The organism is Allobosea sp. P4_C6 (genome assembly GCF_056402015.1).
Window position 1 is genome coordinate 1 of sequence record NZ_JBFUIF010000027.1, and the last position, 55,436, is coordinate 55,436.

A 55,436-nucleotide genomic window follows, 5' to 3' on the forward strand; every position below is an offset into this window, starting at 1 on the left:
TTAGTATGCAGCAATCCGCCCGGTAGCCGGTTCAGCCAAGGGGCGATCGCGCCATACATCTTGTCCGTCATGCCGGAACGGACGAGAATCTCGCCGAGCAGAATGTAGAGTGGGATCGAGAGCAGGATGTAGTCCTCCATCGCGCTCCAGAGTTGGCTGCCATAGATCGCCAAAGGCACGCCATCGACATAGACGAGGATCGCAAGGAGAGCGGTCAGGAAGAGCGCGGTCGCGACATGCAGCCCGAGAAAGAGCAGGCCGACCATGCCGAGGAACCCGGCGGCGACAGTCCAGATGCCGATCATCGCGTGCTCTCCATCGCGGGGGCCAGGCTGCCCTGCGTCTCTATCTCGATCTGCTCTTGGATCGAGGGTGGTCCGTAGAGCACGTCGAGCCGGCGGCGGTCGCGCCCGAGCAGCAAGGCAGCATGCACGGCGCTAGCGGCCGAAACGCCGGCAAAAACGACAAGGCCGAAAAGCCAGAGCGACTGCGGAATCCAGAGCGGGGTCTGCAGCGGAGTGCTGGCATGCGCCTGCCAGCGTAGCGTATCGGCGAGCACGCCCCAGCCCTGCCAGGCAGAGAAGATGGCAAGCGCCGCGAGCGTGATGGCGGCGACGACATTCAGGACCGACTGGAGCCACGAGGGGAAGCGCGGGAAGAGGAAGTCGACGCGGGAATGGGCCCGACTGAGAAGCGCCGCCGAGAAGCCCCAACTGCTGACGACGGCGAGAAGATAGGCGCCGACCTCGTTGATGCCCTGGATCGAGGAGCCGAGCTGGCGCGCTGCGATCTCGTAGACCGTGGCCAGGCAGATTCCGATCAGGGCCCACCCCATGACGATCTGCATCACGCGGACAGTCGGGCCAGCGAAACGCTGGATCGGATTGTCGGGGGGCATGATTCGATCTCCCGGAAACATAGGCCGGGTGCCCATGACGGGCGCCCGGCGGAACTGGTCAGCGCGGAATGGCGACGCCGAGACTCTTGCCGATCGAGTCGTTCCAAACCTTGACGCAGTCGGGATAGCTCGCGTTGCAGCGCCCGCCCCATTCGCCCAGGATCTTCTCCTGCGAGATCGTCTTCACACGCGTCCTGTCGGCTTCTGAAACCCTGACCGGCGTCATCTTGTACGCGGTGTAGAGGCCGCCGGCGGGGCAGGCGCCGCCGGTCGAGCAGGCAAAGGCGGTATCATTCGTGCTGGTTGCGAGATCCCACAGGTCATTCTCGAGCTTCTTGAAGGCCGCTTCGAGCTGCGCCTTCTTGTCGGCCGGCATCGCGTTCCACCAGGCGACGTTGACGAGATGGGCCTGGATCGAGCCGGAGACGGAGAGCGGCATCAGGTGGTTCGTCACCTCCGGCCATTTGCCGGTGTTCGCCGAGGTCGGCGAGGTAACGCCGCATTGCGCGACGCCGCGCTCAAGCGCTGGATAGACTTCCGGGAAGGAGAGTGTCACCGGCGTGGCGCCGAGATCGGTCAGGAGTGCCGACATTGAGGCGGTGAACGAACGGACTTTGAGGCCCTTCAGGTCGGCGAGCGTCGTGATCGGCTTGTTGCAGAAGAAGACCTGCGGGCCGAACGGCCAAATGGCGACTGCCTTGACGCCGAAGCGCTGCTCGAGGCGGGCGTTGATGGGAGCGCGATATGCGTCGACAGCTTTGCGCAGGTCCGTCATGTCGGTCGAGACGCCGATCAGGTCGATGCCTTCCAGGAACGGGTCGTCCTTGGCGACGCTGCCGATCTGTGTCGAGACGACCTGGAAGCCGCCCTGGCTGGCGAGGCGCAGCGCGTCGGCGAGGTTGAGACCAAGGACTTGGAACTCGTTGCGCTGGACGGTGATCCCGGCCGCCCCCACGGCCGCGATCGCGGCCGCCTCGGCAGGGTACTGCGCCTGGTGCTGCTGGCTCTGGGTCAGCCAGCGCGTCGTCTGTGCGCTGGCCGGCTGGCTGGCGGCGAGCAGGCCAGCGGCAAGGAGGCATTTCAGTACGGCGTGCATGGCAAACTCCTTCAGTTTCGTTCAGGTGGTTGAGGTGGAAGGCAATGCGCGCGCCGTAGCCGCGATGCTGCCGGCTCGGCAGGTATCGAGCAGTCCGGCATCACGGATAGCCATCGCGCTCATGCTCTGTCGGAAACCAATTGCGGCAGGGGGCGCGAGGCCGGCTTGCCACCCGCGATAAGCGCGGCCAGATCGGCATCAATATCTTGAGCGGCGCCGAGCGGTCGAATGGAACGGGGCGCGATGGCCGTTTTCGTCAGTCTGAGCGCGGCCGCCACGGCTGGCGCCGCTCCGTCGAGGATCGGCATCGGAAGGCGAGGTTGCAGACGGCGAGCGATGCCGACGACGGCTGCGCCACAAACCACCACGGCTTGCATGCCGCGTTCGGCAAGATGCAGAGCCGCGGCCACAACGGCATCATCGAGGTTCCCGGACAAATAGCCGCTGGTATCCTCGACCTCGACGGTCTCCATCCTGTCGGCTGGGACGCCGTAGAGCGCCAGCCGCTCGGCGTAGAGCGGCATACTGACGCTGCCGAAGGTGATGACACCCACCTCCCCATGCGCGCGGGCTGCGATGATCGCCGCCTCGGTCATGCCGATCACCGGCACGGGCATGAGGTCGCGCGCGGCCTCGAGCGCCGTATCGAAGGAGATCGCGAGGATCACCGCGTCATAGCCGCCCCCGTGCCGGGCAAGCAGCTCCAGCGCTGCATGCGCCGCGATCACATTTTCGGCCAGGCTCGAAACGATGCCGGCGCCGAACCGGCCCGTCGCTCCGTCGAGCGTCGCGGTATTCGGCAAGCTGCGGCGCGCCTCCGTGAGGAAGCGCGCCGTCACCGTGACGGAGGTGTTGGGGTTGATGGCGAGCAGCCGGATGCCGAATGTCATGTCGGCAATGATCGGCCAGATTATCGACAATTCAAGCCGTTATAGTAATCGCAGAATTCACTAGATTGCCAAATAAAGCGGCAGAAATCTTAATCTAGCCTCCCGTCGATCGACGCGAAGGGGGCGTCGCCCAATCTTTAAGCGGACGGCGCCTGACTGGAATTCACGTTCGAGAATCGCGGTTGGCCCTGCTAATATCCGAAACCCGCCGCTATGGATGGCTTCAGGCAATTTGCTGCGAAGCCAGACTCATGGTGGCGTGACTGCTCATGCCCAGGATATCAGGGCCGAGACTTCGGCTTCGCAGTCGCGAACAACTTGCCGAGATCGACCACTTTTCGCGTATCGCGGTCGAGATCGAGGCGCTCTTCGACATTGCCGAGATGCTCATCCATCAGCGCGACGGCCTTCTCAGGATCCGCAGCAGATAGTGCCTGTAGGATAAGACTGTGCTCGTGGTGCGAGCAACTGGGCTGACCCGGCCGCTCATAGACGAGGATGACCAAGGCTTCGCGGGTTATCAGCTCGCGGAGGAATCGCAACAGGATCGTATTCCCGGCAATCTCGGCCATGAGCAGATGGAACTCGCCCGATAGCCGGACCATCTCGTTCCATTTCCGGCCGGCCTCGGCCTCGACCTCCCGGGCGATATGGCGCTTGAGGGCGGCAACATCTGGGGTCGATAGCTTGCCGGCGAGCAGCCGCACGATAGTGGCCTCGATACCGCGCCGTGCCGCAAAGATCTCGCGAGCCTCCCGCGGTGTCGGCTGGAATACCGAGGCGCCCTTGTTCGGTTCGATCGTGACGAGGCCGGCATGGGCAAGTCGCGAGAACACCTTGCGAATGCGCGCCCGGCTGACACCAAAAATCTGGCGCATCTCGTCCTCGCGCAGGCGCGTGCCCGGTGGCAGCTCCTGCGCACCGATTGCGGCATGGATCTTGTCGTAGACGAGGTCGTCCCCGGCCTCGTCCCTGTCGTCCTCACGTTCGACCATCGGTGTCCAGAGCGTTTCAGCGATTGGGCACTGCATATGAATCACACTTGCCTAACACTGCAAAGCACGACTGTCGTGCGATCTGCCTATTATTACGTCTCATGATGCAGCTTTTTGGTGCGTATCCTGGATTGTTTTGTCGATAATCCTGAATTTAATTATCGACATGAGTTGACGGCGCGTCCGTCGACATTTGCGATCGAGGTGGCCGGTGACACTCAGCACGCCGTCAGAACCGATAGCGCCAGCGCTGATGCAAGCGCGCGCCGGAGCTGCGGGCAAGCGGGGCAAAACGCTGGTGCCGGCGCTAATGCTGCTGGGCCCGGTCGTGCTGTTCTTCCTGCTCGTCTTCGTCATCCCGGTTGGGCTGATGGTGCGCTACAGCTTCCTGAAGCAGTTGCCCGACGGCAGTGTGACGGCCCTGCCGACGCTAGCGAACTACATCCGCCTCGCCACGGTCGATCTCTATCGCGGGGTGATGCTGACGACGCTGCGGATCAGCCTCTTCACCACCATCGGCGCGATGCTGCTGGCCTATCCGCTGGCGCTGGTGATCGCGCGCGGTCCGGTCTGGCTCGGCCGCCTGATCACGGTGCTGGTGATCGCGCCGCTGCTCGTCAATGTGGTGGTGCGCGCTTATGGCTGGCGGATCATCCTGGCCAACGGCCCCAATGGCGTCCTGAACTGGGCCTTGTCCTTCCTCGGCTTGGGGCCGGTCGAACTGCTCTACACGGACTGGGCCGTGGTCATCGGCTCGGTGCAGGTCTTCCTGCCGATGATGGTGCTGCCGCTAACCGCTGCGATCGGGCGCATCGATCCGGCTGTCGAGGATGCGGCGCGCACGCTGGGCGGCAACAGCCTTGCCGTGTTTCGCCGGGTGACGCTGCCCCTCAGCCTGCCGGGGCTCGGTGCCGGCTGCACGCTCGTGTTCTCCCTGACCGCGAGTTCCTTCATCCTGCCATCCCTGCTCGGCGGCAGCTTCACCAAGATGCTCGGCACCTTGGTCGAAGAGCAAATCCTGACCGTGTTCGACTGGCCCTTCGGTGCGGCGATCGCGACCGTGATGGTCGTGATCGTGATGGCGATCAACCTCGGCTACATGGCTCTGATCGAGCGCAGTACCCGCACCCGTGCGATGGAGGCCGCGTAATGTCGGAGAGCGGCCTCGGGCGCGCCGCGCCGCTGATCTATGCCCTGACCGCGGTGATCATGATCTTCCTGATGCTGCCGCTGATCCTGCCGATCGCGCTGTCGGTGTCCGACACGCCCTTCGTCACCTTCCCGCCGAAGGGCTTCACGCTCAGTTGGTACGCCAAGGTGCTGGACGAACCCGATTTCACCTCGTCCTTCCGTTTCAGCGTGGGGCTCAGCGCCTCGGCCGCGATCGGGGCGATGCTGCTTGGCACGCCCACCGCCCTCGGGCTGGTGCGGCTGTCCTTTCCCGGCAAGGCGATCGTCCAGGGTCTGGTTCTGTCGCCGCTGATTTTCCCGACGCTGGTGACAGGCATCGCTCTGCTGCGCCTGTTCTCGTCGATCGGCTCGCAGCACGCCTATCTCAACCTCGTCATCGGGCATGTGCTGGTGACGACCCCCTATGTGGTGCGCACCGTCTCGGCGAGCTTGGTCACGGTCGACCCGGGCCTCGAGGAGGCGGCCCGGACTCTCGGGGCCGACCGCGTCACCGCATTCTGGCGGGTGACACGGCCGCAGATCATGCCCGGCCTGATGGCCGGCGCGCTCTTCGCCTTCGTCACCTCCTTCGACAACTACGCCGTCTCGATGTGGCTGTTCGATGCCAGCCATGTGCCCCTGCCGATGATGATGATCTCGCTGATCAGCCGGATGTTCGACCCCGGCATCGCGGCCATCGCCTCGCTGATGATCTTCTTTTCGCTGTTCATGGTGCTGCTGCTCGAAAAGATCGCCGGACTGCGCCGCGCCATGAGCTTCTGACGACGCTCCCTCTAGACCCCTTCGCCTTTCCCAATCGCCGCGGCAGATGCCGCTGATTTCAGGAGCCGTGCCATGACCAAGACCACGATCAGCCGCCGCAGCATCCTCAAGACGGGCGCCGCCGCGGCCGCCGGCCTCGCCGCCCCGAGCTTCTTCGTCCGCAATGCCTGGGCTGCCGGCCAGTCAATGCAGATCGGCATCTGGGGCGGCACGCAGGGTGAGTTCATCCGCCGCAATGTGCTGCCGGCCTTCGAGAAGGAATTCGACTGCAAGGTTGACGCCCAGCAGGGCTCGACGCTGGGGCAGATCGGTTTGCTGCGGGGCGCCAAGGCCGCGCCGAAATTCACGGTAATGTTCATCGACGATCTCGGCGTCGAGATCGCCAAGCGCGAAGACCTGATCGCGGCTCTGCCCAAGGACAAAATGCCGAATCTCGGCAAGGTCTATCCGCGCTTCATCTACAATGACGGCTATGGCGTCGCGCTTGCCGTGTCCTCGGCCGGCCTGTTCTACAACCCGCAGGCGACCAAGCCGCTCGAGAGCTACGCCGATCTGTGGAATCCGCGCTTTGCCCGGAAGTTCTCGATGGTCGGCACCAAGACGACGCCGAGCGTTTTCATGATCATCGCGGCGGCCGCGATTGCCACCGGCAAGCCGTACAAGGAGGCGCAGTATCTCGCCGATGCCGCCTGGCCGAAGCTCGCTGAGCTGAAGCCCAATGTGCTCAACCTCTACAGCACCGACGATGCGGCGCTGCTGGTCGCCCAGGGCCAGGGTTCGATCGGCGGCCCCGAATATTCCAAGTATGTCTATCCGTACAAGTTGAAGGGCGCGCCGATCGAGATGTGCTTCCCGAAGGAGGGCGCCTTTGCCGGCGTGAATTGCCAGGTGCTGGTCAAGAATGCGCCCGCCGCCGATCTCGGCGCCGCCTTCATGAACCGCATGCTCGAGCCTGCGGTGCAGCAGGGTCTGGCCGAGGCGGCGCTGGCCGCTCCCGCCATCGGCGGCCTGTCGTTCAAGCCCGAGATCGCCGGCCTGCTGGCCTATCCCGACACCAAGATGGATGAACTCGGCCTGTTCAGCCCGGACTGGGCCTATGTCAACTCGGTCCGCTCCGACTGGATCGAGAAGATCAGCCAGATCTTCACGGCCTGACGATCATGGCTCAGCCACGCGCAAAGGCGACGGACATCGCCGTCGAGGATGTCCAGAAGAGCTACGGCTCCATGCTCGCCGTCCGCGGCGTGACCTTCGACATCGAGCCGGGGCATGTCCTGTCCCTGCTCGGCCCCTCCGGCTGCGGCAAGACCACGATCATGCGGATGATCGCGGGGCTGATCGACCCGTCGGCGGGAGATATCCGGATCGGCGGGCGCTCCGTGACGGGCACCCCCGTGCATCGCCGCAATATCGGCATGCTGTTCCAGAACTACGCATTGTTTCCGCATCTGACCGTGGCGAAAAACCTCGCCTTCGGCTTGGAAATGCGCAAGGTGCCGGCCGCAGACATCGCCCGGCGTGTCGCCGAGACGCTGGCGCTGGTCCAGCTCTCGGCCTTCGCCGAGCGCCTGCCGCATCAGCTCTCGGGCGGGCAGCAGCAGCGTGTCGGACTGGCGCGGGCACTGATCGTCGAGCCTTCCGTGCTGCTGCTCGACGAGCCCTTCGGGGCGCTCGACAAGAAGCTGCGCGAGAGCATGCAGATCGAGATGCGCCAGCTCCAGCAAAGGCTCGGCATCACGACGCTGATGGTGACGCATGACCAGGACGAGGCGCTGACGCTGTCGGACCGGATCGCGGTGATGAACAATGGTCGCATCGAGCAGATCGGCGCGCCCAAGGAGATCTATGAGAGGCCGGCGACGCGCTTCGTCGCGAGCTTCATCGGCACCTCGAATTTCTTCACCGGCGCCGTGACGCGGCGTGAGGCCGGCAGCTATCTCGTCACGGCGCAGGACGGAACGACGCTTGCGCTCGACGGCACGCCGCCGGCATCGGGGCAGGCCCTGATCGCGGTGCGGCCGGAATCGGTGCGGATCGCGCTAGCGAAAAGCGAGGATATCGCGCCCAACCAGAGCCGGATGACCGTCGAGCAGGTCGTCTATCACGGCGTCAATACGCATTTCTATCTGCGCCGCGCCAATGGCGAGCCATTGATCGCGGTGCGCCAGAACGATGTCGCCGATGATGCAGCCGCGCCGATCGCGGCCGGCAGCGAGGTGCTGGCAAGCTGGGCTGCGGACCGCAACCGCCTGCTGCTGGACGATGCCGCGTGATGGCGATCACTCTCCCCTCGCTACGCCCCGATCACCGTACGGCGATCGCGATGATCACGCCCTCGGCCAATCTCGTGGTCGAGCGGGTAACGAACGCGATCCTGGCCGATTTTCCGGAGGTCTCGGGGCATTTCTCGCGCACGCCGGTCTTCGGCGCCAAGGATCTCTTCCCCTACGATTATGACTGGGACGGCATGCTCGGCGCGGCCCGGCTGCTCGCCCATGCCAGGCCCGACATCATTGTCTGGAACGGCAGCAAGGGCGCCAATCTCGGCTTCCCCATCGATGACGAATTGTGCCGCCGGATCACCAGCGAGACCGCGATCCCGGCGACGACATCGACGATCGCCCTGCAAGCCGCCCTGGCGCATTTCGGGGCGAGGCGGATCGCGTTGGTCTCGCCCTATGGTGCCGCCTACCAGGAGAGGCTGATCGGCCGCTTCCGCGCCGAGGGCCTCGACGTCGCCGCGGAGGCCCATGCGGGAATCGCCGATAATCTCGACTTCGCGGCCATGTCCGACGAGGCCATCGCGGCGATGATGCGGGAGGTCGCGGCGGCGCGGCCCGACGCGATCCTGAGCTGGTGCACCAACATGCCGGCTGCCTATGTCGTCGATGGGCTGGAGCGGGAATTCGGCATCCCGATCCTCGATTCGACGACGCTGGCGGTCTGGCATGCGCTCCACCTGACCGGAGCGCTCGATGGCCGGGGCCGCCGCTGGGGGCGGCTCTTCGAGATCCTGAGCCGATCGCGATGAGCACGCTGTTCCGCAACGTTCACATCCTCGACCTCGCCTGCGAAATCGGCATGACGCCGGCCAGTGATCTGCTGGTCGAGGGCGATCGCATCAGTGCCATCGGCCCGGATGCAATGCGGCTGGCGCCGCGCGATGCGCGCATCATCGACGGCTACGGCAAGCTGCTTCTGCCGGGGCTGATCAACGCGCATTTTCACTCGCCTGTGAACCATATGAAGGGCCGGCTCGACAGCCTGCCGCTCGAGATCTTCATGCTTTATGAGAGCCCGGCGCTGGAAGCGCTGCGGCCGACCCCGCGCGAGGCCTATGTCCGGACCCAGCTCGCCTGCGCCGAGATGCTGAAGGCCGGTGTCACAGCCGTGCAGGACGACGCTTTCTTCGTGCCGGAACCGACGACGGAGATCATCGACGCCGTGATGCGGGCCTATGCCGACAGCGGCATTCGCGCCACCGTCGCCCTTGACGAGCCCAATCTGCCCGAACTGGACAAGCTGCCTTTCCTCGCCGAGCTGCTGCCAAGCGACCTGCGGGCCGAACTGGAAAAGCCGCGCGCCTTCGGAACGGCGGATTTGCTGGCGATGTACGGCCATCTGATCTCGCGCTGGCATGGGGCGCGGGGCGGGCGCCTCCGCGCGGCCGTCTCGTGCTCGGCGCCGCAACGAGTCTCGCCTGATTATGCGGAAGCGCTCGCCGAGCTGAGCCGCGGCCATGGGCTGCCGTTCTATGCGCATATGCTGGAGACAAAGCTTCAGCGCGTGCTGAGCCAGGAGCAGCCTCGTCTGCGCGGGCGCTCGCTGGTCGGCCATGCCGCCGATCTCGGCATTCTCTCGGAGCGGCTCAACATCATCCACGCCATTTGGGTCGACGATGCCGATCTCGACCTGATTGCCGGAGCCGGGGCGGTGATCGCACACAACCCGATCAGCAATCTCAGGCTGGGCAGCGGCGTGATGCCGTTCCGGCGCATTCGTGATCGCGGCATCCCGATTTGCCTCGGCACGGACGAAGCCATCGCCGACGACGCCGTCAACATGTGGGCCGTCGCCAAGATGGCAGGGCTGATCCACAATATCTCCGGTCCCGACTACGAAAGCTGGCCGAATGCCGGCGAATTCCTCGACTGCCTGTTCAAGGGTGGCGCCCGCGCCATGGGGTTGCAGGACGAACTCGGCGTCCTGGCGCCCGGCCGGCTGGCCGACCTCGTCATGCTCGATCTCGACACGCATGCCTTCACGCCGCTGAACGATCTGCGCCGACAACTCGTCTATTGCGAAAATGGCAGCTCGGTTCGCCTGACGATGGTCGCGGGCTCGATCGTCTACGAGGAAGGCGGGATCGCGACCATGGACGAGGCAGCCTTGCGCGCCGAGGCGCGCGAGCTGTTCTCCCGCCGCAAGCCAACGCTCGAACTGGCTGCGCAGGCAGCCGAGCGTTGGCTGCCGCATTACCGCGCCATGTATGCCACGGCCTGCGCCCGTGACGTCGGCATGAACCGCTGGCTCGGCGATGCCGCGCCCCGCCACCAGGACATCTGAGATGCTCGCCACACACGGACGCTACGGTTATTCGGCGATCAAGGAGCGGCCAACCTATCGCTGGCCCAATGGCGCCGGTCTTGCGGTTTATGTCGCTGTCGGCGTCGAGGAATACGCCTTCGGCGAGGGGCTGACCGAGGATCTGCTGCCCGGCGCCTCCAAGCCCGATCTCGTCAACACCTCCTGGCGCGATTATGGTAACCGCGTCGGCGCGTTTCGCCTGTTCGATCGCCTCAAGAGCTTCGGCGTCAGGCCGGCCGTGCTGCTGAACACCGCCATCTATGATCACGCGCCAGCGGTTATCGCGGCAGCCCGCGAGGCCGGGGCGGAGTTCGTCGCGCATGGCATCAGCAACTCGGACAGCCTCGCGACGATGAACCCGCAGGAGGAGGTGGCTTACATCCGCGCGGTCCATGAGCGCATCGCGAGCGAGGAAGGCCAGCCGCCCACGGGCTGGTCGAGCCCCTGGCTGGCGCACAGCCCGGTGACGCTCGATCTGCTCGCGGATCAGGGCTTCAGCTATGTCGCCGATTTCCGCATGGACGATCAACCCGTCTGGCTCAATACGGAGAGCGGCAGGCTGATGGCCATGCCCTATGCGCTGGAGCTCAACGATAGCTCTACCATCATCGGGCGTCAGGCCAGCGCCCGCGAATTCGCCGAGATGATCATCGACGAGTTCGACGAGATGATGGAAGCCTCGCGAGAACAGCCGTTGGTCATGAGCGTCGTGGTCCACTCATTCATCTCCGGCCAGCCGTTCCGCCTGCGCGCCTTGACCCGCGCGTTGGAGCATATCGCTTCCAGGAGCGACGAGATCTGGCTGACCCGTCCCGGCGACATCGCGTCATGGATTGAGCATCAGGGATAATTGGTCAGCCAGCTGCACGGCGTGCTTGCATAAGTTGCGTGCTGCCTCCGGCCAGGGCCGATCGTGATCGACACTGCCCGACAGCGGACCGTCCTGATTTCGGCTATGGGCCACACCTCAATCTTCGGACATTGCGCCGCGGATGTCTCGATTGGGTCGATTTTGCCCCTTCGATCCCGGTCCGGAAGCTGACGTTCTGAGCATCACGAGCCATCAACGCGCGCGTAGCTTAGGCCGAGCTGGGCGCTCAGCTGGGCATTCCCTCCCTAAACCGGCGGCGCCCATTCCCGGGTGTTATTTCCAATGGCGATATTGCATAATCTGGCGAGCCAAATGATCTGATTGATTGCAGATTACCGATTAAAAAGCGGTCGGACCTTGATGCAGCCGCTACCAAGGCAGCGCAATTAGCCGCGATTCTTACGAATCCCCATCAATTGAGACGACGTTCATGCAGTCCAACGAAGCGCGCGAAGGTGATCAACATTCCGGGAAAAATCCAGCGGACTGTGTTGCGGCGATGTTGCATGGACCTGCCGGGGCCATGTCGTAAGCCGTTGAAATCAATCGAACCCTGTTGCGCGCCGATGTAGCACCAAAACACGGTCTGTTCTCGCAGGGCGGGAGGCTTATCTCGTTGATATTGTTTGGAAATTGAATGGTAGCGGGAGAGGGACTTGAACCCCCGACACGCGGATTATGATTCCGCTGCTCTAACCAGCTGAGCTACCCCGCCACAGACATCGTGGCCGGCTGCGCCGGCCCCGTCGTCGAGGCGCGATATAGGCGTCGCGGTGCGGTCGCGTCAAGCCTCGGATCGCGACTTATCGGCAGAAGCGAGCTTGCGCAGCCGGACGACCTTGAAATAGCCGCGCCCGACATGGACCGTTTCATAGCGCCCCGTCGCCTTCGCCCAATCGGTCAGGCGGCTGACCTTGAAATCCGAACTCCAGCCGATGGCCTTGGACACGGGCGCAAGCGCGCTCCAGAACGGAGCGAGGAGGCCGCCATCGTCGACGAGGCGGCTCGACACGATGATCTCGCCGCCCGGCTTCAGCACGCGGTCCATCTCGGCGAGGGCCTGCTCGGGATCGGGCACGAGGGTGATCACGAACTGTGCGGTGACGGCGTCGAACTGCTCGGCGTCGAAGCCGAGCCGGCAGGCGTCCATCACCATCAAACCGCGCACATGATCGAGCTTCTGACTCGTGACCTTGCGATGCGCCACCTTGAGCATGTCGAGCGAGAGGTCGGCACCGAGGACGCGCGAATTCGGTGTGAAGTAGGGCAGGGTGAGGCCCGTGCCGACGCCGATTTCGAGGATATCCGGGCCGCAGGCGCAGGCCGCGGCCACGGCTTCCCGCTGCGGGCGCGCCAGCATGCCCTGATAGATCTTGTCGTAGAATTTGGCCCAGGTCGCGTAGACGCGCTTCTGGCCGTCGAGATCGTAAGGCACCGGCATGGCGTGGAGGGTCCGAGCGGAAGGGCGGTCAGGACAGGGCGAGCGCGGCCTGCGCGGAGGCGGCCGGCAGCACGAGCGGGCGGCGCAGGATCGTGCCGCCGCCGAGGACGCGGGAGCCGGGGCCGGCATCGGCATAGATCACGCAGGCCTGGCCGGGCGAAACGCCTTCCTCGTCGCTGACGAGTTCGATGCGCAGGCCTTCTTCGTCGCGGAACAGGCGGGCCTCGCGCGGCGCGCGGGTCGAGCGGACGCGCACGGCTACGTCGAGCCCTGCCAGTGGCAGGTCGTCGAGGGCGGTTTCGCCGAGCCAGTTCAGGTCGCGCAGGCGGATCTCGCGCACGCTCAGCGCCTCGCGCGGGCCGACGATGACGCGGGCGTCGTCGGCATCCAGCCGGAGCACGTAAAGCGGTTCCGTCGCGCTGATGCCGAGGCCCTTGCGCTGGCCGACGGTGTAGTGGAGCACGCCGTCATGATGGCCGAGGACGCGCCCGTCGAGATGGACGATGTCGCCGGGCCGGGCCGCACCGGGCTTCAGCCGCTCGATGACATCGGCATAGCGCCCGTTCGGCACGAAGCAGATGTCCTGGCTGTCGGGCTTGTCGGCGATGGCGAGGCCGAGTTCGGCGGCGAGAGCGCGGGTCTGCGCCTTGTCGATATGGCCGAGCGGGAAGCGCAGCAGGTCGAGCTGCTCCTGCGTCGTGGCATAGAGGAAATAGCTCTGGTCGCGGCTGGCGTCGGCGGCGCGGAAGAGACCGCGATGATCGTTGCCGAGATCGCGGCTGACGACATAATGGCCGGTCGCCAGCGCGTCGGCTCCAAGCTCCTTCGCCAGATCGAGCAGGTCACGGAACTTCACGGTGCGGTTGCATTCGACGCAGGGGATCGGTGTCTCACCTGCGAGGTAGCTTTCGGCGAAGCGCTCGATCACCGCATCGCGGAAGCGGCTTTCGTAATCGAGCACATAGTGCGGAATGCCAATCGCCTCCGCGACGCGGCGGGCGTCGTGGATGTCCTGGCCGGCGCAGCAGGCGCCGGCGCGGTGGACGGCGGCACCGTGGTCGTAAAGCTGGAGCGTCACGCCGATGACGTCGTAGCCCTCTCGCTTGAGCAGGGCCGCCACCACGGAGGAATCGACGCCGCCCGACATCGCCGCGACGACGCGCGTCGCCGCGGGCGGCTTGGCGATGTCGAGAGAGTTGCGGGTCGTCGTCATCGTCGGCGGAGGTGTCCGTGCTCGGGAAATCGAAGGCGCGGTTGCGCGCGCATCTGCCGGCTCTATACCGGCTTTGGCCGGATGCTGCCAGCGGGATCGGCAAATCCTGCCGGTTGGCGGCTTCTGCGCGGGCGCTTCTTGCCGCGACTATGTGGGGCGCATCCCGCTAAGATATTGATTTTGAACGCTTCGGTTCTGGCTTGCAACTTGCTGGATTGGCGGGCGGGCGAGTTGTTGCCCGCGCCGCGGAACCGTTCATGTCGATCCAGCCTGTCATCACCAATCAGCGAGCTTCGGAAGTTTCCGCCTCGCGCCGTCGCGGCGGTGCGGATGAGGGCGGAGAGGCCTTTGCCCTGCCGGAGCAGAAGGAAGGCGAGGTTGCGGACGCCGAGAAGGGCGACACCGCCAAAGCCGCAGAAAAGATCGCCGTGATCGAGGAAGCTGCTGCCGCCGGTCAGGCTGAAAAGCCCGCGGTGACGGCGAGCGGGAAGGGCGAGTTCGTCGTCAAGCCGGATATCGCGGTGGCCAAGCCATCCGCGCAACAGCCGGCGGGATCGCAGCCGGAGACGGCCGTGCCGACCACGCGGGCCGATTTTCTCATCGCCATGGCGGCGGCGCAGGCCGAAGCCGCCGCTGCCGCCGGTGCTGCTGGTGAGGGAACGCCGAAGGCCGACGGAAAGCCGGCAGTGCCCGAAGGCGAGGAAAAGGCGGTCGACCGCAAAGACGATAAAGCTGCCGCCGATGGCGCAAGCCAGAACCTGGGCGCGGTGGACATCAAAGTCACCGTCGTGCCGCCGCCCGTTGTTATGCCGGCCCTCGCGCTGCCGGTCGCGACATCTGCTGCCGGCGATGCACCGAAGCAGGCTGAAAAAGCGTCTGCCATTGCTGTGGGCGTCGGAGCAAAGCCCCAACAGGCAGCGCCTCTGACACCCGGCTTCATCGCCCCCGCTCCGGTCTCGGCGGATGCCGCCTCGACGGCTGGAGAGGGCGAAGGAGCCATTGCGTTGGGCAAGGCGACCGTCGATGCCGGGCATGTCGCCGGAGTCAAGAATTCCGAGGAGCAGTTTGCCACCGGCGCCGGCGCCAAGGTGGAGGGGCCAAGCGCGGCCGCTGCGCCGGCGCCCGCCGATCCGAAGCCGCTCGAAAACCTGCAGCAGCTCCTTGGTCCGCTCGATCTGTCGAGCATGCTGCAACAGGCGGGCGGCAAGCCGGGGCAGGACCGCCTCGTCCAGCCGCTCGATCCGAACGTGATGCCCAACGGAGCCGCGACGGCACAATCGCAGGCAAACGCGACCGGCCAGCCGACGCCGATTCATGTCGTGCCGATCGAGATCGGGCTGCGCGCCATGTCCGGCGCGAAGCAGTTCGACATCCGCCTCGATCCCGACGAGCTCGGCCGCGTCGACGTCAACCTGTCGATTTCCGACAAGGGCGAGGTCAGCGCCAGGCTGGTCGTCGACCGCGTCGAGACCCTGCATCTCTTGCAGCGCGATGCCCGCACGCTGGAACGCGCCTTCGAGCAGGCGGGCCTGAAGCCGTCCGACGGCGGCGTCGACATCAGCCTGCGCGACCCTTCCGATCAGTCGGCTTTCCGCCAGAATCGCCAGCATGACGAGGCGCCGCAGCGTCCGCGCCTGCCGCATGGCGCGGAACTGGCTGATGATGCCTCCCTTTCCAACGATCCCGTCCCGCAGCGCCGCCTCGTGCGGCTCGGCGGCGTCGATCTCAGCATCTAAGCGAGGACAAGCGCCATGGCGGTTTCCGGGGCAAGCAGCTCGTCCAGCACATCCAACAACACCACGGTCAACGGTAGCACCTCCGGGATCGCCAACAATTTCGACCAGTTCCTGCTACTGCTGACGACGCAGCTCAAGAACCAGTCGCCGCTGGATCCGCTCGACACCAACCAGTTCACGGCCCAGCTCGTGCAGTTCGCCGGTGTCGAGCAGCAGCTCAAGACCAACGAGACGCTGGGCTCGCTGCTCAGCCTCAGCGCTGCCGGAACGGCGACGAACGCGGTCGGCTTCATCGGCGCCAAGATCACGGCGGACGGCGCCACGACGCGGCTGATCGAGGGCAAGGCCGAGTGGAAGGTCAACATGGCCTCGGCGGGAACCGGAACCGTCACGATCAAGGATTCGAAGGGCAACGTCGTCCAGACCGCCACCAAGACCCTGGTCGCCGGAGACCAGACCTATAGCTGGGACGGCACGACCTCGACCGGCACCAAGGCGCCGGATGGCGAGTACACGATCACGATCGACGCCAAGAACGTCGCGGGCGAGGCCGTCACGGCGAAGACGCAGATCAGCGGCATCGTCGACGGCGTCGATTTCACCTCCTCGATCCCGATGCTGAAGATCGGCTCGATCAGCGTGCCGATCGACAAGGTGAAGAGCGTGGTGCGCAGCGAGTGAGTAAGGGCGAATCAGTCGTGGACATAAGACACGATCGTTTTAGCCAATTTTTAAAACCGGCCTTCTATGCTGCCCTCAGTAGCTCTGTTGAGTTGTGTGAGAGTACCATGACCGAGCCATTGCGACCGCGGGTGAAATACGTGATCGGACCGGACGGAAGTCCGCTGACGATCGCGGATCTCCCGCCGATGAATACAAGGCGCTGGGTCATCCGGCGGAAGGCTGAGGTGGTGGCCGCTGTACGCGGCGGCCTCCTGAGCCTCGAGGAAGCGTGCCAGCGCTACACGCTGACCGTCGACGAGTTCCTGAGCTGGCAGATGTCGATCGACCAGCACGGCCTCGCCGGGCTTCGGACGACCCGGATCCAGCACTACCGCCAATAAGAAACAGATATTTTCGTTTCTTTTCAAAGGCGTCGGCCCCGAAAGGGCCGGCGCTTTTCGCGTTTGCGCGCCATCGCCGTGTGGAAAGTTAATGGCCCGCCCCGAAAAATTAACCGACCGCTAACCATGCACTGGGAAAAACTTGCCTAGTGGGTCGGAGCAGGTGCGCCGTCCCGGCGATTCTGTGGGGCGGATGGCGGCGTGAACGGCCTGATCGAGCAGTTTGCCAAATTCGGCGCGGCGCGGCTGGCCGCCATGCTGGCGGTGACGCTGGCGCTCGTCGGCTTCTTCGGCTTCGTGATGCTGAAGATGTCGCAGCCGGCGATGAGCGTGCTGTTCACGGACCTGTCCAGCCAGGATGTCAGCGCGGTCCTGAAGGATCTCGACACGCGCGGGGTCAAGTACGAGCTGCGCGGCGACGGGCAGACGGTGCTGGTGCCGAAGGCCGATGTGCCGCGCCTGCGCCTCGACCTCGCCGGCAAGGGCATCCCGGCCGGCGGCGGCGTCGGCTACGAAATCTTCGACAAGGGCGACGCCTTCTCCTCGACCAGCTTCGTCCAGAACATCAACCATCTGCGCGCGCTCGAAGGCGAGCTCTCGCGCTCGATCCGCTCGATCAGCCGGGTGCAGGCAGCGCGCGTACATCTCGTCATTCCCGAGCGCCGGCTGTTCGAGCGCGATCGCGAGCCGCCGCGGGCCTCAATCGCGCTCAAGCTCGCCGGGGATCTCGATGCGGCGCAGGTCCGGGCGGTGCGCCATCTCGTCGCCTCGGCCGTCGACGGGCTGAAGCCCGAGCGCGTCTCGATAGTCGACGAGCGCGGCCGTCTGCTCGCCGACGGCGCCCAGAGCGACCAGGGCCTGATCGGGCTCGGCATCGAGGAGCGCCAGACCGCGATCGAGAAGCGCATCAAGTCGCAGGTGGAGGATATCGTCGCCAGCGTCGTCGGCTATGGCCGGGCGCGCATCCAGGTTTCGGCTGCGCTCGACAGCAATCGCGTCGAGAGCCGGTCCGAGAGCTTCGATCCGGAGAGCCGCGTTCTCCGCTCCAGCCAGAACCGCACCGAGAATTCCAGCACCGCCGAAGGCGGCAACGGCGCGGTCACGGTCGGCAACGAGCTGCCGGGCGCCCAGCAGACGCAGGGCACGCAGCAGGCGCAGCGGGAGAACTCCTCGAAGAACGAGGAGGTGGCGAATTACGAGATCTCGCGGACGACCCGCACCGAGGTGCTCGAGGGCGGCCGGGTCAAGAAGCTGTCGGTCGCCGTCCTCGTCGACGGCAATTATACCCGCAGCCCCGCCGGCGAGCTGTCCTACCAGCCGCGCAACGCCGAGGAACTCGACCGCATCGGCGAGCTTGTCCGCACGGCCGTCGGGTTCGACCAGGGTCGCGGCGACAAGGTCGAGGTCGTCAACCTGCGCTTCGCCGAGGCGCCGCCGCCACCGAGCGACGTGGCCGAGCAGACGCTGATGCAGCAACTCCTTTCCTTCACCCGGGAGGACCTGGTCCGCTTCGCCGAGCTCGGGGTGATCTCGCTGCTGACGCTGATCGTGCTGATGACCGTGGTGCGGCCGCTCCTGAAGCAGATCCTGGCTTCAGACAACAGCACCGTGCGGGCGATCCCGTCCTTCATGCGCAATGCGGTTCTGGCCGGACCCGATATCGCGACCGGCGATCCCGCCGGCCCCGGACGTGCGCTCGCCCCGGTCGGCTCCAGTGGGGAAATCGTGGCGGAGGACGTCGAAGGCCCGTCCGAGCGGATGCTGGCGATCGCCCAGATCAAGGGCCAGCTCAAGGCGCAGTCGGTGGAAAAGATCGGGGCGCTGGTCGCGCAGAATCCGGCCGATTCGGTCGCGGTGCTGCGTAGCTGGCTCCACGAAAAAGCCCCGGCGTGACGGGCCGCTGAACCATGGCTGAGCCACGATCCATCGCAACGCGTAGCACATCCCTCCAGGACAGCATCGAGGGTGGCGGCTTCGGCGTGACCACCATCGCCGAGATGAGCGGCCCGCAGCGTGCGGCCGTGATCCTGCTCGTCCTCGGCGAGGACCATGGCCGGACGATCTGGCGGGAGTTCGACGACGACGAGATCCGCATCATCACGCGCGCCATGGCGGAGCTCGGCACGGTCGATGCGGACGAGGTCGAGCGACTGATGCTTGATTTTGTCGGGAAGCTCTCCAGCGCCGGCGCCGTCACCGGCTCCTTCGACCGCACGATCTCGCTGCTCGAGAAGATCCTGCCGAGCGATCAGGTCGCGCTGATCATGGAGGAAATCCGCGGGCCGGCCGGCCGCAACATGTGGCAGAAGCTCGGCAACATCGATGCCGTCGTGCTCGCGAATTTCCTGAAGAACGAATATCCGCAGACCATTGCCGTGATCCTGTCCAAGATCCGGCCGGAGCATGCCGCCAACGTGCTGCGCAATCTGCCGAACGACCTGTCCATCGAGGTGGTCGGACGCATGCTGCGGCTGGAATCGGTGCAGAAGGAAGCGCTCGACCATATCGAGAATACGCTGCGGACCGAATTCGTCTCGACCTTGACCCAGACGCGTCGCCGCGATCCGCACGAGATGATGGCCGAGATCTTCAACGGGTTCGACCGGCAGACCGAGATGCGCTTCCTCTCGGCACTCGACGCCTCGAACCAGGAATCGGCCGAGCGTATCCGCGCCCTGATGTTCACCTTCGAGGACCTCGCCAAGCTCGACCCGGCCGGGTTGCAGACGCTGATGCGCCAGGTCGACAAGGACACGCTGGCGCGCGCGCTCAAGGGTGCGAGCCAATCGATGCGGGACTTCTTCTTCGGCGCGATGTCCCAGCGCGCGGCGAAGAACATGCAGGACGACATGGAAGGTCTCGGACCCCTCCGCCTCAAGGAGGTCGACGAGGCCCAGACCAAGCTCGTCCAGATGACGAAGGACCTGGCGGACAAGGGCGAGATCGTCCTGTCCAAGGGCAATGCCGACGACGAGCTGGTGTACTGAGATGTCCTCCGCGACGAAATTCATGTTCGGGGCGGATTTCCGCGAAGGCGGTCGAAAGGCCGCCGGCGAGGCCGAGCTCGCGGCAGCGCGGGACGAGGGCTTCCATGCCGGCCATGAGCAGGCACGCCGGGAAGCGGAGGCGCAGCTCACCGGCCTGACGGGCCAGATCGCGCGTTCGGCCGAGCGGCTCTTCGCGCAGGAGGCGGCTCGCACCGCGGCGCTGGAGGAGCATGCCGCGCATGTCGCCCTCGTGACCGCAAAGGCGCTGGCAGGTGCCGCGCTGGCGGATAAGCCGATGGCTGCGCTGGCGGGAGCCGTACGCGAATGCCTGAGCCACGCCAGGACGGCGCCGCATCTCGTGCTGCGGGTCAACGAGGCGATGGTCGAGCCGGCCGAGGAGTTGGCTCGCAAGCTTACGGCCGAGCACGGCTTCTCCGGAAAGCTGATCGTGCTCGGTCAGGCCGACATCGCGCCTGGGGACGGGCGCATCGAATGGGCGGAGGGCGGTTTCGTCCTCGACAGCCAGCAGCTTTCGGCCCTGGTCGAGCAGGCGGTCGCGCGCGTGTTCGGCCATGGCCAGGCGGAACCATGAAAGTTTGAGCCATGAGCCAGGAGAACGATCTCAACCTGCCGCCGCTGAACCAGGCCGATCTGTCGTTCGACCAGAACCAGACCTCGGTCGCACGGTCCGGCCCGGTCCCGGTCAAGACGGCCGAGGATCTCGAGCAGGTCTTCGACGTTCCCGTCATGGTTTCGGCCGTGCTCGGGTCGTCGAAGGTCGCGGTGGGAGACCTGCTCCAGATCGTGCCGGGCACGGTGCTGGAACTCGACCGGCGTGTCGGCGAGGCGATCGACATCTTCGTCAACGAGCGGCTGGTGGCGCGCGGCGAAGTCGTCGTCGTCGAGGACCGGCTCGGCGTGACCATGACGGAAATCATCAAGGCGGACCGGTGAGAGCCGGGACCGCCATCGTGACGCAGAACAGAAGGACCTGAGCCATGCGCCTCATCATCGCCGGCGGTCTCAAGGGACAGATCATCGCCGCGGCCAAGATCGCGATGTCGCACGGAGCGGCCGTGACGCATACCGAAGGGCTCGAACAGACCCTCGCGGTGCTGCGCTCCAAGGGCGCCGACCTGCTGATGATCGATGTCGTGCAGCCGATCGCAGCCTATGTGGCGGCGCTGGAAGCCGAGCGCATCCGCACCCCCATCGTCGCCTGCGGCACCTCGACCGATGCCCGCGCGGCTGTCGCGGCGATCCAGGCGGGTGCGCGCGAATACGTACCGCTGCCGCCCGATCCGGAACTGATCGCGGCAGTACTGGAGGCTGTCGCCGCCGACCAGTCCAGCCTGATCTGGCGCGATCCGGCGATGGAGCGCGTCGTGCAACTCGCCTCGCAGATCGCGCGTTCGGAGGCACCGGTCCTCGTCACGGGTGAGAGCGGCACCGGCAAGGAGGTAATCGCCCGTCATCTGCACCAGAAATCGGCGCGCAAGGACAAGCCTTTCGTAGCGGTGAACTGCGCGGCCATCCCCGACAACCTGCTCGAATCCGAGCTGTTCGGCCATGAGAAGGGCGCCTTCACCGGCGCCATCGCGCGCCGGATCGGCAAGTTCGAGGAGGCCCATGGCGGCACGCTGCTGCTCGACGAAATCTCCGAGATGGACGTCCGTCTGCAGGCCAAGCTGCTGCGCGCGCTGCAGGAGCGCATGGTCGACCGTGTCGGCGGCACGCAGCCGGTCAAGGTCGATATCCGTATCATCGCGACCTCGAACCGCAATCTCGGGGACGCCGTGCGCGACGGGCTGTTCCGCGAGGACCTGTTCTACCGGCTGAACGTGGTGCATCTGCGCCTGCCGGCGCTGCGCGAGCGGCCGGGCGACATCCTGGCGCTGGCGGACCATTTCGCCAAGAAATACGCCGATCTGAATGGTCTGCCGGTGCGGCCGATCGCAGCCGATGCGCGCAAGCTTCTGCTCGCCAATGCCTGGCGCGGCAATGTGCGTGAGCTGGAGAACACCATGCACCGGGCGGTGCTGCTGGCCAGCGGGCCGGAGATCGCCACCTCGGCAGTGCTGACGCCGGAGGGCGAGGCGCTATCGCCCGTTTCGACGCGCGATCCGGCCGCGCGGGCGGCACAGACGGCTGAAGCGATGACGCGTTCGCTGGTCGGGAACACCGTCGCCGATGTCGAGCGCGAGCTGATCCTCGATACGCTCGATCATTGTCTCGGCAATCGCACGCATGCGGCCAAGATCCTGGGAATCTCGATCCGCACGCTGCGTAACAAGCTCAGCGAATACACCGCCTCCGGCGTCGCCGTGGCGGAGCCGGGTCAGACGCGCATCAGCGCAGCCTGACCCGTAAGCGGCCGCTTATCAGTAGTAGCGCCGGCGATAGTAGCGCGGCCTGGCGTAGTAGCGGGGCCGATAGTAGTAGCGCGGCCTGGCATAATAGCGGGGCCGGGCGTAATACCGCGGACGGCGGTAATAATAGTATTGGCTGAATTCGGCGTCGGTCTTGTCCAGCGCCTCCTTCATTTCGGCCGGGACCGCCTCGTCGCCCTGGGCGGGCTCGGCTTCCGGCTTCAGGACCGGCTTCGGCTGGGCCGCTTCGGCGGCGGCGATGCCGCCCATGCCGGCAGTTGCCAAGCCTCCAACCAGCGTCATCAGGAATGAGCGTCTGTCCACAACGACCTCCAGGCTTCTGTCACCACATCTTCCCCTACATTCTTAAGGCCGGAACGCAGGTCACGAGTAATGCATTTAAATGATGCTTTGTTCCCGAGGCCGGCTTTCCGGCGCTATGGTTACGGGCATGGCGATCAATCCACGGCGTTGAGTGGACGCGCGACGCTTTCGAGCGGCTTGCGTTCGGCCCGGACGGCGAAGCGAGCCGCAATCAAGGCCGCTCCGAGCATCAGCGCGGCGCCGAGCAGATAGCCGGCGAAGACGCTGCCGCGCGATCCGGTATCGATCAGCACGCCGAAGAGCCAGGGGCCGGCGATGCCGCCCGCGCCGGTGCCGACCGCGTAGAACACCGCGATGGCCAGCGCGCGCATCTCGACGGGGAAGGTTTCCGAGACCGTGAGATAGGCCGAACTCGCCGCGGCCGAAGCGAAGAAGAAGACCACGCTCCAGCACAGGGTGAGCTGCGCGGCGGTGAGCCAGTCCTGCCAGAACATATAGCCCGTGCCGGTCAGCAGCACGCCCGAGAGCGCATAGGTCGCGGCGATCATCACGCGGCGGCCGATCGTGTCGAACAGCCGGCCGATCAGCAGGGGGCCGAGGAAATTACCGGCGGCGAAGGGCAGGATGAACCAGCCGATATTCTGCGAGGGCACCCCGTAGAAATCGGTCAGGATCAGCGCGTAGGTGAAGAAGATCGCGTTGTAGAAGAAGGCCTGCGACAGCATCAGCGCCAGCCCGACGAGCGCGCGCTCGCGATGGACAACGAACAGGGCGCGAAAGACCTCCCCGAGCGGCGTCGCGGCGCGGGGGCGCAGCTTCGTTAGGGACAGGACCTCGCCGGCGGGCGGGACGAAGCCGGCGCGGCGCTCGATATCGGCGACGATGGCAGCGGCGCGCTCCGGCTGGCCGTGGCTGATCAGCCAGCGCGGGCTTTCCGGAATCCATTGCCGCAGGAAGAGGATGACGAGGCCCAGCGCGGCGCCGATGAAGAAGGCGAGGCGCCAGCCATGCTCCGGGTTGATCCAGGCCGGATCAAGCAGGACGATGGCGCCGAGCGCGCCGAGCGCCGCCCCGACCCAGAACGAGCCGTTGATGACGAGGTCGGTCCAGCCACGCACGCGGGCGGGGATGAGTTCCTGAATGGTCGAGTTGATCGCGGTGTATTCGCCGCCGATGCCCATGCCGGTCATGAAGCGGAAGAGAATGAAGCTCGTGACGTTCCAGGAAAACGCGGTGGCCGCCGTCGCGGAGAGATAGACGAGAACCGTGAGGGTGAAGAGCTTCTTGCGGCCGAGGCGGTCGGTCAGCCAGCCGAAGAGCACGGCGCCGACCACCGCGCCGGCGATATAGGCCGCTCCCGCAAGGCCGATCTCGGTATTGGTGAAGCGAAGAACCGGGCTTTCCTTCAGCGCGCCGGATACGGCGCCAGCCAGCGTGACCTCGAGCCCGTCGAGGATCCAGGTGATGCCGAGCGCGACGACGACGAGCGTGTGAAACCGCGACCAGGGCAGGCGGTCCAGCCGCGCCGGGACATCGGTGGTGATCGTGCCGTCCTGATCGATGCCCGGCGCTGTCATGCCGGCTTCCTCCCGAATATCGCTTGCCGAATGTCTTGGTGACGAAGAAGGGCGGCACCGGCAGGTGCCGCCCTCCGAGCTTGTCAACGGATGTAGTAGACGCGGCCGTTGCGGACCACGCGGCGCGGGCGGCGGTGCACTGGCGGCGGGGGCGGGCGGCGATGGTGCCGATAGCGGGACGGGTGGTCGCGATAATGAGACGGGTGGCCGCGATGGTACTGCGTAAATTCGGTGTCAGCCTGATCGAGGCCAGCCTTGAGATTGGCGTCCAGCTCGCCCGCGGCGGCTTCGGCGGGCGCAGCGGCCGCTTCGATCATGCTCGTCGCCATGGCGGTACCGCCAATGCCGGCGACTGCGAGACCGCCGAAAAGACTCGTCAAAAAGGAACGTCGATTCAAGATTACCTCCGATATCAGCGGGAACTGGCAAGATATTGCCGCCCGCAGCCGAGTTGGGGTGGCGAATGGGGCCACAACGCGGCGTTTCGATAACCATCCGTTCATCAGATGGTTCCGCGACGGTATTAATCCGCTTCTTAACAATTCGTTCACCATACACCCGGCAAGAATTGCCGGGTTGCGCTTCAATTCGAAGCGCTCGCTTGCCTCATGGCGGGCATCAGGCGGCGGGCGGAACGGTCGATGACCGATGTGACGGCAGGGCAGGGGAGAGGGTTCAGCGTTCCCGATCGCGGCGCGCTGGGAAAGCTCTTAAACCGGCCCGATCTGTTCCTCGCCATCGGCGTCATGGGCATCCTGGTGGTGCTCATCTTCCCGATGCCGGCGCTGCTGCTCGACCTGATGCTGGCGCTCTCGATCATCCTGTCGGTACTGGTGCTGATGACCGCGCTCTTCATCGAGGAGCCGCTGGAGTTCTCAGCCTTTCCGACGGTGCTGCTGATCGTCACCATGTTCCGGCTGGCGCTGAACCTGGCCTCGACGCGTCTCATCCTCGCGCATGGGCACGAAGGCACGGCGGCGGCCGGTCACGTCATCGAGGCCTTCGCCGGCTTCGTCATGAGCGGCAATTTCGTGATCGGGGTGATCGTCTTCACCATCCTGATCATCGTGAACTTCGTGGTCATCACCAAGGGCTCGGGCCGCATTGCCGAGGTCGCCGCCCGCTTCACCCTCGACGCCATGCCCGGCAAGCAGATGGCGATCGATGCCGATCTCTCGGCCGGCCTGATCGACCAGGACACCGCCAAGCTCCGCCGCAAGGCTCTGGAGGACGAATCCTCCTTCTTCGGCTCGATGGACGGCGCCTCGAAATTCGTGCGCGGCGACGCCATTGCCGCCCTGCTGATCACCTTCATCAACGTGCTCGGCGGCATCATCATCGGCGTGGCGCAGCAGGGGCTGAGCTTCGGCGACGCGGCCCACAACTATACCCTGCTCACCGTCGGCGACGGTCTCGTCAGCCAGGTCCCGGCGCTGATCGTCTCGACCGCCGCGGGCCTGCTCGTGTCGAAGGCGGGCGTGCGCGGTGCGGCCGACAAGGCGCTGGGCCAGCAGCTCTCCGGCTACCCGAAAGCGCTCGGCATGTCGGCGGCGGTGATGCTGCTGATCGCGCTGCTGCCGGGCATCCCGATGCTGCCCTTCCTGCTGCTCGCGGGCGGCGCCGGTTACCTCGCCCGCCGCTTCGGCCAGGCGGCCAAGAAGCGAGAGGCCGAGCAGGCGCTCGCCGGTGGCACGGCGCAGTCCGGTACGGCCATGGCGGCGGACGGCACGCCGCGCGAGGAGACGCTCAACGACCTCCTGAAGATGGACGAGCTGAAGATCGAGATCGGCTACGGGCTGTTGCCGCTGGTCAACGCCGCCGGCGGGCAGGACCGGCTGACCGATCAGGTCCGGGCGCTGCGGCGCCAGCTCGCCGCCGAGCTCGGCTTCGTCATGCCGGCAGTGCGCATCGTCGACAACGTCCAGCTCGAGGCGAACCACTACTTCATCAAGATCAAGGAGATCGATGCCGGGCACGGCATCGTCTATGCCGGCCAGTACATGGCCATGGATCCGATGGGCGGCGCGGTCAATCTGCCCGGCCACAACGTGCTTGAGCCGACCTTCGGCCTGCCGGCGACCTGGATCGACGGCGCGCTGCAGGACGAGGCGCAACTGCGCGGCTACACCGTGGTCGACGCCGCGACGGTGATCTCGACGCATCTGACGGAAGTGCTGAAGTCGAACATGCCGGAGCTGCTCTCGCATACCGAGGTGCAGAAGCTGCTGCGCGAATTGCCGAAGGACCATGCCGATCTCGTCAAGGAGATCGTGCCGAGCCAGATCTCGACCACCGGCATCCAGCGCGTGCTGCAACTCCTGCTGGGCGAGCGCATCTCGATCCGCGACCTGCCGACCATCATCGAAGGCGTCGCCGAGGTTTCGGCTGGCGTGCGCAGTCCGCGCGACATCGCCGAGCATGTCCGCGCCCGGCTGGCCCGCCAGATCTGCGCGCAGTTCTCGAACCAGCACGGCGTCCTGCCGATCATCACGCTGTCGCCGGCCTGGGAAAGCGTCTTCGCCGAATCCATCATCGGCCAGGGCGAGGACCGGCACCTCGCCATGCAGCCCTCGCGGCTGCAGGAGTTCGTGCATCACGTCCGCGACAAGTTCGAGGATGCCGCGCGTATCGGCGAGATGCCGGCGCTCGTCACCTCCGGCATGGCGCGGCCCTTCGCGCGCCAGATCATCGAGCGCTTCCGTCGCGAGACGCCGGTGCTGTCGCAGGCCGAGATCCATCCGCGGGTGCGGCTCAAGACGGTCGGCAGCGTCTGAGTCGGCCACGCCTCCGGTTTCCACGGGGGCGCGATGCCGGGCGCGCAATGGTCAGCAGCCGGGCACGCGGCTAAGCCAAATACATGTCCCGCAATGCCGCCCTCTTTGCCGTGATGTGCCTCGTCTGGGGGCTGACCTGGCTGCCGGTCAAGGTCGGCGCGGCGCATGTTCCGCCGGTGTTCCTGGCAGCGGCTCGCTTCTCGATCGCGGGCTTCGTGATGCTGCTCTGGGCCGGGCGCGACGTGCCCAAGGTTCCCCGCGAGGCCTGGCCGCGGCTGATCGGCACGGCGCTGCTGCTCAACACCGGTAACTACACCCTGCTGTTCTGGGGCACGGCGCAGGCGCCGAGCGGACTCGCGGCCATCGTCAATTTCGCGACGATCCCGATCTTCACCTTGCTGGCGAGCCGCGCGATCGAGGGCGAGCGGATCGACAGGCGCAAGCTCGCGGCGATCGCGCTCGGTACGGTCGGCCTCGGCTTCCTGTTCGCGACGCGCGCTCTCGGCGGGATCTCGGTGGCGCAGGGCAACCCGCTGGAGGTGTGGGGGCTCGCCGCCGTGGCGGCGGGGACGCTGCTCTACTGCGTCGGCGCGGTGTTGGCGCGTCCGATCGCGGGCGCGATGCCGACGTTGACGCTCGCCGGCTGGCAGACATTGATCGGCGGCATCGGGTTGACGGCGGTCTCGCTCGCCATCGAGCCGGTCGGGCGCGAGGATCTGATGATGCTGGTGCAATGGCCGGTTCTGCCGGCCGTCGTGTTCCTCATCATCGGCGGCTCGCTGATGGGCTTCACCATCTACATGCGGCTGCTGCGCGACTGGGGCGCGTTCCGGGCCGGCCTCTACGCCTTCATCAGCCCGGCGATCGCGGTCGCGGTCGGTGTCGTCGCGCTGCACGAGCCTTTCGGCTGGTCGGAGGCGACCGGCGCGCTGCTGATGTTCGGGGCGGCCGCGATCGCGCTCAAGCGCTAAGCGTCATTCTGGGGCGAAGCGGAGCGCAGACCCGAGAATCTCTGCCGGAACGGGGTGCCGAGCCTCTTTTGCCCGAGATGCTGGGGTCAGGCCCGAGCATGACGGCCGTTGCTAGGGCGGCGGCGCGATGCGGGTGCTACGCTTGAGCTGCGCCCGCTCGAAGGCCAGCACGATCGGCAGCGAGATCACCAGAGGCAGGATCAGGTAGAACAGCCGCCAGATCAGCAGCGCGGCGAAGACCGCCGGGGCCGGCACGCCCGGCATGACGGCGAGAAACACCGCCTCCATCACACCGACGCCGCCCGGAACCTGGCTGAGGAGCCCGGCGGAGAAGGACAGCAGGAAGGCGCCCAGCACAATCAGGAAGCCGGGATTGCCCTGGTCAGGCAGCGCGAAATAGATGATGCCGGCAGCGCCCGCGAGCTCGAGCGGGGCGGCGAGATACTGCCTGATGACGATGGGCAGACGCGGATAGATGATCTCGAACTTGCCGATCTTCAGCGGCCGGAAGCGCAGCCAGGACCCGATCGTGTAAAGCGCGACGAAGGCGAGCATGCCGACGCCGATCATGCGGGCGGTGCGGTCGGTGATCGCGAACCATTTCGACATCCGCTCGAGCGGATGCAGGATCTGGGGTTCGTAGAGCAGGACGAGGCCCATCAGGAAGATGGTGCCGAAGGCGAAGGTGAAGGAGCAGAGCGCGACGAGGACCGCGACTTCGCCGGCCGTCAGGCCCTTCGCCGTATAGGCCCGGTAGCGCACCATGCCGCCCGAGAAGACCGAGGCGCCGATGTTGTGGGAGAGCGCGTAGGTCACGAAGGAGCAGAGCGAGATGTAGAACCAGGAGATGCCCTTCTCCTTGCCGAGATGGATCAGGGCGATGCGGTCGTACCAGGCGAGCGCGGCATAGGCGACGAGGGTCGCCAGCGCGGCGTGGTAGAAGGCTTCCGGCGGGATCACCGCGATCTTGTGGCCGATCCGGTGGGCGATGATCTTGATGCTCTGCCAGAGGCTGGCATTCTCGAGCAGCGCCTCGATGGCGGCGTCGGAGCCGGCCTCCGCCTTGAGCTTGCCCCAGAGCAGTTCGACCGACCAGACGACCGCAACGAGCCCGATGATCGGCCAAAGGTAGTCCAGATAACGTTTCATGCAGGTCGCGGGGCTGGGAGCGATCGACGGGGTGACGCGAGGGCCCATGCCGTCACCGCTGCGGCGCGAACCTTACATTCTCTGTGCCAGCGGGACGGGGCGAGGGCAAGCGCCCGCAGACGCTCGCCCCCGCCGCTGGGCAAGGTTATTTGCCGTTCTTCTTCAGCCAGTCCCGCATCGTCGCCACTTCCTTCTCCTGGTCGCGGATGACGCTCTCGGCGAGCTTGCGGATCTCGGGGTCCTTGCCGTGGACGAGGACGACCTTGGCCATGTCGATCGCGCCCTGATGATGCGGGATCATGCTGCGAACGAAATCGACATCGGCATCGCCGGAATAGGGGACGTCCATCTGCTTGTGCATCTTCGCATTGGCGTCCTTGTAGGCCTTGGTCGCGGCGCTCTCGGTGGTGGCCGAAGCAGCGGGCGCGCCATGGCCCTGATGCTGCGCCTGGGCGGCGCTGCCGAACGTGCCCGCGGCAAGAAGGGCTGCCAGCGCAAGAGTGGTACGATTCATCTGTCTTGTCCTTGATCGATGCGAAAAGCGGATCGCGCCAGAAAGCGGCTTGTCTGATCCGCGAGGAAGGGGAGTCAGGCCGGGAGCAGGGATCGCGGCGGTCGCTCCGCCGGTTCCATGGACAGGCCTCCGGCCAGGATGGCGAGGGTCGGCGGCATCCTCGACCAGTTGATCACTGCCTCCAGCACCGGCGCCGCCGGCGCGTGAGCGATCAGGCCGCAGCCGACGACGCAGCAGAGCGGCATGGCGGATGCCGAATGGTCCGCGGTGCTTGATTCGCGACAGGGGGTGGGCGCCTGAGCCTGCTCCACGGCGACCGCCGGTGTTTTCTCGGCATGGTGCGGCCGTTCGCCCATGGGCATGCGCATCATCGTCGCCGCCAGCGTGGCATGCGGCAGCACGGCAAAACACATCACCAGCAGCGCGAACAACAGCCCGAACGGCCGGTCGCGCTGCGGCAGGCGCCTCGATCTCTCATCGATGTCACGCGGGGCATGCATCATTGCGCGGTGATCTTTCGAACCCGATCATGTCATGATCGGGGCGAACATCATTTTCCAAGCCATCGGTGCAACCTGCGTCCCATGTCCCAAAGCCTGACCATCACCCTCACCGGAACGACCGACCTGCCGCCGGGCAAGATCGCGACGATCGTGACGTCGCTGGAAATGCGCGAACGGCCGCAGGAACGGGCCGATCCGCCGGGAACCGAGGGGTTCTCGCTGGACACGATCGATCGCGGCGATGTCGAGCGCTACCTGCGCATCTATCGCCTGCTCGGCGAGCGCTGGATGTGGTTCAGCCGGTTGACCCAGCCGCGCGCGGAGCTTCTGGACATCTTTGCCGACCCGGCGGTCGCGCTCTATGCGGCGCGATTCGACGGCCGGGATGTCGGCCTGCTCGAGCTGGATTTCCGCGTAGGGGGACAGGGCGAACTCGCCTTTTTCGGGCTGGACGAGCCGGTCCTCGGCAAGGGGGCGGGCCGCTGGCTGATGAACCGGGCGCTCGCTCTGGCCTGGGCCCAGCCGATTTCGCGCTTCTGGGTTCATACCTGCACGATCGACCATCCCGGCGCTCTCGATTTTTATCAGCGCTCGGGCTTCAAGGTGTTCAAGCGCGGCATCGAGATCGACGACGATCCGCGACTCCACGGGCACATGCCGCCGGGCAGCGTGCCGCATCACCCCGTCATCGCATAAGAAAAAGGCGGCGTCCCAGGAACGCCGCCTCATTACAGAGACCGTCGAAATCGCTCAGGCGCGCGAGCGCAGCCCGATCGCGTCCATCGTGGCTTGGTCGCGGGCCGCTTCGGCGGCGCGCTCGGTGGCGCGTTCGCGATCGTCGAGGATCTCGACCTTCTTCATGTCCTCGAAGGCCTCCTGAAGCTCGCCCTTGGCTTCCTCGAGCTGGCCTTTCAGGTTGTCGGCCGACTGGCGCAGGTTGTCGCGGCGGCCGAGCGYCGCCTTGGCATAGGTCGGATAGGCGAAGTGAGCCGGGTCGGCGATGCCCGCGCGGGCTTCCTCGGCCTGGATCTCCCGATCGAGATCGCTCGCCATCCTGTGGAAGTCGGCGATCATCATCTCGATCTGGCTTACCCGGCGACGTTTCTCGTCGACCTGGAAGCGCTTCAGCCGCAGAAGGGTCTCTCGCGACTTCATGTCGTTTTCAACTCCTGATTACGCATTGGCCACCGCCGACCCCTCGGCAACAGCCCGAACTCCATCCGCGAGACGAGGCGCAGCATGGCGCAAGGAGGTTGACCTTTCCTTACCGAAACGGGCTGCTTTTTCTGCATGATCAAACCGCGCTGCGGCTGCTGCCGCGAACTGGCGCGATGATCTAGTGACTGCGGCAGCGGTCGCCCGGCCCCTGCCTGCGGATATCCTGTCTTGGCCTTCTTCTCTCGTTTCGGCGGGCATGGTCCCCTGCTCTGCGGCCTCGCGCTCACGCGCATCATCGGCTGGGGCTCGACCTTCTATTCGCCCTCCGTGCTGGTGAGGGCGCTCGACCGCGAGATCGGCCTCAACCCCGAGATCGTCTTCGGCGGCATCACCATCCTGCTGATCACGGGCGCGCTGATCGCCCCCGCGATCGGCCGGCAGCTAGACCGGGAGGGCACCCGGCGCTCGATGTGCATGGGCGCCGTGATCTGCGCGCTCGGGCTTGCGGTCCTCGCCATGGCGCAGGGGCCGGTCAGCTATCTCGCAAGCTGGTTCGTCATCGGGCTGGGGCACGCGATGTCGCTTGCGAATGTCGGAAACGTCACCATCGCGCAGCTGATGGGCGAGCGCACGCGGCGCGTCATCGGACTGATGATGCTCGTGACAGGGCTCGCATCGAGCGTGTTCTGGCCGCTGACCGCGGTGCTGATGGATGCCTTCGGCTGGCGGGCGACGCTTCTCGTCTTCGCGGCGATGCAGATCGTGATCGTGCTGCCGATCTATGCCGCCGTTCCGCGCTTCCGGCACGTGCCGCCGTCCGCGAAAGCGACCGGGGCGCCCTCGCCGGGCGAGAATGGGCGCGTTCCGTCCTCCTTGCGCAAAGCCGCTTTCTGGCTGGTCGCGCTCGCCTTCTCGGCGAGCGGGCTGGTCTCCTGGGGGCTGCCGCTGCATCTGATCACCCTCTTTCAGGAGGCCGGGCTGACGCAGGCCGAGGCGGTCTGGATCGCGACGCTGAGCGGGCCGGCGACGATCGCGGCACGCGCCATCGACGCGACGCTCGGCGAACGGCTGCCGGCGGAGAAGGTCGCATTGTCCGGCCTGCTGTTCGGGCCGGCGCTGTGCCTCGCGCTGCCGCTCGTCCCGATGACGATTGGCGCTGCGGCGGGCTTCGTCGTGCTGTTCAGCGCCGCGCTCGGGGTCATCTCCGTGGCGCGGGCGACGCTGCCGCTCGCCCTGTTCGGCCGCAACGGCTTCGCTGCGATGCTCGGCAAGCTCACCGTGCCGCAGAACATCACCTTCGCCGCGGCACCGCTGCTCTTCGCCGTGATGGTCGAGCGTCTCGGTGCCGATATGACCTTGATCGTCTCGGCCGCGATCCAGGCGATCGGTTTTGCGGCGATGTTCGCGCTGGTGCGAATGCTGGCGCGGGCCTGACGCCGCTCAGACGCCCGCCAGCAGGGCGACGATCGCGAGTGCCGCGGGCAGCGCCTGGATATAGAGGATCTTGCGGCTCGCCGTGGCCGCGCCGAAGACGCCGGCGACCAGGACGCAAGCCAGGAAGAACAGCTTGATCGGAAAGCCCGCCGCACCGAGCCAGAGCCCCCAGGCCAGGCCGGCGACGAGGAAGCCGTTATAGAGCCCCTGATTGGCCGCCAGGACCTTCGAACGTGCGGCGAATTCCGGTGTCAGCCCGAAGGCCTTGTGCCCACGCGGCGTATCCCACAGCCACATTTCGAGAACGACGATGTAGATGTGTATGAGGGTGACGAGGCCGATCAGGACCGAGGCAATCATCGAGACGTCATCCTGTGAGGCTCCGAACCGGCGTCATACGCCATCGCTCATGATGGCGGCTAGGCGTTGATAGCATTCCGGCAGCGGAGTCGCGTCGTCCCTCGACTGCTTGAGGAAGGCTTCGAGCGGAGGATGCCGGCGGATCGCCTCGTCGACCTCGACGGAGGCGCCCTGGCGATAGGCGCCAAGCCGGATCAACTCCTCCATATCGGCATAGGTCGCGAGCGTCGCGCGGGCCTTCTGCACGATCGGGTAATAGGCGGGATCGCAGGAGCGCGGCATGGTCCGCGATACAGATTTCAGGATGTTGACGGCGGGATAGCGCCCGCGCTCGGCGATGGAGCGCTCCATGACGATGTGTCCGTCGAGGATGCCGCGCACCGCGTCCGCGACGGGCTCGTCATGGTCGCCGCCGTCGACGAGCACGGTGAAGAGACCGGTGATCGCGCCGTCGGCCGTGCCCGGCCCGGCTCGCTCCAGCAGGCGCGGCAGTTCGGCGAAGACGGTCGGGGTGTAGCCCTTGGTGGTCGGCGGCTCGCCTGCCGCCAATCCGATCTCGCGCATCGCCATGGCAAAGCGCGTCACCGAATCCATCAGGCACATCACCTGCAGGCCTCGGTCGCGGAAGTACTCGGCCAGCGTCAGCGTGGTCAGAGCAGCCTGCTTGCGCATCAGCGCCGGCTCGTCGGAGGTCGCGACGACCACGATCGAACGGGCAAGGCCCTGCGGGCCGAGATCTTCCTGCAGGAACTCCTGGACCTCGCGGCCGCGCTCGCCGACGAGGCCGATGATGTTGACGTCGGCCTGCGCATAGCGCGCGAGCATGGAGAGCAGGACGGATTTGCCGACGCCCGAGCCGGCGAAGATGCCCATGCGCTGGCCGACGCAGCAGGTCAGGAAAGTGTTGAGGGCGCGCACGCCGAGGTCGAGCGGCTTGCCGACACGGCGCCGCTTGTGGGCCGGCGGCGGATCGCTGCGAAAGGCGAAGAGCGTGTCGCCCTGCGGCAAGGGCGGCCCGCCATCGACCGGACGGCCGAGCGCATCGACCACGCGGCCGAGCCATGCGGGGGTGGGGCGCAGTCCGGGCTGGGCCCGGTCGACATGGACCGGGCAGCCGCGGCGCACGCCGTCCAGCCCGCCGAACGGCATCACCAGCGCCTTCTCGCCCGAAAAGCCGACGACTTCGCAGGGAACGCGCGTTCCCGGTGCGATCTCGATACCGACCCGGCCGCCCAGGCTCATCGCTCCGATCGGTCCGGCGACCTCGACCAGCAGGCCGCGTACGCCGATGACGCGGCCATAGATGCTCAGCGCCTCGAGGTGCTCGATGGTCGAGGCGAGGGCGGAGAGGCGGTCGTGACCATAGGGGGGGCTGCTCATGAAAACCGCGTCAACTCTTCGTTCACCTCGCCAAAAAGCGAAACCCGATCCGGTCGCTGTACCGATATCCCGTCCGGGCGATTACGACGGCCAATGATGGCTGATCGGATCGGAGAACCGTTGCGCAAACGGGTTATATCCGGTCGAGGCGGCATTGCCCATCGCCTGTGCCGGGTGCTTGTCATCGCTCGCGAACGTGTCACACGGCCGTCACAAACAAGAAGACACCGGGCAGGTGCCTTTGGGAGAAATGCGATGGGGCCTCGTTTGGGGCTGGGCGCGTTGGTGCTCGCAATGGGGTTGGTGGCCGCCAAGCATGCCGGCTTTCCGATCTCATGGACATGGGCAACGGCGCCGCTCTGGCTACCGATAGTCGGTTTTGTGCTGTTCGCGGCAGGCTGCGTGGTGCTCGCGGCATGCGCCATGGGCCAGAAGCCGCGAGAGCGGAGCGCGGGCGAGAATCTGCAGTCGGATTCGCCTGGAGACGGCCGCGCCCGCGAAGCCGTGCGCCAGCCGAAAGCGTAGGCGGGACAGCGCATATCGCGTGGCGATTCCGGAGGGTGCGCGACTGTCATCGGTGCTCCGATCAGCCTCCTGTGCAAAAGCCTAACAAATTGCGGTGATTTACCGTTCATTAAGCTCTGTGATTAACACTGCAGATCGAGGCTGCCGCGTGTCGCAGGGCTTTTCCGTCCTGTTTCCCGAAGCATCCCTCCGCGGAAAGCGTTTTCGCGGACGAGAGTCATCCGATCCGTGTCAAATTCGACTCACCTCGACAAGGATCGTTAACTTTCTCCGAGGAAGCGCTTGCGCTCGGGAATCACGGTTTGTTAACCAGTTCTTCGTAGCGTGTCGCGTGGCGTTTCATTGGGCAAGTGCGTCGTCGCCAAGGGCCGGAAGGTTCGGGCGAAAGGCAACGGTCAACCTGCCCTGCGGGCGAAATTGGGGATGTGGACATGCGGGTTCTGCTGATCGAGGACGATAGCGCGACCGCTCAAAGCATCGAGCTCATGCTCAAATCCGAGAGCTTCAACGTCTACACGACGGATCTCGGCGAAGAGGGCGTCGATCTCGGCAAGCTCTACGACTACGACATCATCCTGCTCGACCTGAACCTCCCCGACATGTCGGGTTACGAGGTTCTGCGCAGCTTGCGGGTCGCCAAGGTCAAGACGCCGATCCTGATCCTGTCCGGCCTCGCCGGCATCGAGGACAAGGTGAAGGGCCTCGGCTTCGGTGCCGACGACTACCTCACCAAGCCGTTCCACAAGGACGAACTGGTCGCCCGCATCCATGCGATCGTGCGCCGCTCGAAGGGCCACGCCCAGTCGGTCATCACCACCGGCGACCTCGTGGTCAACCTCGACACCAAGACCGTGGAAGTCGACGCCGCCCGCGTCCACCTCACCGGCAAGGAATACCAGATGCTGGAGCTGCTCTCGCTCCGGAAGGGCACGACGCTCACCAAGGAGATGTTCCTCAACCATCTCTATGGCGGAATGGACGAGCCCGAGCTCAAGATCATCGATGTGTTCATCTGCAAGCTGCGCAAAAAGCTGGCGAATGCGTCGGACGGCAAGAACTACATCGAGACCGTCTGGGGCCGCGGCTATGTGCTGCGCGAGCCCAGCGATGTCGAGGAACGCATTCCGGCCTGACGCTTTCTCGTCTCGCCTGGCCGTCATCGGGCGGTCATGGAACTATGCCATACATGTTTTGACCTGATCGTCGGATGTACACGACAGGTCGACGGGACCCCGCCGCGAGGCGGGGTTTTTGTTTGGCGGCTTGCTCGGGAGGCGGTCGCGGATCTGGCGCTCAGGCACGCCAGCCGGCGAGCGGCGCGGCATAGGCGCGGGATCCGGCCGTCGTGACGGCACGCGGCTGCGCGGCGAGGGGCGCCTGACGGTAGAGGCCCCGATGATCGGGATCGCCGACGAACTTCGTCGCAAGCCCGAGCACGGTTTCCGCGGCGCCGAGAATGAAGGCTCCATCGGGCGCAAGCCGCGGGGCCAGCAGCTCCAGGACCTTCATCTTGGTCGGCACGTCGAAGTAGATCAGCACATTGCGACATAAGATGATGTCGAAGCGGCCGAGATGGTCGTTTCGCTCGAGCAGGTTGTGCTGGCGGAACTCGACCATGTGGCGCAGGCGCTCAGTGAGTTGCCATTTATCGCCGCGCTGCTCGAAATACTTCAGCAGCATCTGGATCGGCAGGCCGCGCTGGATCTCGAACTGGCTGTAGATGCCCGACCGGGCTTTCTCGAGAATCTCCGCGGAAATATCCGTGCCGATGATTTCGACCTTCCAGCCGGCGAGGCGCCCGGCGATATCGTCGATCAGCATGGCCAGCGAATAGGCTTCCTGCCCGCTCGAAACCGCAGCACACCAGATGCGGAGCGAGCGGCTGGCAGCGTTGGCAGCGAGGCGTTCCGGCAGGATCACGTCGCGGAACAGGTCAAACGGCGTCCTGTCGCGGAAAAAAAGCGTCTCGTTCGTCGTCATCGCATCGACGACGGCGTTCTCCAGCAGGCGATCACGCCCCAGCCGAAGCTGGCCGATCAGGGTCGCGATGTCGGCAACGCCGCGTCGGCGGCAGAGGATGCTGAGGCGGCTTTCGGCGAGGTACTGCTTGTCGGCCGTCAGCGACAGGCCGGAACGCTGCTGCAGCAGCAGCCGCAGATATGCGAAATCGGTCTCGGTCATGCCGGCTGCACCCCGCGCACCAGGCAGCGGATCGAGGCGCCGATCTCGTCGAGCGGGATCACGGCGCTGGCGTGGCGCGCGCGGACGACCGAGCCCGGCATGCCCCAGATCGTGCTGCTCTGCTCGTCCTGCGCCAGAACGGCAGCGCCTGCCTTGCGCAGGGCGCCGGCGCCTTCGGTGCCGTCGCTGCCCATGCCGGTGAGGACGAGGCCGAGGGCCGCGGCGCCGAGATGGCGTGCCGCGTCGTTGAACAGCACGTCGACCGCAGGCCGGCAGAAATTGACCGGCGCTTCGTCGCCGATGCGCGCGACGATGTGGCCGAGGCGGCGATCGATGCCGAGATGGCGCCCGCCGGGCGCGACATAGACCGTGCCGCGCGTCAGGCGCTCGCCGTCGAAGGGCTCGCGCGCGGGCACGCCGATATGGCTGGCGACCTGTTCGGCGAAGGAGGCGGTGAACAGCGGCGGCATATGCTGGACGACCAGCGTCGTCAGGTCGTGGAGGCCATCGCCGATATCGAACAGCGCCTTGGCGACGGAGCGCGGGCCACCGGTGGAGGCGCCGATGACGAGATAGCGCGGCATCACCGAGACGAGCGGGCGCAGATTGACCGGACCGGTATGGTGCAGGTCGACGACATCGACCTCCGGCGGCAGCGAGCCCGGCTTTATCGGCGTGTGGGCGATGTTGCCGAGCTTGAGCAGGAATTCGCTGCGGAAATCCAGGGAGAGCGTCATGCCGCTGCGGCTGTCCGGCTTCGATACGACGTCCATCGCGCCCTTGGTCATGCATTCGAGCGCGATGCGGGTGTTGCGTTCGTTCAGCGTGGCGGCGAGCAGAACACCGGTATTGGGGCTCTCCCTGAGAATCTGGGGCAGGGCGGCTGCGCCGTCGACGCCGGGCATGTCGAGGTCGAGCACCATCACGTCGGGCTTGTAGCGCGTCGCATGGGCGACGGCGGTTTCACCGTCCCCCGCGACCGCGACGACGTGGAAATGCCCGGCTTCCCCCAGCCAACGCGCGAAAAGCCCGCGCACGACGACGGAGTCGTCGGCGATCACGACCGTCTTGTGCCGGTTCGCCGGAGTTGGAGAGGAAAGGCGGGTAGCCATCATCAGGACTTTGCTTATAGGGGCGACCGCGTCAGCGGAGGGATCGGACTCCGTTCCGGAGCCGGCCTGTTCAGAGCAGGCCGACCTGATGGAACTTCGACGCCACGATCTCCTTGTCGAACGGTTTCATGATGTACTCGTCGGCGCCCGCATGCATGGCGCGCGCGATGTGGGCGATGTCGTTTTCCGTGGTGCAGAAGACGACTTTCGGCCGCTTGCCGCCCGGCATCTGGCGCAGCGTGCGCAGGAATTCGTAGCCGTCCATGATCGGCATGTTCCAGTCGAGCAGCACGGCATCGGGCATCTCGCCCTTGCAGGCGTCGATCGCGCGCGCGCCGTCTTCGGCTTCGGCGATACGGAATTGCAGACCTTCCAGAATCCGGCGCGCGACTTTCCGGATCACCGCTGAGTCATCGACGACGAGGCAATATTTCATGGTGCTCTCCAAAACTGTGTGGCCGCGCCTCAGGCCGCGGTGGCAAGGTCAAGATCGAGGACGGCGTCGAGATCGAGTATGACGAGGAGTTCGTCGGCGAGCCGGTGAACGCCCATGGCCAACGCGGTCCAGACGCGATCGAGATGAACCGGGAGCGGCTCGAAGGTGGAGCGGTCCAAACGGATCACCTCGCCGACGGCGTCGACGATCAATGCATAGGCCTCGCCGCCGTGGTCGATGCCGATCGCGGTCAACTCGCCTTGCCCCTCGGCATCCGGGACAGGCCGGCCGAGGCGCTTGCGCAGGCAGATCGCCGTGACGATGCGCCCCCGCAGATTGAGCAGGCCGACGATCTCGCCCGGCGCGCGCGGAACGACCGTGATGCGGTCGGTGATGAAGACGTCCTGCACGCGCCCGATCGGCAGCCCGAGCAATTGCTCGCCGATCCGGATCGTCACGTAGTCCAGCGATTCGCTGAAGCCGACGTGCTGGGCCTTGGTGGGGTCGGAGGGGGTCATGCCGCCTGCCTCATATCCGTGCCCCCGGCATTCAGCTCGCTCAGCAGGGCCCGGCGATCGAACTTCGCGATGACATCGTCGAAGCCGGCTTGTACGGCGCGCATGTGCAGGTCCGGCGTCGCGCAGGTCGTGAGGCCGAGGATACGCAGACGCTCGCTCCCGGGCTGGGCGCGCAACGTCGCGGCGAAGGCGAAGGCCGTTTCCATCTGCCGGTCGAGATCGAGCAGCGCGATGCTGAACGGCTCGTCTGTGGCGGAAGTATCGAGATTGAAATCGGCCGCCAGGGTGATCGCGTGGCCGGAAGCCCTCATGATCGGGCTCAGCATCTCACGCAGGAAGTCCGACGGTTCGACCAGCAGAACCTGGCCCGATGCGGCGGAACCGCGCTTCGCGGCGAACCAGCCGGGCTCGCTCAGCGGCAGATAATGGGCGAGATCGACGATATCGGTGGCACGGCCCCGGATCATCGCCGAGCCGATCACGCCGCGCTGGTCGGCCGCCGCCATTTCGAGGTCGAAACTATCCTCGACGATGTCGATGATGGCCTCGACGGCAAGGGCGATCGTGAGATCGCCGTGCGATACGATGACGAGCGGCTGGATGCCCTGGCTGCGCAACTGGGTTTCTGCCAGCGGCGTGACCGGGATGAGACGCTCGCGGTAGTGCAGCAGCGTCCGGCCGCCGCCGCGCTGGAATTGAGCAGCGTCGACCTCTTCCAGCCGGGTCACGAGCGAGAGGGGCAGAGCCTGCAGGCTGCCGGCGCCGGTGCGGAAGACGAGCATCGTCTTCTTCTCGCCACCCTGCACGCGGGGGGCGGTGGCGCGCGGCTCGGCTTCGGCCTCGTCCGACAGGACGGCGCCGACGAGGCTGGYGACCCCGTTGGGATCGACGATCAGCACGACCGCGCCATCGCCAAGGATGGTGTTGCCGGAGAAGAGAGGGATGTGCCGAAGCTTGCTCGACATCGGCTTCACCACGATTTCCTCGGTGTGGAACACGCTGTCGACGAGGATTCCGAACTGCCGCTCGCCGATCTGGGTGATGACGATGAAGCCTTCGCCTTCGGTGGTCTTGGGCGCGCCCATCAGCTCGGGAAGCGAAATGATCGGCAGCAGGCGCCCGCGCAGCCGCAGGACCGGGGCGCCGTTGATCTCCTCGATGCGGTTATCGTCGCCCGCCTTGACCCGCACGAGCTCGCGCACGGCGATCTGCGGGATCGCATAGCGGTCTCTGCCCGCAATCACGATCAGAGCCGAGATGATGGCGAGCGTCAGCGGGATCTTGATGGTGATGGTGGTGCCGAGGCCGGAACGGCTGGCGACGTCGATCGTCCCGCCGATCGAATCGACATTGGCCTTGACCACATCCATGCCGACGCCGCGGCCCGAGACCGCCGTCACATTGTCGGCCGTCGAGAAGCCGGGCTGGAAGATGAAACGGCTGATCTGGGCATCGCCGAGCTTCTCGATCTCGGCTTCCGTGACGAGCCCCCGGGCCACGGCCTTGTTGCGGATACGCCCGACATCGAGCCCGCGCCCGTCATCGGCGATCGAGATCGTGACCGAGCCGCCCTCGTGATAGGCGGAGAGCCGGATCGTGCCCTGCTCGGGCTTGCCGGCATTACGGCGTTCGGCCGGGAGTTCGATCGCATGGTCGGCGCAATTGCGGACCATGTGGACGAGCGGATCCTTGATCAGGTCGAGGATCTGGCGGTCGAGTTCGGTTTCCGCGCCTTCGGTCACGAGGTCGATGCGCTTGCCGAGCTCGGCGCTGAGGTCGCGCACGATGCGCGGCAGCTTCGACCAGGCGTTGCCGATCGGCTGCATGCGCGTCTTCATCACGCCGTCCTGCAGCTCGGCGGTGATCAGCGACAGGCGCTGGAGCGGCGCCTTGAGCTTGGCGTCCTCCTGCTGGCGCGAGACCTCGAGAAGCTGGTTGCGTGTCAGGACGAGCTCCGAGACCATGGTCATCAGATGCTCGATCGTGTCGACATTGACGCGCAGCGTCGCCGGGCTGCCGGCCCGCATGCGCTCGGCGCCATCGTCGGGTTGAATGGTCTGCTCGTTGCCCTCGATGCGGCCGTCGCGGCCGCGCTGGGGGCCCGGAGCGCTGCGGAAGACGAGATCGTCGGTCGAGGGCTTGGCCACGACCTGGCCATGGCGGGCGAGATAGGCGGCGACCGGATCGAGTGGCTCCCCGGCCGGACGGGCCTGATCGAGCTCGCCCCTGGCGTGGTCGGCCAGCGCCTGCAGCTCGCCGATCAGCGTCTCGTCGTTACCCTCCGGCTCCTGGCCCTTTTCGGCGAGCTCGGCGAGGATATCCTTGATGCGGTCGATGGTTTCGAGGATCGCGGTGACGGCAGTCGGCTTCACCGTCGCCCCGTCGCGAAACTGTCCGATCACCGACTCGGCGGCATGGGTCAGCGCCTCGAGGCGCGGCAGCCCGATGAACCCGCAGGTTCCCTTGACCGTGTGAACGAGCCTGAAGATGTTGCGCAGGATGTCCCGATCGTTCGGGTCCTGCTCGAAGCGTACGAGCTCCCGATCGACCGTGTCGAGATTCTCGCCGGTCTCCGTCAGGAACTCTTGCAGCAACTCGTCCATGCAGGAACATCACTCAACGCGAAACTCTGCAGGAACTAAAGCAGCAGAAGGGTTTATGATCAGTTGAGATCGCCCTTCGACTGATGCGGATGCTCAGGCCGCCTTGGCCGCCTTGATGGTCACCGTCTCGCCTTCGATCGCGACGGAGATCGCCATGCCGGCGGCGCGCGCGACCATGCCGGTGTAGACCGGCTGGACGGCATGGGCGTCGATCGCGCCTCCCGGAGCTTCGCCGGCCAGCAACTCCTCGACATGGGCGGGAATCCGGGCATGCGAGCCGGTGGCGGTGATCTCGAAGCTGCCCTGCTCGCCCTCGACGGTGGCGCGCGAGACGAGCTTGCCGCCGCGCGGCACGGCCTGCGCCGCGATGACCAGCAGATTCAGCACGAGCTTGACCTGGTTCTTCGGCAGCAGGGCGCGCGGGGCATCCCAATCGAGCGAGAGCTTCTCGTCGTTGAGGAAGCCATTGGCGACGTTGCCGGCATCGCCGAGATCGATCATCGCGCCGGCCGATCCGGCGGCGCCGAAGGCCAGGCGGGCGAATTGCAGGCGTGCCGAAGCGTTGCGCGCACTCTTCTTGATGAGTTCGAGCGCAAAGTCGCGCATCGAGGGGTCGTCTTCCTCCAGGACCTCCAGAGCGTTGACAATCGCGCCGACCGGGCTGATCACGTCATGGCAGACGCGGCTGCACAGAAGAGCGGCCAGGTCGAGCGAGTCGAGCGAGATGGCGGTCATGGAGGGAAAATCCTGGCTTCAGCGATGCGCCGGGAGTAAGGCGCCGTTGCTGCCAGATATGCTGTCATCTTGGTTTTCATGTGGTTAACCCCCATATACCGGGCAAATGTTCGAAGGATGGGCCGCCATGATCGGCCGTGACGATCCCCGCCTGCGCGATTGCGACGGGCTGGGACGCAAACTCGCGGAAGCCGCACGGGTCAGTGCCGCCGTCCTGCTGGCGAAGCGGGCGGCGCGTGACGTGAGGCTCAAGGCTGACGGCTCGCCGGTCTGCTCGGCGGACCTGGCGGCTGACCATGCGGCCAAGGATGCGCTGGCCCGGCTGATGCCCGGTTTTCCCATCATCAGCGAGGAGACCGCCGACAGCGTCGCGCCCGGCGAGGTCTTCATACTGCTCGATCCGCTGGACGGCACGCGCGAATTCCTCGCGGGCGGCGACAGCTACTGCGTCGCGATCGCGGTCGTGTGCGACGGCCGGCCGATCGCGGGTGCGATCGCCGCTCCGGCTATCGGACGGCTTTGGTTCGCGGGCGAGCACGCCTATGTGCAGGATTTTGCCGGCGACGGCACGGCGCTCGGCGAAGCGCGCCGCACCGAGGTGCGCGCCCTTCCCAGCGATGGGCCGGTGGCGCTGGTCAGCCGCTTCCACGGCGACGGGCGCAGCGACGGCATCGCGTCGGCGATGTGCTGCAACAAGGGCATTCCGGTGTCATCCGCCGTGAAGTTCGGCATGATCGCCTCGGGCGAGGCGGACCTGCATGTGCGCTGTGGCCAGACCATGGAATGGGATATCGCGGCGGGCGACGCCATTCTTTCGGCGGCCGGCGGAATCGTGCTGACGCTCGACGGCGCCTTGCCGCATTACGGCGTCATCCAGCGGCAGTTCCGCAATCCGCCCTTCGTGGCTGCATCGAGCGAGGCGCTCGCGCGGCGCGCCATCGCCGGCGATAGCGGCTGCTGAGCCGCCTCAGCGAGCGACGAAGCGCAACACCGATTTCCAGCTGTCTTCGGCCTTGGCCAGGAGCCCGGCGTCCTGCAGGAAGCGCTGGCGGTTCTCGGCCGAGCGGAACAGGAAAAGCCGCGAGCCGATGATCGCGAACTGGCTGGGGTCGCTTTCGACGGCGACGCCGTTGGCCACTCCCGTCGGATCGAAGCCGGCGAAAGCGGGCGCATAGACTTCCGGGGCATCCCGGAAAGCCTCGAGATTGGCCTGCGAGGCGAAGCGCCAGACGATGCCGTCATGGATCAGCTCATGCTCCGGCCGGCCGGCTGCAGGCTTGCCGCCGAGCTGGTAGGACACAGGATCGAAGCCGTTGATGGCGAGGCCGGTGCGCAGATCGCGCTGCATCGCCTCCCCCAGGGACGGCAGCCCCGGCAAGCCGACTGGTAGGCCGGGTGATATCGACGATGCAGTCGAGGCAGGTTCGGCCGAGGTCGTGTGTGCGATCGCGGCAGGAGTGACGAACGACAGGCAAGCCATGCCTGCGGCAAGCGAGGTCCAGCGTTGCCTTGTTGCGGCCTTCATCACGTCAAATCCTTGCGAACTTCCAACCCCGGGCCGTTCGGCTCTCCGGAATCTTCACGCCTTGGATAGATTTGCGGCGTATCAAATTGGTTACCGAATTGATTCGTTTTCGCCGGACGTCGTGTTTCGACGGCTGTGCGAGCGGCGGATAGCCCAGGATCGGCCCGCCTTCCGGCCTGCATCGCATCTGTCCGGAACGGGTTGCATCGCAACCGGAACCGGCGCCGAGCAGCCGGGCGATCAAACCGCCCTGGGGTCCTGCCTGGCTCGACCCCCTGTCCGGAGATCTTGCTTATGAACCAGACCCGCCGCAGTCTCATCAAGGGCGGTCTCGCCGTCGCAGGCACGGGCCTGACCGGCCTGTCCACGCCGGCTTTCGCGCAGAATTACAACGAGCAGCGCAACTTCTCGCAGAACGAACTGGTCACCTCCGGCCACAAGTTCTTCGGCAACGTGTCGCGTGGCCTCGCGCTGACGATCGAAGAGGCGGTGCGGCGCTGGGGCGAACCCAACGGCTACGTGCTCGGCCAGGAGGCATCGGGTGCCTTCGTCGGCGGTCTGCGCTTCGGTGAAGGCCAGCTCTACACGCGCAATGCCGGGGATCGCCGGCTGTTCTGGCAGGGACCCTCGATCGGTTTTGATTTCGGCGGCGAAGGCGCGCGCACGATGATGCTCGTCTACAACCTGCCGGCGGTGGACGCGCTCTATCAGCGCTTCGCCGGCGTCGACGGCTCGGCCTATTTCATCGGCGGCTTCGGCTTCACGGCCCTGACGGCCGAAGGGATCACCGTGGTGCCGATCCGCACCGGCGTCGGCTGGCGGCTCGGCGTCAATCTCGGTTATCTCAAGTTCACGCCGCAGGCGACGTGGAATCCGTTCTAGTCCGCGTGGCGGAGACCGGCGACAAGCGCTGGCCATGGCTGCGCGGGCATGGCAGATTCGACGTCGTATCGATGCGCTGTCGGGAGCTTTGAGCCTTGATCGAAGCCGCCATGCTGTTCGCACTCGGCTTCCTCTGTGCGGCCCTTCTCGCATTGGCTGCGGTGCCGGCGCTCGCGCGACGGGCCGACCGGCTGGCGCGCAAGCGTGCCGAAGCCGCTTTTCCACTATCCCTCGCTGAAATCGCCGCCGACCGCGATCATCTGCGGGCCGAGCTTGCGCTGCGCATGCGCTCCGTCGAACAGGATGCCGAGCGCGGCTTTGCGGCGAAGGCCGAAGCCCTGCAGGAACTCGGGCGTCGCGACATGACGATCGGCCGGCTCGAGCGCGAGCGCGGCGAGCGCGATGTCCGCATCGAAGAACTCACGATAACGCTTAAGACGACCCAAGGGACGCTCGACGAGACCCGGACGGCCCTTGAACGGGAGCAGGCCGGCCATGCCGAGACCTCCGTCACGCTGGACAAGCGTCTGGCCGATCTTGCCAGCCTGGAGCAGAGCCTGGCTGAGGCGCGGCAGGCCCTGACCGGGACCGGCGCCGACCTGAGCGAGCGCAATGGCGATCTCGCGCGGGAGCGTGAGACGGTCGGGCGGATCGAGAAGCTGCTTGCCGAGCGCGAAAGCGAACTGGCGGCGAGCCGCGACGGGCACCAGAAGCTGCGCGTGGAGCAGGTCGAGGACCGGACCCAGATCATGGTGCTGCAAGGCAAGCGCGACGAGCTTGCCGGCCGGCTGGCTGCGGTGGAGGAATTGCTGGCCCGCAGCGAGGCCTCGTTGAAGGCGATGACGGGCGAGCGAGATGGCGAGCAGGTCCGGGCCGGCGCTTTCTCCGCGCGGGCCGAACAGGCCGAAGCCGGGTTGGCTGCGGCCGATGCGCGGGCGAGTGCGGCTGCCGTCGAGGCGCAGCAACTCGGCACGCGTTTGCAGCAGGCGGTTGCCGAGCGTGCGACCTTGCAGGACAAGGCCGATGCCCTCCAGCGGGCGCTTGCCGCCGCACAGGCCGAGCTGGCCGATACCCGCCGCCGAAACGAGGAAGAGATCACTACCTTGCAGAACAGCCAGCGCGAACGCGAAGGCCAGGTCGAGCTTCTGCGCGCCGAGCTCCAGACGCTCGAAGGCGCGCTCGGCCAGGCCAGGGACGACCGGAACCAGCTCCTCGACGATATGTCGAATCTGCGGAAGGCCGCCGCCGCGGGCGGACCGGCCAATGCGGCCCTGCGCCAGGAGATCGTCCGGCTGGCGGACCGGCTGATGAGCCTGTCGCCGAAACGCGAGGCGGCAGAGTAGCGGCGCAGGCGGCCTCCCGCCGGCTCCCGGCAGCGTCGAAAACCGCTTTCCCCCTGCCGGCTCGATGCTCTAGGAAGGCGGGGCCTCCCGGCGCGTCGGCGCCACCTGAATGGTTTTAAACCGTGACAGACAGCCATATCGATCTTCTGTGCCTGGGCGAGCCGCTCGGCGAGTTCAACGCGACCCGGGCCGAGACCGGCGCCTTCCTGTTCGGGCATGGCGGCGATACGTCCAACTGTGCCGTCGCGGCCGCGCGGCAGGGCATGTCGGTGGGCTATCTCGGCGCGCTCGGCGATGACAGCGCCGGCCATTCGATCCGCGCGCTATGGAAGCGCGAGGGCGTCGACGATGCCCATGTCCCGACGCATCCGACCGCGCCGACCGGCCTTTATTTCGTCGATCACGGCCCGTCCGGCCATGTCTTCTCCTATCTGCGTGCCGGCTCGGCCGCGAGTCTCTACGGCCCGCGCGACCTGCCGCGCGATCTCATCCGCTCGGCCCGCATCGTCCAGGCCTCCGGCATCAGCCAGGCGATCTCGGCCGTTGCCTGCGACGCCGTGTTCGATGCCTTCGAGACTGCGCGCAAGGCCGGCGTGCTGACCGCCTACGACACCAATCTGCGGCTCAAGCTCTGGCCGCTCACGCGGGCGCGGGCGATCATCCATGCCGCCTGTGCGATGGCCGATATCGTGCTGCCCGGGCTGGACGATGCGACGCAGCTCACCGGGCTCAACGATCCCGATGCCATCGCCGATTTCTATCTCAGGCTTGGCGCGCGCGTCGTGGCGCTGACGCTCGGTCACGAGGGCTCGCTGGTCGCGACGCCGGTTCGGCGCGAGCGCTTCCGGCCGATCAAGGTCGATGCCATCGACGCGACCGGCGCCGGCGACTGCTATGACGGCGCCTTCCTGGCCGAGTATCTGCGCACGGGCGATGCCTTCGCTGCCGGCGCCTATGCCAATGTCGCCGCGGCCCTCTCGACGCAAGGCTATGGCGCCGTCGCGCCGCTGCCGCGCCGCGCCGAAGTCGAGGCGCGCATCGCTGCCGAGGCACAAGCCTGATGGCCGTTCAAGTCCTGAAGCGCGCGGGCGACCTCCTTGCCCGCTACGATGTGCTGATCAGCGACGTCTGGGGCGTCGTCCATGACGGGCTCTGGGCGCTGGAGCCGGCCTGCGACGCGCTGATGGCCTTCCGCGAGCGTGGCGGCACAGTGATTCTGCTCTCGAACGCGCCGGGGCCGTCGCAGCAGGTCGCCGGGCTGCTCGACACCAAGCGCGTGCCGCGCGAGGCCTGGGACAGGCTCGTCACCTCCGGCGACGTCACGCGCTCGCTCATCGCGGAGAGCCATCACAAGCGCGCCTATCATATCGGTTGGCAGAGCGACCGGGCGGTCTTCGCCGGGCTCGATGTCGAGCTGGTCGACGAGGAGCGGGCCGACATCGTCGTCGCGACCGAGCTCAACGACTACCGCACCGAGACGCCGGAGCAGTACCGGCCGCTGCTGGAGCGCTTCGCCCGGCGCGGTCTGCCCTTCATCTGCGGCAATCCCGATCTCGTCGTGCATGTCGGCGAGGATCTGCTGCCTTGCGCCGGGTCCCTCGCGACGATCTACGAGGCGCTGGGCGGCACTGTCGCCTGGGCCGGCAAGCCGTATCGCCCGGCCTATGACCTTGCACTGTCGGCGGCGGCCGATGCGCGCGGCGGCAGATCGGTCGAGACCGGCAAGGTGCTGGTGATCGGCGACGCGGTTCGCACCGATCTCGCCGGGGCGCGGCTGATGGGCTTCGACAGCCTGTTCATCGCCGGGGGCATTCATCGCGACGAGACCATGCGCGGCGGCGAGGTCGATCCGGCTGGGCTCGCCAAGGTACTGGACGGGCTCGCCGTCCAGCCGATCGCGGCGATGGCGGCGCTGGCTTGAGATTCCGCTGCCGCGTCGAGTTTGTGAAGCGTGTTGCGTTTCCATTGAAACGCGGGTCATCCCGGGCGACCGGAGGGAGACCCGGGATCCATGCCTGAACCTTTTTCGCAAGCGCTCTGGCATGGATCCCGGGTCAAGCCCGGGATGACGCTGTGGTCCGCCTGAAAATCGGCACCCCTCAGTGCGCGTCGCCGGTACGGGCGTCGCGCAGCGTCGTCACTGTAATGACGATGCAGAGCAGCATGCCGATGATCGACAGGATCGCGGCCGCGCGGAAGCCGAGCATGAAGGCCTCGCTCGCCTGCGCCAGCATCGGCCCGGCCTGATCGGGCGCGAGGTCCGCCGCCAAGCCCAGCGCGCCGCCCAAGGTCGAACGAGCCGGGGCGAGCGCCTCGGCACTGATGCCGGGCACGGCGAGATCCACCATCCTGTTGCGATAGAGTGCGGCGCCGAGGCTGCCGAGCACGGCGATGCCGAGCGCGCCGCCGAGCTCCGCTGATGTTTCCGACATCGCAGAGGCCGCGCCTGTGCGCTCGGGCGGCGCAGAGCCGACGACGATGCCGGTGGTGAGCGTGATCACCGGCGTGAAGCCGACGGAGAAGACCACGGAAGCGGCGACGATCTGCACGAGGCTCGGCGCGAAGGCGAGCCAGACGAAGCCGAGCGCCGATACCGCCATGCCGCCCGCCATCAGCGCCGCGGGTGTGAGGCGGCCGACGAGGGCGGGTGTCACGAAGGAGGCGAGCGTGAAGGCGATGGCCGAGGGCAGCGACCAGAGCCCGGCCTGTAGCGGCGTCAGCCCGGCGACAAGCTGGAAATACTGCGCCAGGAAGATGAAGCTGCCGAACATGAACAGGATGCTGGCGAGGTTGATGGCCAGCGCCGCGCGGAAGGCGGGAATGCGGAACATGGCGAGATCGACCATCGGGTCCGCCAATCGCGTCTGCCGCCGCAGGAAGATCAGGATGAAGCCGAACCCGACGAGGATCGCGGCGGCTGCCAGCCAGTCGAAGCCCTCCGCGGCCCAGTGCTTGACGCCCCAGATCAGCCCGAGCACCGCGGCGAGCGAGAGCAGCGCGCTGAGGATGTCGATGCGGCCTGCATTCGGCGCACGGTACTCCGGCAGCAGGATCGGGCCGATCGCGAGCAGCAGGAGCATCGGCGGCACCGCGATCAGGAAGACCGAGCCCCACCAGAAATACTCGATCAGGAAGCCGCCGACGACCGGGCCGATGATGGCGCCGGCCGAGAAGCTGGCGATCCACATCGAGATCGCGAAGGTGCGTTCCTTCTCGTCGGTGAACATCACCGTGATCAGCGACAGCGTCGACGGAGCCAGCGTCGCCCCGGCAATGCCGAGCACGGCGCGCATGGCGATCAGCATCTCCGAGCTGTTCGAGAAGGCCGCGACGGTCGAGGCCAGGCCGAAGAACGCCGCGCCGACCATCAGCAACCGGCGCCGGCCGATACGGTCCCCCAGCGTGCCCATCGTCATCAGGAAGCCAGCGACCATGAAGCCGTAGATGTCGATGATCCAGAGCAGCTGGCTCGCGCTCGGCTTCAATTCGCGCGTCAACGTCGGTACGGCGAGATTCAGCACCGTGAGGTCCATCGAGTAGATCATGCAGGGCAGGGCGATCGCGATCAGGCCGAGCCATTCGCGGCGCGTCGCCTTTTTCTCATCCTGTATCGGGACGGGCGCCGAAATCATCGTTCACTCACGGTCTTTCGTTCCGGGCACGCCCTTTGCCATGGGAGTGCGGCCGAATCTGGCAGGAGAACGCCACATTAGTTTTTCCGTCTTGGCAGTGAGGCGGCTATCCGGGCTGCGTTGCCACGTGCTGGCGCAGGCGCGCGACGATATCCGCGTATAGCCCTTCGAGCGGCCGGAAGACGAACCGCACGGTCGATTTGCCCGGTGGCACCACGACGGCGCGGAACAGCACGTTGGCGCGCAGCAACTCGGCGGGCCGGCCGTCGATCTCGACCTGCCACCAATGATGCCAGACATCGTTCAGGACGAGATATCCGCCGCGCGGGGCATCGACGGCGAGCGTCACCGTGGTCGTGCCGTAGTCGCGGATCGCGACCGTCGCCGGGCCGATGGCGCCGGTGGGAAGCGGCGGCGGGTCGCGGTCGAGCAGTACGGTTCGGCGCGGGTCGAAACCCTCAGGCCATTGGCCGGTCGTCAGAATGGCGTCGAAATCGGCCTTCTGCGCCTCGGTGACGAGCAGCACGCGCGGCAGGGCGCGCGGGTTCTCGTAGACATAGGCGTCCTTGGTGCGGGCGATCTGTCGGAGATCGCCGGGTTTCAGCGTCTTGTCGATCTGCTCGACGGGCACCCCGGTCGCGATGAAGCGCAGGCCCAGCATGTCGGCGAGCAGCGAGCGATAGCCCGGCATCAGCGCCGAGAAGGTGCGCTGGTCGGGCAGGGCGACATGGTCGCCGGCGCCGGTCGCCTTGCTGTAGAGGCTGAGCCGTAGCGGATTGTAGCCCAGCGTGTTGTCGAGCTCGTGGACCAGGCTGGCATTGGGCCAGTGGAAGTCGATGGCAGCGAGCTCGATGCGGTCGCGCCGGTCGGGTGCGGCGGTGCGGCCGGTCTCGCGCTTCAGGAGCGCGATGGTCTCGTTGGTGCTGTCCTTGCGCAGCACATCGTACATCTGCGGCGGCAGGGCGGTGGATTCGCTCGGGCCGTTATTGACCGACAGGTCCATGACCAGCGTCGCGGCGATGACGACCGCGGCCGCCAGCGCCGAGCCGCGCTGTGCCAGGCCGCGCGCAGCGACGATGCCGCCGAGCGTAAGAACCCCGCAGAGCACTGCAATGACCAGCGGTGTGATCGCGACCGGGATGCGCCCGACCGTCCAGGCGAGCCAGGCGGCGAGGGCGAGCACCACGGCGAAGATCAGGGCCTCGATGGCGATCTGCCAGGGCCGTGCCTTCGGGGCCGTTCCGGTCATGACGAGATGGGTCRGGTAGCCCCCGAGCAGGGCGAGCAGGGCGCCGAGAATGAACAGCGCATCGGCGGGACGGCGGTAGAAGCTGACGCCGGGCAATTCGAACAGCAGCCGGAAAGCGGGGGTGTAGCGGCCCAGCGCGAAGAGCAGCACGACGAGCGCCGCGACGCTGAGCGCGACGACCTCCCGCCGCCAGAGCGCGCCGCGGACGAGGCCGATGGTGAGGATCAGCCCCATCGGCAGCAGGCCGAGATAGAGCTGGCTCATGTTACGGGCGAGATAGAGGCCGAGCGGTCCGAAGCGGGCTTCCCAGGCCGGGCTCGGAGCGCCCCAGAAATCCGCCAGCGGCCCGGCGGCGCCGTAGAGATTGGCGATCAGGCCGGTGAGCAGCGCGGCAGGGTGCAGCGAGCCCTTGCCGGCCTCGACGAAATCGATGACCGGCCGGTTCGATTCCTGCGCGATGAAGGCCGTCAGCAGAATGGGAATGGTGGCGACGAGGATTGCGCCGAGCGTGCCCGCGAGCAGGGGCCTCAGGCTGGCCCGGAAGGCGCGCCAGGGGCTGTTCGCCATCAGGATGGCGGCGATGACCAGCCCGGCCAGCACATAGACGCCGATCAGCGCCACCTGATCGCGGCCGAGCACCATGAAGCCCGACATCAGCCCGGCAGCGAAGCCGTAGCCGACGGAGCCGCGCTCCAGCGCGCGGGAGAGCAGGAAGAGCGTGACGGCGAAATAGCCGAGGCTGAGCACCTGCCCGACATGCTGGATGCGCCAGGAGGCGGCCGCGCCGAAGGCGAACGACATGGCCGCGACGACGGCGCCGGCCGGATGCCAGCCCCGGTCGCGGAAGACCATGACGATCGCGAATGCGCCGAGCAGCAGCGTCCCAAGCACGGCGCCGTCGCTCCAGCGGAAGTCGGGCGCGGGATTGAGCGCGGCGATCAGCGCGAAGGAGGGCGAGAAGATCAGCGATTGCGGATCGGCGACCTGCGGCGAGCCGGAGAAGACATAGGGCGTCCAGAAGGGCGAGAGACCGCGATGCCAGCTATCGGCGAGGAACTGGAGCTGCGGGTGGAAATGCGCCTTGGCGTCCCAGGGTATGGTGACAGCGCCCGAGAGCCAGGGCCAGGACAGAGCAAGCCAGGCGAGGGCGACGATGCAGAACACGCTGGCGAGCGGCCAGCGTGTCGGAGCGTTTTCGAATGATGTCGTTTCGGGCACCGGCATCAGCCTGGCCTGATCGAAATCCGAAAGGCCGTCAATCCGTCGGGGCGGCGCGCGCCATCAGCGCGTCCATATCGATGAAATGGCCGGCGCGGTCCCGCTTCGAGGCGAGATAGCGGACATTGTGGGCATTCGGGCGGCCGAGCACGCGCTGGCTGGCGGCGACCTCCAGGCCCGCCGCCTCGATCGCGCCGATCTTCTGCGGGTTGTTGGTCAGCGCGACGACGCTGGAGACGCCGAGCTGCTTCAGCATGGTCGCGGCGAAGTCGAAATGGCGCTGGTCGAGATCGAAGCCCAGCACCTCGTCGGCGTCATAGGTGTCCCAGCCCTGGCTCTGCAGCTTGTAGGCGCGCATCTTGTTGGAGATGCCGTTGCCGCGGCCTTCCTGGTCGAGATAGAGCAGGATGCCGCCATCGTTCTCCGCCATCCACTGCACGGTTTCGCGCAGCTGGTCGCCGCAGTCGCATTTCAGCGACCCGAAGAGATCGCCGGTCAGGCAGGCGGAATGCAGGCGCACCGGCACGGCGGTCGAGAGATCGGGCTTGCCGACGATGATCGCAACCTGGTCGCGCAGGCCCTCGCCGCCACGGAAGACGACGAATTCGGTCTCCGGCGCGCCTTCCAGCGGCACCGGGGCGCGGCCCACGATCTTCAGAGAAGCCGCCTGCTCGGCACGGTAGCCGTTCACGGCGTCGAGTGTGACCTCGACCAGCGGTTCGCCGGCGATGTCGGCGGCACTCACGGGTACGGCGATGACGGCCGGAAGGACGAGCGAGAGGCGGGCGAGTTCCAGCGCAGCCTCGTCGAGGCCCGATGCCGGCGCGATCGGCGCGTCCATGCGCCCATCGAGCTTGAGGGCCAACGTCTCGATGCGCGCCTGGTCGATCGTGGGCAATGCGAAGATGCCGCTCTCGCTGCGCCCCTTGGCGCCAAGGCGGCGCAGCCGCGCGGCGCTCAGGACGAGGTGACCGCCGCCGCGCGCGAGATCGTTGACCCCGCGCACCAGCTCTCCGTCGGCCAGCTCCGCCGACAGGGCGAGCGCCAGCCGGCCACCGTTACGCAGCAGAACGGGGCGACCGGCGCGAAACTCGGCGATGGCCCGGTCGACCTTCACGAGAGCGGTTTCGAGGGAGGGGCCAAAGAGCGTACGCGACTCAGGCATCGAAAAGTCCGTCAGATTGGGCCGGGCGTGCGGCCGAGGAGCATCAGGAGGCACCATCGAGCATCGATATAGGGGTTCTTGATCCGCCCTTCCAGCAACGTTCCCGAAACGACGCGGTTCCACGGCAAATAGCGCGCGGTACCGCGGAAGCGGGAACCTGACCGAAGCAGGTTCGTATAGGCTGATGAGCTTGAACGTGAGATGAATGCCTTCCCCAACGGCAAGGCCCGGAGGCTGCCCATGCAGAAGGAGATGCCGCCTGGCGACCGCTACAGTCCGATCGCCCGTACGCTGCACTGGATCACGGTCGTTGCGGTCTTCGGGATGACCCCGGTGGGGCTGACGATGAGCTACCGGGGCAACGTGCTCGATATCTGGGACGGGCTGACCAATGGCCTCTATAGCGCTCACAAACTGACCGGTTTCCTGCTGCTGTGGCTGACGGCGGGCAGGCTGATCTACCGCGTGCTGCATGGCGCGCCGCCGGACGAGCCGACGCTGGAATGGTGGCAGAGGGCCAGCTCCCACCTCGTCCACTGGCTGCTCTACGGGCTGCTGCTCGTCGTGCCGTTGCTGGGCTGGATCGGCGTTTCCCTGTATCCGGCACTGGACATATTCGGTCTGTTCAACCTACCGGCCCTGGCCATACCGGACGAGGCGGCGGCGCAGCGGGTGCTCGGCATCCACGGCAAGCTTGCGCTGACGCTCGGCGCGCTTGCAATCATGCATATCGCGGCGGCGCTCTACCACCGGCTCATCCGCAAGGACGGGGTGCTCCGGCGGATGTGGCCGGGGCTTGGATAGGACGGTCAGACGGGGCGCGCCCAGAGATCCTGATGGCCGATCCGGACCGACTGCGCTTCGCGGCGTGCCGATAGCCAGCCATCGACGGTCGCGGGGTCGACCCGCCCGGTCTCCCGCACCGCTTCCGCGATCCCTTCCGCCAGCGCTGTGCCCAGATCGGCCCGGCTCTGGTCGATCAGCCAGCTGCTGTCGCCCGTCGAAACCGCGAAGCCGGATTTGCGGAAGGCCTCGGCCATGACGTCGCAGGCATCCGGGCCGGCGGCAGGGCCGAAGCCCTTGTCGCCGCGCTGATGGTCGGTAAAGGCGATGTGAATGCCGCTATCGGCCGGATGCCGGGGCTTCCAATCCTCGCGGCCATCATAGGTGAGCACGGTGTAGAGCGGCAGGCGCTGGCTCGCGAGGGCCGCGACGAAACGCTCGAGCCAGCGCCGCGACGTCAGGTCGAAAAGGGCTGCGGCCGTGACGAGGTCGGGCTGCCAGCCCAGCACCCATTCGAGATCCTTGTTGAGGTCGACCTTGCGGGTGTCGACTGTGATGGTCTTGCTGCCCTTGGCCAGGACGAGCTCCTCGCCCTGCTCGCGCGCCTCGTCCGCCCAATCCGTGAGACGCTCGCGGGCATGGGCCAGCAATTCGGGGTCGTGGTCGACGAGGGTCCAGTGCTGGCGAGCGGGCAGGGCGGCATAGGAGCCGCGCAGGTTCGAGCCGCCGCCGCAGCCGAGATCGAGGATGGAGAGCGAAGCCCGGTCCGAGAAATAGCTGCCGACCGCGGCGAGCACCTGCGGATTGCGCGCCGCGTGATCGGCAGACTCGCGCAAGGCGAGCCATTCCGGAGAGAAACCAGCCATTACCCCACCTCTCGGCTGCCGTCGCGCAGGCAAGCCCCCGCGACGATACGTGCGGTGTCGCGCCAGCGCGGCAAGGCGCGGGCACCCGCCCATGCGGCGTCGGCGCGTTGCCGACGCTCAGCCGGCGCATCAACCAGTTTGGCAAGGGCCTTGGCAAGTGCCGCAGGGTCGCGGGGCGGCACTTTGAGGGCGGCGGCATCAGGCAAGGCGTCGGCGCCGGCGCCGCTCAGCGTGCAGACGATCGGCAGGCCGCGCGCCAGCGCTTCCGTCAGCACCATGCCGTAGCCTTCGTACAGGGACGGCATGACGAAAAGATCGGCCTTGTCATAGAGTTCACCAAGACGTTCCGGGTCGGCTGCTCCGGCAAGCAAGATGCGGTCCGCCAGTCCGGCCGAACCGATGCGCGCCTCGATCGCGTT

General features: G+C 66.5%; 54 protein-coding genes and 1 tRNA gene (1 of these 55 running past the window's edge). 26 read left to right on the forward strand and 29 right to left on the reverse strand.

Going from position 1 to position 55,436, the window contains the following annotated elements:
• The 5 genes from AC1DVA_RS18540 to AC1DVA_RS18560 all read right to left on the reverse strand — a co-directional run.
• A partial coding sequence (locus AC1DVA_RS18540; protein ID WP_476806855.1) for a TRAP transporter large permease subunit occupies positions 1-305 on the reverse strand: 305 nt, incomplete at its 3' end.
• The gene (locus tag AC1DVA_RS18545; protein WP_476806856.1) at positions 302-898 is read right to left on the reverse strand and encodes a TRAP transporter small permease subunit; all 597 of its coding nucleotides are present in this window, start codon (positions 896-898) and stop codon (positions 302-304) included. The genes AC1DVA_RS18545 and AC1DVA_RS18540, both read right to left, overlap by 4 nt.
• A 58-nt stretch (positions 899-956) precedes the next feature.
• The gene (locus AC1DVA_RS18550) at positions 957-1,994 is read right to left on the reverse strand and encodes a TRAP transporter substrate-binding protein (protein ID WP_476806857.1); all 1,038 of its coding nucleotides are present in this window, start codon (positions 1,992-1,994) and stop codon (positions 957-959) included.
• Between the two features lie 119 nt (positions 1,995-2,113).
• Positions 2,114-2,884 (reverse strand): aspartate/glutamate racemase family protein, encoded by a 771-nt coding sequence (locus AC1DVA_RS18555; protein ID WP_476806858.1) that lies wholly within the window; start codon positions 2,882-2,884, stop codon positions 2,114-2,116.
• 281 nt (positions 2,885-3,165) lie between these two features.
• A complete protein-coding gene (locus tag AC1DVA_RS18560; RefSeq protein ID WP_476806859.1) occupies positions 3,166-3,879 on the reverse strand; it encodes a GntR family transcriptional regulator in 714 nt (237 codons plus the stop codon).
• 310 nt (positions 3,880-4,189) lie between these two features.
• Here AC1DVA_RS18560 and AC1DVA_RS18565 point away from each other — a divergent pair, with 310 nt between their 5' ends.
• The 7 genes from AC1DVA_RS18565 to AC1DVA_RS18595 all read left to right on the forward strand — a co-directional run bounded on the left by AC1DVA_RS18565 (position 4,190) and on the right by AC1DVA_RS18595 (position 11,269).
• A complete protein-coding gene (locus AC1DVA_RS18565) occupies positions 4,190-5,029 on the forward strand; it encodes an ABC transporter permease (protein WP_476806860.1) in 840 nt (279 codons plus the stop codon).
• Entirely contained in the window at positions 5,029-5,832 is an 804-nt protein-coding gene (locus AC1DVA_RS18570) for an ABC transporter permease (protein WP_476806861.1), read from the forward strand. The genes AC1DVA_RS18565 and AC1DVA_RS18570 overlap by 1 nt, the downstream gene beginning before the upstream one ends.
• A gap of 72 nt (positions 5,833-5,904) precedes the next feature.
• Positions 5,905-6,987 (forward strand): extracellular solute-binding protein, encoded by a 1,083-nt coding sequence (locus tag AC1DVA_RS18575; RefSeq protein WP_476806862.1) that lies wholly within the window; start codon positions 5,905-5,907, stop codon positions 6,985-6,987.
• 5 nt (positions 6,988-6,992) lie between these two features.
• Entirely contained in the window at positions 6,993-8,105 is a 1,113-nt protein-coding gene (locus tag AC1DVA_RS18580; RefSeq protein WP_476806863.1) for an ABC transporter ATP-binding protein, read from the forward strand.
• Positions 8,105-8,863, forward strand: coding sequence for a maleate cis-trans isomerase family protein (locus AC1DVA_RS18585; protein WP_476806864.1), 759 nt, complete (start codon positions 8,105-8,107; stop codon positions 8,861-8,863). Before AC1DVA_RS18580 ends, AC1DVA_RS18585 begins: the two co-directional genes overlap by 1 nt.
• Positions 8,860-10,398 carry an amidohydrolase family protein gene (locus AC1DVA_RS18590; protein WP_476806865.1) on the forward strand — a complete coding sequence of 513 codons (1,539 nt, stop codon included), beginning with the start codon at positions 8,860-8,862 and terminating at the stop codon, positions 10,396-10,398. The genes AC1DVA_RS18585 and AC1DVA_RS18590 overlap by 4 nt, the downstream gene beginning before the upstream one ends.
• Position 10,399: 1 nt before the next feature.
• On the forward strand, positions 10,400-11,269 hold the full coding sequence (locus tag AC1DVA_RS18595; RefSeq protein WP_476806866.1) for a polysaccharide deacetylase family protein: 870 nt from the start codon (positions 10,400-10,402) through the stop codon (positions 11,267-11,269).
• Between the two features lie 659 nt (positions 11,270-11,928).
• Here the strand turns inward: AC1DVA_RS18595 and AC1DVA_RS18600 are convergent.
• The 3 genes from AC1DVA_RS18600 to mnmA all read right to left on the reverse strand — a co-directional run bounded on the left by AC1DVA_RS18600 (position 11,929) and on the right by mnmA (position 13,944).
• Positions 11,929-12,005, reverse strand: a tRNA-Met gene (locus AC1DVA_RS18600).
• Positions 12,006-12,074: 69 nt separating this feature from the next.
• Positions 12,075-12,731: a class I SAM-dependent methyltransferase gene (locus AC1DVA_RS18605; RefSeq protein WP_476806867.1), complete on the reverse strand. Its 657-nt coding sequence runs from the start codon at positions 12,729-12,731 to the stop codon at positions 12,075-12,077.
• A gap of 28 nt (positions 12,732-12,759) precedes the next feature.
• Positions 12,760-13,944 carry a tRNA 2-thiouridine(34) synthase MnmA gene (mnmA, locus tag AC1DVA_RS18610; protein WP_265054482.1) on the reverse strand — a complete coding sequence of 395 codons (1,185 nt, stop codon included), beginning with the start codon at positions 13,942-13,944 and terminating at the stop codon, positions 12,760-12,762.
• A 257-nt stretch (positions 13,945-14,201) separates the two neighbouring features.
• Here mnmA and fliK point away from each other — a divergent pair, with 257 nt between their 5' ends.
• From fliK to flbD, 8 genes are all read left to right on the forward strand, one after another.
• On the forward strand, positions 14,202-15,680 hold the full coding sequence (fliK, locus tag AC1DVA_RS18615) for a flagellar hook-length control protein FliK (protein WP_265054481.1): 1,479 nt from the start codon (positions 14,202-14,204) through the stop codon (positions 15,678-15,680).
• 15 nt (positions 15,681-15,695) lie between these two features.
• The gene (locus AC1DVA_RS18620; protein ID WP_265054480.1) at positions 15,696-16,361 is read left to right on the forward strand and encodes a flagellar hook assembly protein FlgD; all 666 of its coding nucleotides are present in this window, start codon (positions 15,696-15,698) and stop codon (positions 16,359-16,361) included.
• Positions 16,362-16,468: 107 nt separating this feature from the next.
• Entirely contained in the window at positions 16,469-16,744 is a 276-nt protein-coding gene (gene sciP, locus AC1DVA_RS18625; RefSeq protein WP_038359348.1) for a CtrA inhibitor SciP, read from the forward strand.
• Between the two features lie 201 nt (positions 16,745-16,945).
• Positions 16,946-18,637 (forward strand): flagellar basal-body MS-ring/collar protein FliF, encoded by a 1,692-nt coding sequence (fliF, locus tag AC1DVA_RS18630; protein ID WP_265054479.1) that lies wholly within the window; start codon positions 16,946-16,948, stop codon positions 18,635-18,637.
• Positions 18,638-18,651: 14 nt separating this feature from the next.
• Positions 18,652-19,731, forward strand: a complete 1,080-nt coding sequence (fliG, locus tag AC1DVA_RS18635) for a flagellar motor switch protein FliG (protein WP_265054478.1) — start codon at positions 18,652-18,654, stop codon at positions 19,729-19,731.
• Position 19,732: 1 nt separating this feature from the next.
• Positions 19,733-20,323, forward strand: coding sequence for a FliH/SctL family protein (locus AC1DVA_RS18640; protein ID WP_476806868.1), 591 nt, complete (start codon positions 19,733-19,735; stop codon positions 20,321-20,323).
• An 11-nt stretch (positions 20,324-20,334) separates the two neighbouring features.
• Entirely contained in the window at positions 20,335-20,685 is a 351-nt protein-coding gene (gene fliN / locus AC1DVA_RS18645) for a flagellar motor switch protein FliN (RefSeq protein WP_265054476.1), read from the forward strand.
• A gap of 44 nt (positions 20,686-20,729) precedes the next feature.
• On the forward strand, positions 20,730-22,094 hold the full coding sequence (gene flbD / locus AC1DVA_RS18650; protein ID WP_265054475.1) for a sigma-54-dependent transcriptional regulator FlbD: 1,365 nt from the start codon (positions 20,730-20,732) through the stop codon (positions 22,092-22,094).
• Positions 22,095-22,112: 18 nt separating this feature from the next.
• Here flbD and AC1DVA_RS18655 read toward each other — a convergent pair whose 3' ends face one another.
• The 3 genes from AC1DVA_RS18655 to AC1DVA_RS18665 all read right to left on the reverse strand — a co-directional run bounded on the left by AC1DVA_RS18655 (position 22,113) and on the right by AC1DVA_RS18665 (position 24,399).
• Positions 22,113-22,424 (reverse strand): hypothetical protein, encoded by a 312-nt coding sequence (locus tag AC1DVA_RS18655; RefSeq protein WP_265054474.1) that lies wholly within the window; start codon positions 22,422-22,424, stop codon positions 22,113-22,115.
• A 134-nt stretch (positions 22,425-22,558) separates the two neighbouring features.
• Positions 22,559-24,001: an MFS transporter gene (locus AC1DVA_RS18660; RefSeq protein WP_265054473.1), complete on the reverse strand. Its 1,443-nt coding sequence runs from the start codon at positions 23,999-24,001 to the stop codon at positions 22,559-22,561.
• Positions 24,002-24,084: 83 nt separating this feature from the next.
• On the reverse strand, positions 24,085-24,399 hold the full coding sequence (locus AC1DVA_RS18665; RefSeq protein WP_265054472.1) for a hypothetical protein: 315 nt from the start codon (positions 24,397-24,399) through the stop codon (positions 24,085-24,087).
• 243 nt (positions 24,400-24,642) lie between these two features.
• Here AC1DVA_RS18665 and flhA point away from each other — a divergent pair, with 243 nt between their 5' ends.
• Together flhA and AC1DVA_RS18675 are read left to right on the forward strand one after the other, a co-directional pair.
• Positions 24,643-26,775, forward strand: a complete 2,133-nt coding sequence (gene flhA, locus AC1DVA_RS18670; protein ID WP_265054471.1) for a flagellar biosynthesis protein FlhA — start codon at positions 24,643-24,645, stop codon at positions 26,773-26,775.
• A gap of 83 nt (positions 26,776-26,858) precedes the next feature.
• Positions 26,859-27,746: a DMT family transporter gene (locus AC1DVA_RS18675; RefSeq protein ID WP_476806869.1), complete on the forward strand. Its 888-nt coding sequence runs from the start codon at positions 26,859-26,861 to the stop codon at positions 27,744-27,746.
• Between the two features lie 111 nt (positions 27,747-27,857).
• On the opposite strand, the gene AC1DVA_RS18680 is transcribed toward AC1DVA_RS18675, so the two are convergent.
• The 3 genes from AC1DVA_RS18680 to AC1DVA_RS18690 form a co-directional block, all read right to left on the reverse strand.
• On the reverse strand, positions 27,858-28,895 hold the full coding sequence (locus tag AC1DVA_RS18680) for a lysylphosphatidylglycerol synthase transmembrane domain-containing protein (RefSeq protein WP_265054469.1): 1,038 nt from the start codon (positions 28,893-28,895) through the stop codon (positions 27,858-27,860).
• A 145-nt stretch (positions 28,896-29,040) separates the two neighbouring features.
• Positions 29,041-29,409 carry a CopM family metallochaperone gene (gene copM, locus AC1DVA_RS18685; RefSeq protein WP_265054468.1) on the reverse strand — a complete coding sequence of 123 codons (369 nt, stop codon included), beginning with the start codon at positions 29,407-29,409 and terminating at the stop codon, positions 29,041-29,043.
• Between the two features lie 74 nt (positions 29,410-29,483).
• Positions 29,484-29,912: a hypothetical protein gene (locus AC1DVA_RS18690; protein WP_476806870.1), complete on the reverse strand. Its 429-nt coding sequence runs from the start codon at positions 29,910-29,912 to the stop codon at positions 29,484-29,486.
• An 81-nt stretch (positions 29,913-29,993) separates the two neighbouring features.
• Here AC1DVA_RS18690 and AC1DVA_RS18695 point away from each other — a divergent pair, with 81 nt between their 5' ends.
• Positions 29,994-30,608, forward strand: a complete 615-nt coding sequence (locus AC1DVA_RS18695) for a GNAT family N-acetyltransferase (protein ID WP_265054466.1) — start codon at positions 29,994-29,996, stop codon at positions 30,606-30,608.
• Positions 30,609-30,662: 54 nt separating this feature from the next.
• Here AC1DVA_RS18695 and fliJ read toward each other — a convergent pair whose 3' ends face one another.
• Entirely contained in the window at positions 30,663-31,067 is a 405-nt protein-coding gene (gene fliJ, locus AC1DVA_RS18700; protein WP_476806871.1) for a flagellar export protein FliJ, read from the reverse strand.
• Positions 31,068-31,298: 231 nt separating this feature from the next.
• Between fliJ and AC1DVA_RS18705 the strand changes: the two genes are divergently transcribed.
• Positions 31,299-32,504, forward strand: coding sequence for an MFS transporter (locus tag AC1DVA_RS18705; RefSeq protein WP_265054464.1), 1,206 nt, complete (start codon positions 31,299-31,301; stop codon positions 32,502-32,504).
• A 6-nt stretch (positions 32,505-32,510) separates the two neighbouring features.
• Here AC1DVA_RS18705 and AC1DVA_RS18710 read toward each other — a convergent pair whose 3' ends face one another.
• Together AC1DVA_RS18710 and fliI are read right to left on the reverse strand one after the other, a co-directional pair.
• Positions 32,511-32,864, reverse strand: a complete 354-nt coding sequence (locus AC1DVA_RS18710) for a DUF1304 domain-containing protein (RefSeq protein WP_265054463.1) — start codon at positions 32,862-32,864, stop codon at positions 32,511-32,513.
• A 33-nt stretch (positions 32,865-32,897) separates the two neighbouring features.
• Positions 32,898-34,244: a flagellar protein export ATPase FliI gene (gene fliI, locus AC1DVA_RS18715; protein ID WP_476806872.1), complete on the reverse strand. Its 1,347-nt coding sequence runs from the start codon at positions 34,242-34,244 to the stop codon at positions 32,898-32,900.
• A gap of 956 nt (positions 34,245-35,200) precedes the next feature.
• On the opposite strand from fliI, the gene ctrA reads away from it, so the two are divergent.
• Positions 35,201-35,902 carry a response regulator transcription factor CtrA gene (ctrA, locus tag AC1DVA_RS18720; protein WP_038359314.1) on the forward strand — a complete coding sequence of 234 codons (702 nt, stop codon included), beginning with the start codon at positions 35,201-35,203 and terminating at the stop codon, positions 35,900-35,902.
• A gap of 160 nt (positions 35,903-36,062) precedes the next feature.
• On the opposite strand, the gene AC1DVA_RS18725 is transcribed toward ctrA, so the two are convergent.
• From AC1DVA_RS18725 to chpT, 6 genes are all read right to left on the reverse strand, one after another.
• Positions 36,063-36,950 (reverse strand): CheR family methyltransferase, encoded by an 888-nt coding sequence (locus AC1DVA_RS18725; RefSeq protein WP_265054460.1) that lies wholly within the window; start codon positions 36,948-36,950, stop codon positions 36,063-36,065.
• On the reverse strand, positions 36,947-38,011 hold the full coding sequence (gene cheB, locus AC1DVA_RS18730; RefSeq protein WP_476806873.1) for a chemotaxis-specific protein-glutamate methyltransferase CheB: 1,065 nt from the start codon (positions 38,009-38,011) through the stop codon (positions 36,947-36,949). Before cheB ends, AC1DVA_RS18725 begins: the two co-directional genes overlap by 4 nt.
• A gap of 121 nt (positions 38,012-38,132) precedes the next feature.
• Positions 38,133-38,498: a response regulator gene (locus tag AC1DVA_RS18735; protein ID WP_038359309.1), complete on the reverse strand. Its 366-nt coding sequence runs from the start codon at positions 38,496-38,498 to the stop codon at positions 38,133-38,135.
• A gap of 29 nt (positions 38,499-38,527) precedes the next feature.
• The gene (locus AC1DVA_RS18740; protein ID WP_265054458.1) at positions 38,528-39,016 is read right to left on the reverse strand and encodes a chemotaxis protein CheW; all 489 of its coding nucleotides are present in this window, start codon (positions 39,014-39,016) and stop codon (positions 38,528-38,530) included.
• Entirely contained in the window at positions 39,013-41,619 is a 2,607-nt protein-coding gene (locus AC1DVA_RS18745; RefSeq protein ID WP_476806874.1) for a chemotaxis protein CheW, read from the reverse strand. Before AC1DVA_RS18745 ends, AC1DVA_RS18740 begins: the two co-directional genes overlap by 4 nt.
• Before the next feature lie 93 nt (positions 41,620-41,712).
• Positions 41,713-42,354, reverse strand: coding sequence for a histidine phosphotransferase ChpT (chpT, locus tag AC1DVA_RS18750; RefSeq protein ID WP_265054456.1), 642 nt, complete (start codon positions 42,352-42,354; stop codon positions 41,713-41,715).
• Between the two features lie 127 nt (positions 42,355-42,481).
• On the opposite strand from chpT, the gene AC1DVA_RS18755 reads away from it, so the two are divergent.
• Complete coding sequence (locus AC1DVA_RS18755; RefSeq protein ID WP_476806875.1) at positions 42,482-43,315, forward strand: 3'(2'),5'-bisphosphate nucleotidase CysQ family protein; 834 nt, start codon at positions 42,482-42,484, stop codon at positions 43,313-43,315.
• A gap of 6 nt (positions 43,316-43,321) precedes the next feature.
• Here AC1DVA_RS18755 and AC1DVA_RS18760 read toward each other — a convergent pair whose 3' ends face one another.
• Positions 43,322-43,879, reverse strand: a complete 558-nt coding sequence (locus AC1DVA_RS18760) for a YHS domain-containing (seleno)protein (protein WP_265054454.1) — start codon at positions 43,877-43,879, stop codon at positions 43,322-43,324.
• A 294-nt stretch (positions 43,880-44,173) separates the two neighbouring features.
• Between AC1DVA_RS18760 and AC1DVA_RS18765 the strand changes: the two genes are divergently transcribed.
• From AC1DVA_RS18765 to AC1DVA_RS18780, 4 genes are all read left to right on the forward strand, one after another.
• Positions 44,174-44,761: a DUF1134 domain-containing protein gene (locus AC1DVA_RS18765; protein ID WP_265054453.1), complete on the forward strand. Its 588-nt coding sequence runs from the start codon at positions 44,174-44,176 to the stop codon at positions 44,759-44,761.
• A gap of 95 nt (positions 44,762-44,856) precedes the next feature.
• Positions 44,857-46,104: a coiled-coil domain-containing protein gene (locus AC1DVA_RS18770; RefSeq protein WP_265054452.1), complete on the forward strand. Its 1,248-nt coding sequence runs from the start codon at positions 44,857-44,859 to the stop codon at positions 46,102-46,104.
• 122 nt (positions 46,105-46,226) lie between these two features.
• Positions 46,227-47,165, forward strand: a complete 939-nt coding sequence (locus AC1DVA_RS18775; protein ID WP_265054451.1) for a sugar kinase — start codon at positions 46,227-46,229, stop codon at positions 47,163-47,165.
• The gene (locus tag AC1DVA_RS18780) at positions 47,165-48,025 is read left to right on the forward strand and encodes a TIGR01459 family HAD-type hydrolase (RefSeq protein WP_265054450.1); all 861 of its coding nucleotides are present in this window, start codon (positions 47,165-47,167) and stop codon (positions 48,023-48,025) included. Before AC1DVA_RS18775 ends, AC1DVA_RS18780 begins: the two co-directional genes overlap by 1 nt.
• 178 nt (positions 48,026-48,203) lie before the next feature.
• Here the strand turns inward: AC1DVA_RS18780 and AC1DVA_RS18785 are convergent, their stop codons facing one another.
• From AC1DVA_RS18785 to ribA, 3 genes are all read right to left on the reverse strand, one after another.
• Positions 48,204-49,736, reverse strand: a complete 1,533-nt coding sequence (locus AC1DVA_RS18785; RefSeq protein WP_476806876.1) for an MFS transporter — start codon at positions 49,734-49,736, stop codon at positions 48,204-48,206.
• A 106-nt stretch (positions 49,737-49,842) separates the two neighbouring features.
• Positions 49,843-52,209: a hypothetical protein gene (locus AC1DVA_RS18790; protein WP_476806877.1), complete on the reverse strand. Its 2,367-nt coding sequence runs from the start codon at positions 52,207-52,209 to the stop codon at positions 49,843-49,845.
• 31 nt (positions 52,210-52,240) lie between these two features.
• Positions 52,241-53,368, reverse strand: a complete 1,128-nt coding sequence (gene ribA, locus AC1DVA_RS18795; protein ID WP_476806878.1) for a GTP cyclohydrolase II RibA — start codon at positions 53,366-53,368, stop codon at positions 52,241-52,243.
• A gap of 240 nt (positions 53,369-53,608) precedes the next feature.
• On the opposite strand from ribA, the gene AC1DVA_RS18800 reads away from it, so the two are divergent.
• Positions 53,609-54,172 (forward strand): cytochrome b, encoded by a 564-nt coding sequence (locus AC1DVA_RS18800; RefSeq protein ID WP_265054446.1) that lies wholly within the window; start codon positions 53,609-53,611, stop codon positions 54,170-54,172.
• Positions 54,173-54,177: 5 nt separating this feature from the next.
• On the opposite strand, the gene AC1DVA_RS18805 is transcribed toward AC1DVA_RS18800, so the two are convergent.
• Positions 54,178-55,017 carry a class I SAM-dependent methyltransferase gene (locus AC1DVA_RS18805; RefSeq protein WP_476806879.1) on the reverse strand — a complete coding sequence of 280 codons (840 nt, stop codon included), beginning with the start codon at positions 55,015-55,017 and terminating at the stop codon, positions 54,178-54,180.
• Positions 55,017-55,436 carry the 3' portion of a glycosyltransferase family 4 protein gene (locus tag AC1DVA_RS18810; RefSeq protein WP_265054444.1) on the reverse strand. The gene runs 645 nt beyond the window's last position, so only the last 420 of its 1,065 coding nucleotides appear in the window; its start codon lies off the right edge, out of view; the stop codon is at positions 55,017-55,019. The genes AC1DVA_RS18805 and AC1DVA_RS18810 overlap by 1 nt, the downstream gene beginning before the upstream one ends.

Bases quoted from the DNA above. Each gene is read 5' to 3' on its own strand.
- ctrA (WP_038359314.1), top strand. From the start codon at position 35,201: ATGCGGGTTCTGCTGATCGAGGACGATAGCGCGACCGCTCAAAGCATC.
- AC1DVA_RS18640 (WP_476806868.1), top strand. From the start codon at position 19,733: ATGTCCTCCGCGACGAAATTCATGTTCGGGGCGGATTTCCGCGAAGGC.
- AC1DVA_RS18565 (WP_476806860.1), top strand. From the start codon at position 4,190: ATGCTGCTGGGCCCGGTCGTGCTGTTCTTCCTGCTCGTCTTCGTCATC.
- AC1DVA_RS18760 (WP_265054454.1), bottom strand. From the start codon at position 43,879: ATGAAGGCCGCAACAAGGCAACGCTGGACCTCGCTTGCCGCAGGCATG.
- AC1DVA_RS18725 (WP_265054460.1), bottom strand. From the start codon at position 36,950: ATGACCGAGACCGATTTCGCATATCTGCGGCTGCTGCTGCAGCAGCGT.
- AC1DVA_RS18785 (WP_476806876.1), bottom strand. From the start codon at position 49,736: ATGATTTCGGCGCCCGTCCCGATACAGGATGAGAAAAAGGCGACGCGC.
- AC1DVA_RS18710 (WP_265054463.1), bottom strand. From the start codon at position 32,864: ATGATTGCCTCGGTCCTGATCGGCCTCGTCACCCTCATACACATCTAC.
- fliK (WP_265054481.1), top strand. From the start codon at position 14,202: ATGTCGATCCAGCCTGTCATCACCAATCAGCGAGCTTCGGAAGTTTCC.
- AC1DVA_RS18765 (WP_265054453.1), top strand. From the start codon at position 44,174: ATGAACCAGACCCGCCGCAGTCTCATCAAGGGCGGTCTCGCCGTCGCA.
- AC1DVA_RS18585 (WP_476806864.1), top strand. From the start codon at position 8,105: ATGGCGATCACTCTCCCCTCGCTACGCCCCGATCACCGTACGGCGATC.
- AC1DVA_RS18675 (WP_476806869.1), top strand. From the start codon at position 26,859: ATGTCCCGCAATGCCGCCCTCTTTGCCGTGATGTGCCTCGTCTGGGGG.
- AC1DVA_RS18595 (WP_476806866.1), top strand. From the start codon at position 10,400: ATGCTCGCCACACACGGACGCTACGGTTATTCGGCGATCAAGGAGCGG.
- AC1DVA_RS18660 (WP_265054473.1), bottom strand. From the start codon at position 24,001: ATGACAGCGCCGGGCATCGATCAGGACGGCACGATCACCACCGATGTC.
- AC1DVA_RS18550 (WP_476806857.1), bottom strand. From the start codon at position 1,994: ATGCACGCCGTACTGAAATGCCTCCTTGCCGCTGGCCTGCTCGCCGCC.
- AC1DVA_RS18580 (WP_476806863.1), top strand. From the start codon at position 6,993: ATGGCTCAGCCACGCGCAAAGGCGACGGACATCGCCGTCGAGGATGTC.
- ribA (WP_476806878.1), bottom strand. From the start codon at position 53,368: ATGCCTGAGTCGCGTACGCTCTTTGGCCCCTCCCTCGAAACCGCTCTC.
- AC1DVA_RS18620 (WP_265054480.1), top strand. From the start codon at position 15,696: ATGGCGGTTTCCGGGGCAAGCAGCTCGTCCAGCACATCCAACAACACC.
- chpT (WP_265054456.1), bottom strand. From the start codon at position 42,354: ATGACCGCCATCTCGCTCGACTCGCTCGACCTGGCCGCTCTTCTGTGC.
- fliN (WP_265054476.1), top strand. From the start codon at position 20,335: ATGAGCCAGGAGAACGATCTCAACCTGCCGCCGCTGAACCAGGCCGAT.
- flhA (WP_265054471.1), top strand. From the start codon at position 24,643: ATGACCGATGTGACGGCAGGGCAGGGGAGAGGGTTCAGCGTTCCCGAT.
- AC1DVA_RS18695 (WP_265054466.1), top strand. From the start codon at position 29,994: ATGTCCCAAAGCCTGACCATCACCCTCACCGGAACGACCGACCTGCCG.
- AC1DVA_RS18570 (WP_476806861.1), top strand. From the start codon at position 5,029: ATGTCGGAGAGCGGCCTCGGGCGCGCCGCGCCGCTGATCTATGCCCTG.
- AC1DVA_RS18780 (WP_265054450.1), top strand. From the start codon at position 47,165: ATGGCCGTTCAAGTCCTGAAGCGCGCGGGCGACCTCCTTGCCCGCTAC.
- AC1DVA_RS18800 (WP_265054446.1), top strand. From the start codon at position 53,609: ATGCAGAAGGAGATGCCGCCTGGCGACCGCTACAGTCCGATCGCCCGT.
- AC1DVA_RS18575 (WP_476806862.1), top strand. From the start codon at position 5,905: ATGACCAAGACCACGATCAGCCGCCGCAGCATCCTCAAGACGGGCGCC.
- AC1DVA_RS18555 (WP_476806858.1), bottom strand. From the start codon at position 2,884: ATGACATTCGGCATCCGGCTGCTCGCCATCAACCCCAACACCTCCGTC.
- sciP (WP_038359348.1), top strand. From the start codon at position 16,469: ATGACCGAGCCATTGCGACCGCGGGTGAAATACGTGATCGGACCGGAC.
- AC1DVA_RS18690 (WP_476806870.1), bottom strand. From the start codon at position 29,912: ATGATGCATGCCCCGCGTGACATCGATGAGAGATCGAGGCGCCTGCCG.
- copM (WP_265054468.1), bottom strand. From the start codon at position 29,409: ATGAATCGTACCACTCTTGCGCTGGCAGCCCTTCTTGCCGCGGGCACG.
- AC1DVA_RS18605 (WP_476806867.1), bottom strand. From the start codon at position 12,731: ATGCCGGTGCCTTACGATCTCGACGGCCAGAAGCGCGTCTACGCGACC.
- AC1DVA_RS18805 (WP_476806879.1), bottom strand. From the start codon at position 55,017: ATGGCTGGTTTCTCTCCGGAATGGCTCGCCTTGCGCGAGTCTGCCGAT.
- AC1DVA_RS18560 (WP_476806859.1), bottom strand. From the start codon at position 3,879: ATGGTCGAACGTGAGGACGACAGGGACGAGGCCGGGGACGACCTCGTC.
- AC1DVA_RS18735 (WP_038359309.1), bottom strand. From the start codon at position 38,498: ATGAAATATTGCCTCGTCGTCGATGACTCAGCGGTGATCCGGAAAGTC.
- flbD (WP_265054475.1), top strand. From the start codon at position 20,730: ATGCGCCTCATCATCGCCGGCGGTCTCAAGGGACAGATCATCGCCGCG.
- AC1DVA_RS18590 (WP_476806865.1), top strand. From the start codon at position 8,860: ATGAGCACGCTGTTCCGCAACGTTCACATCCTCGACCTCGCCTGCGAA.
- mnmA (WP_265054482.1), bottom strand. From the start codon at position 13,944: ATGACGACGACCCGCAACTCTCTCGACATCGCCAAGCCGCCCGCGGCG.
- fliG (WP_265054478.1), top strand. From the start codon at position 18,652: ATGGCTGAGCCACGATCCATCGCAACGCGTAGCACATCCCTCCAGGAC.
- AC1DVA_RS18740 (WP_265054458.1), bottom strand. From the start codon at position 39,016: ATGACCCCCTCCGACCCCACCAAGGCCCAGCACGTCGGCTTCAGCGAA.
- AC1DVA_RS18680 (WP_265054469.1), bottom strand. From the start codon at position 28,895: ATGAAACGTTATCTGGACTACCTTTGGCCGATCATCGGGCTCGTTGCG.
- AC1DVA_RS18545 (WP_476806856.1), bottom strand. From the start codon at position 898: ATGCCCCCCGACAATCCGATCCAGCGTTTCGCTGGCCCGACTGTCCGC.
- AC1DVA_RS18755 (WP_476806875.1), top strand. From the start codon at position 42,482: ATGATCGGCCGTGACGATCCCCGCCTGCGCGATTGCGACGGGCTGGGA.
- fliI (WP_476806872.1), bottom strand. From the start codon at position 34,244: ATGAGCAGCCCCCCCTATGGTCACGACCGCCTCTCCGCCCTCGCCTCG.